48 protein-coding genes and 5 tRNA genes (1 of these 53 running past the window's edge) are annotated in these 57,671 nt (G+C 50.9%); 10 read left to right on the top strand and 43 right to left on the bottom strand.

The features are described from left to right. Both clpA and clpS read right to left on the bottom strand, forming a co-directional pair. Positions 1-661, bottom strand: the start of a protein-coding gene (clpA, locus tag FHP88_RS11290) for an ATP-dependent Clp protease ATP-binding subunit ClpA (RefSeq protein ID WP_144359183.1). The gene continues 1,598 nt to the left of window position 1, outside the view; 661 of the gene's 2,259 nt are visible here — the first part of the coding sequence; its start codon is at positions 659-661; its stop codon lies beyond the left edge, outside the window. A gap of 91 nt (positions 662-752) precedes the next feature. Next, the gene (gene clpS, locus FHP88_RS11285; RefSeq protein WP_144359182.1) at positions 753-1,076 is read right to left on the bottom strand and encodes an ATP-dependent Clp protease adapter ClpS; all 324 of its coding nucleotides are present in this window, start codon (positions 1,074-1,076) and stop codon (positions 753-755) included. A 364-nt stretch (positions 1,077-1,440) separates the two neighbouring features. Between clpS and cspD the strand changes: the two genes are divergently transcribed. After that, positions 1,441-1,653, top strand: coding sequence for a cold shock domain-containing protein CspD (gene cspD / locus FHP88_RS11280; protein ID WP_144359181.1), 213 nt, complete (start codon positions 1,441-1,443; stop codon positions 1,651-1,653). Positions 1,654-1,854: 201 nt separating this feature from the next. On the opposite strand, the gene icd is transcribed toward cspD, so the two are convergent. The 9 genes from icd to FHP88_RS11235 form a co-directional block, all read right to left on the bottom strand. Further along, positions 1,855-3,111 carry an NADP-dependent isocitrate dehydrogenase gene (gene icd, locus FHP88_RS11275; RefSeq protein ID WP_144359180.1) on the bottom strand — a complete coding sequence of 419 codons (1,257 nt, stop codon included), beginning with the start codon at positions 3,109-3,111 and terminating at the stop codon, positions 1,855-1,857. A 92-nt stretch (positions 3,112-3,203) separates the two neighbouring features. Further along, positions 3,204-3,869 carry an endonuclease III domain-containing protein gene (locus tag FHP88_RS11270; protein ID WP_144359179.1) on the bottom strand — a complete coding sequence of 222 codons (666 nt, stop codon included), beginning with the start codon at positions 3,867-3,869 and terminating at the stop codon, positions 3,204-3,206. Beyond that, a complete protein-coding gene (rluB, locus tag FHP88_RS11265) occupies positions 3,866-4,729 on the bottom strand; it encodes a 23S rRNA pseudouridine(2605) synthase RluB (protein ID WP_144359178.1) in 864 nt (287 codons plus the stop codon). The genes FHP88_RS11270 and rluB overlap by 4 nt, the downstream gene beginning before the upstream one ends. Continuing rightward, complete coding sequence (gene scpB / locus FHP88_RS11260) at positions 4,710-5,540, bottom strand: SMC-Scp complex subunit ScpB (protein ID WP_420493001.1); 831 nt, start codon at positions 5,538-5,540, stop codon at positions 4,710-4,712. Before scpB ends, rluB begins: the two co-directional genes overlap by 20 nt. An 80-nt stretch (positions 5,541-5,620) precedes the next feature. Continuing rightward, positions 5,621-6,454, bottom strand: a complete 834-nt coding sequence (locus FHP88_RS11255; RefSeq protein WP_144359177.1) for a segregation and condensation protein A — start codon at positions 6,452-6,454, stop codon at positions 5,621-5,623. A gap of 88 nt (positions 6,455-6,542) precedes the next feature. Continuing rightward, positions 6,543-7,760, bottom strand: coding sequence for a tryptophan--tRNA ligase (locus FHP88_RS11250; RefSeq protein ID WP_144359176.1), 1,218 nt, complete (start codon positions 7,758-7,760; stop codon positions 6,543-6,545). Positions 7,761-7,836: 76 nt separating this feature from the next. Next, positions 7,837-8,493, bottom strand: a complete 657-nt coding sequence (locus FHP88_RS11245) for a site-2 protease family protein (protein WP_144359175.1) — start codon at positions 8,491-8,493, stop codon at positions 7,837-7,839. A 26-nt stretch (positions 8,494-8,519) separates the two neighbouring features. Beyond that, the gene (locus FHP88_RS11240; protein WP_144359174.1) at positions 8,520-9,143 is read right to left on the bottom strand and encodes an L-threonylcarbamoyladenylate synthase; all 624 of its coding nucleotides are present in this window, start codon (positions 9,141-9,143) and stop codon (positions 8,520-8,522) included. A gap of 38 nt (positions 9,144-9,181) precedes the next feature. Beyond that, the gene (locus tag FHP88_RS11235) at positions 9,182-10,039 is read right to left on the bottom strand and encodes a PHP domain-containing protein (RefSeq protein WP_144359173.1); all 858 of its coding nucleotides are present in this window, start codon (positions 10,037-10,039) and stop codon (positions 9,182-9,184) included. A 149-nt stretch (positions 10,040-10,188) separates the two neighbouring features. Here FHP88_RS11235 and FHP88_RS11230 point away from each other — a divergent pair, with 149 nt between their 5' ends. Together FHP88_RS11230 and FHP88_RS11225 are read left to right on the top strand one after the other, a co-directional pair. Then, a complete protein-coding gene (locus tag FHP88_RS11230; protein ID WP_144359172.1) occupies positions 10,189-10,746 on the top strand; it encodes a septation protein A in 558 nt (185 codons plus the stop codon). Further along, the gene (locus tag FHP88_RS11225; protein WP_144359171.1) at positions 10,747-11,046 is read left to right on the top strand and encodes a YciI family protein; all 300 of its coding nucleotides are present in this window, start codon (positions 10,747-10,749) and stop codon (positions 11,044-11,046) included. Positions 11,047-11,064: 18 nt separating this feature from the next. Here FHP88_RS11225 and FHP88_RS11220 read toward each other — a convergent pair whose 3' ends face one another. The 9 genes from FHP88_RS11220 to napF all read right to left on the bottom strand — a co-directional run bounded on the left by FHP88_RS11220 (position 11,065) and on the right by napF (position 19,243). Beyond that, on the bottom strand, positions 11,065-11,709 hold the full coding sequence (locus tag FHP88_RS11220) for a 2-hydroxychromene-2-carboxylate isomerase (RefSeq protein ID WP_144359170.1): 645 nt from the start codon (positions 11,707-11,709) through the stop codon (positions 11,065-11,067). Positions 11,710-11,730: 21 nt separating this feature from the next. Next, positions 11,731-12,711 (bottom strand): GTP 3',8-cyclase MoaA, encoded by a 981-nt coding sequence (moaA, locus tag FHP88_RS11215; protein WP_144359169.1) that lies wholly within the window; start codon positions 12,709-12,711, stop codon positions 11,731-11,733. A 114-nt stretch (positions 12,712-12,825) separates the two neighbouring features. Continuing rightward, the gene (locus tag FHP88_RS11210) at positions 12,826-13,389 is read right to left on the bottom strand and encodes a NapC/NirT family cytochrome c (RefSeq protein ID WP_144359168.1); all 564 of its coding nucleotides are present in this window, start codon (positions 13,387-13,389) and stop codon (positions 12,826-12,828) included. Positions 13,390-13,530: 141 nt separating this feature from the next. Beyond that, positions 13,531-13,962 (bottom strand): nitrate reductase cytochrome c-type subunit, encoded by a 432-nt coding sequence (locus tag FHP88_RS11205; protein ID WP_144359167.1) that lies wholly within the window; start codon positions 13,960-13,962, stop codon positions 13,531-13,533. Positions 13,963-14,010: 48 nt separating this feature from the next. After that, positions 14,011-14,934 carry a quinol dehydrogenase ferredoxin subunit NapH gene (gene napH, locus FHP88_RS11200; RefSeq protein ID WP_144359166.1) on the bottom strand — a complete coding sequence of 308 codons (924 nt, stop codon included), beginning with the start codon at positions 14,932-14,934 and terminating at the stop codon, positions 14,011-14,013. Further along, positions 14,934-15,800 carry a ferredoxin-type protein NapG gene (gene napG, locus FHP88_RS11195; RefSeq protein WP_144359165.1) on the bottom strand — a complete coding sequence of 289 codons (867 nt, stop codon included), beginning with the start codon at positions 15,798-15,800 and terminating at the stop codon, positions 14,934-14,936. The genes napH and napG overlap by 1 nt, the downstream gene beginning before the upstream one ends. Before the next feature lie 90 nt (positions 15,801-15,890). Continuing rightward, positions 15,891-18,452, bottom strand: a complete 2,562-nt coding sequence (gene napA / locus FHP88_RS11190; RefSeq protein WP_144359164.1) for a nitrate reductase catalytic subunit NapA — start codon at positions 18,450-18,452, stop codon at positions 15,891-15,893. Beyond that, on the bottom strand, positions 18,449-18,706 hold the full coding sequence (locus FHP88_RS11185) for a chaperone NapD (RefSeq protein WP_144359163.1): 258 nt from the start codon (positions 18,704-18,706) through the stop codon (positions 18,449-18,451). Before FHP88_RS11185 ends, napA begins: the two co-directional genes overlap by 4 nt. Before the next feature lie 18 nt (positions 18,707-18,724). Further along, entirely contained in the window at positions 18,725-19,243 is a 519-nt protein-coding gene (gene napF / locus FHP88_RS11180; protein WP_144359162.1) for a ferredoxin-type protein NapF, read from the bottom strand. Positions 19,244-19,475: 232 nt separating this feature from the next. On the opposite strand from napF, the gene mfd reads away from it, so the two are divergent. The 4 genes from mfd (at position 19,476) to FHP88_RS11160 (ending at position 25,942) form a co-directional block, all read left to right on the top strand. After that, on the top strand, positions 19,476-22,967 hold the full coding sequence (gene mfd / locus FHP88_RS11175; protein WP_144359161.1) for a transcription-repair coupling factor: 3,492 nt from the start codon (positions 19,476-19,478) through the stop codon (positions 22,965-22,967). A gap of 133 nt (positions 22,968-23,100) precedes the next feature. Beyond that, positions 23,101-23,844: a peptidoglycan binding protein CsiV gene (locus FHP88_RS11170; protein ID WP_144359160.1), complete on the top strand. Its 744-nt coding sequence runs from the start codon at positions 23,101-23,103 to the stop codon at positions 23,842-23,844. A gap of 17 nt (positions 23,845-23,861) precedes the next feature. Next, positions 23,862-24,797 carry a bile acid:sodium symporter gene (locus FHP88_RS11165; protein WP_144359159.1) on the top strand — a complete coding sequence of 312 codons (936 nt, stop codon included), beginning with the start codon at positions 23,862-23,864 and terminating at the stop codon, positions 24,795-24,797. Between the two features lie 131 nt (positions 24,798-24,928). After that, positions 24,929-25,942 carry a DsbA family protein gene (locus FHP88_RS11160; RefSeq protein ID WP_144359158.1) on the top strand — a complete coding sequence of 338 codons (1,014 nt, stop codon included), beginning with the start codon at positions 24,929-24,931 and terminating at the stop codon, positions 25,940-25,942. Between the two features lie 106 nt (positions 25,943-26,048). Here the strand turns inward: FHP88_RS11160 and FHP88_RS11155 are convergent, their stop codons facing one another. Beyond that, positions 26,049-27,569 (bottom strand): aldehyde dehydrogenase family protein, encoded by a 1,521-nt coding sequence (locus FHP88_RS11155; protein ID WP_144359157.1) that lies wholly within the window; start codon positions 27,567-27,569, stop codon positions 26,049-26,051. Between the two features lie 201 nt (positions 27,570-27,770). On the opposite strand from FHP88_RS11155, the gene FHP88_RS11150 reads away from it, so the two are divergent. After that, positions 27,771-28,685, top strand: coding sequence for an AraC family transcriptional regulator (locus FHP88_RS11150; protein WP_144359156.1), 915 nt, complete (start codon positions 27,771-27,773; stop codon positions 28,683-28,685). A gap of 49 nt (positions 28,686-28,734) precedes the next feature. Here FHP88_RS11150 and FHP88_RS11145 read toward each other — a convergent pair. The 18 genes from FHP88_RS11145 to gltX form a co-directional block, all read right to left on the bottom strand. Then, a tRNA-Glu gene (locus FHP88_RS11145) sits at positions 28,735-28,810 on the bottom strand. A 66-nt stretch (positions 28,811-28,876) separates the two neighbouring features. After that, positions 28,877-28,952: transfer RNA gene (locus tag FHP88_RS11140), tRNA-Ala, on the bottom strand. Between the two features lie 157 nt (positions 28,953-29,109). Continuing rightward, positions 29,110-30,123, bottom strand: coding sequence for a S41 family peptidase (locus tag FHP88_RS11135; protein WP_186297695.1), 1,014 nt, complete (start codon positions 30,121-30,123; stop codon positions 29,110-29,112). Positions 30,124-30,179: 56 nt separating this feature from the next. Further along, entirely contained in the window at positions 30,180-30,749 is a 570-nt protein-coding gene (locus FHP88_RS11130; RefSeq protein ID WP_144359154.1) for a hypothetical protein, read from the bottom strand. Continuing rightward, complete coding sequence (locus FHP88_RS11125; RefSeq protein ID WP_144359153.1) at positions 30,746-31,441, bottom strand: YMGG-like glycine zipper-containing protein; 696 nt, start codon at positions 31,439-31,441, stop codon at positions 30,746-30,748. Before FHP88_RS11125 ends, FHP88_RS11130 begins: the two co-directional genes overlap by 4 nt. A 10-nt stretch (positions 31,442-31,451) precedes the next feature. Next, positions 31,452-33,104: an SUMF1/EgtB/PvdO family nonheme iron enzyme gene (locus FHP88_RS11120; protein WP_144359152.1), complete on the bottom strand. Its 1,653-nt coding sequence runs from the start codon at positions 33,102-33,104 to the stop codon at positions 31,452-31,454. Then, a complete protein-coding gene (locus FHP88_RS11115) occupies positions 33,094-34,929 on the bottom strand; it encodes an ABC transporter permease (RefSeq protein WP_144359151.1) in 1,836 nt (611 codons plus the stop codon). The genes FHP88_RS11120 and FHP88_RS11115 overlap by 11 nt, the downstream gene beginning before the upstream one ends. Then, positions 34,929-35,660 (bottom strand): ABC transporter ATP-binding protein, encoded by a 732-nt coding sequence (locus FHP88_RS11110; protein ID WP_260843259.1) that lies wholly within the window; start codon positions 35,658-35,660, stop codon positions 34,929-34,931. Before FHP88_RS11110 ends, FHP88_RS11115 begins: the two co-directional genes overlap by 1 nt. A 68-nt stretch (positions 35,661-35,728) precedes the next feature. Then, positions 35,729-37,870, bottom strand: a complete 2,142-nt coding sequence (locus tag FHP88_RS11105) for a vWA domain-containing protein (RefSeq protein WP_144359150.1) — start codon at positions 37,868-37,870, stop codon at positions 35,729-35,731. Positions 37,871-37,955: 85 nt separating this feature from the next. After that, on the bottom strand, positions 37,956-44,273 hold the full coding sequence (locus tag FHP88_RS11100) for a carboxypeptidase regulatory-like domain-containing protein (protein ID WP_144359149.1): 6,318 nt from the start codon (positions 44,271-44,273) through the stop codon (positions 37,956-37,958). Continuing rightward, positions 44,270-47,278, bottom strand: a complete 3,009-nt coding sequence (locus tag FHP88_RS11095) for a hypothetical protein (protein ID WP_144359148.1) — start codon at positions 47,276-47,278, stop codon at positions 44,270-44,272. The genes FHP88_RS11100 and FHP88_RS11095 overlap by 4 nt, the downstream gene beginning before the upstream one ends. Further along, complete coding sequence (locus FHP88_RS11090; RefSeq protein ID WP_144359147.1) at positions 47,262-48,161, bottom strand: tetratricopeptide repeat protein; 900 nt, start codon at positions 48,159-48,161, stop codon at positions 47,262-47,264. Before FHP88_RS11090 ends, FHP88_RS11095 begins: the two co-directional genes overlap by 17 nt. A gap of 24 nt (positions 48,162-48,185) precedes the next feature. Further along, the gene (locus FHP88_RS11085) at positions 48,186-49,490 is read right to left on the bottom strand and encodes a tetratricopeptide repeat protein (RefSeq protein WP_144359146.1); all 1,305 of its coding nucleotides are present in this window, start codon (positions 49,488-49,490) and stop codon (positions 48,186-48,188) included. Between the two features lie 19 nt (positions 49,491-49,509). Continuing rightward, positions 49,510-51,384 (bottom strand): hypothetical protein, encoded by a 1,875-nt coding sequence (locus FHP88_RS11080; protein WP_144359145.1) that lies wholly within the window; start codon positions 51,382-51,384, stop codon positions 49,510-49,512. Between the two features lie 485 nt (positions 51,385-51,869). Next, positions 51,870-51,945: transfer RNA gene (locus FHP88_RS11075), tRNA-Glu, on the bottom strand. A gap of 68 nt (positions 51,946-52,013) precedes the next feature. Beyond that, a tRNA-Ala gene (locus FHP88_RS11070) sits at positions 52,014-52,089 on the bottom strand. 107 nt (positions 52,090-52,196) lie between these two features. Next, positions 52,197-53,888: a glutamine--tRNA ligase/YqeY domain fusion protein gene (locus FHP88_RS11065; protein ID WP_144359144.1), complete on the bottom strand. Its 1,692-nt coding sequence runs from the start codon at positions 53,886-53,888 to the stop codon at positions 52,197-52,199. A 57-nt stretch (positions 53,889-53,945) separates the two neighbouring features. Further along, positions 53,946-55,355 carry a glutamate--tRNA ligase gene (gene gltX, locus FHP88_RS11060; RefSeq protein WP_144359143.1) on the bottom strand — a complete coding sequence of 470 codons (1,410 nt, stop codon included), beginning with the start codon at positions 55,353-55,355 and terminating at the stop codon, positions 53,946-53,948. A 121-nt stretch (positions 55,356-55,476) separates the two neighbouring features. On the opposite strand from gltX, the gene FHP88_RS11055 reads away from it, so the two are divergent. Then, positions 55,477-55,551 (top strand) — tRNA-Val (locus FHP88_RS11055). Positions 55,552-55,723: 172 nt separating this feature from the next. Further along, a complete protein-coding gene (locus FHP88_RS11050) occupies positions 55,724-55,924 on the top strand; it encodes a hypothetical protein (RefSeq protein ID WP_144359142.1) in 201 nt (66 codons plus the stop codon). Between the two features lie 79 nt (positions 55,925-56,003). Here FHP88_RS11050 and FHP88_RS11045 read toward each other — a convergent pair whose 3' ends face one another. The 4 genes from FHP88_RS11045 to FHP88_RS11030 form a co-directional block, all read right to left on the bottom strand. Further along, positions 56,004-56,468: a DUF4124 domain-containing protein gene (locus FHP88_RS11045; protein ID WP_144359141.1), complete on the bottom strand. Its 465-nt coding sequence runs from the start codon at positions 56,466-56,468 to the stop codon at positions 56,004-56,006. Then, positions 56,468-56,938, bottom strand: coding sequence for a DUF4124 domain-containing protein (locus tag FHP88_RS11040; protein ID WP_186297694.1), 471 nt, complete (start codon positions 56,936-56,938; stop codon positions 56,468-56,470). Before FHP88_RS11040 ends, FHP88_RS11045 begins: the two co-directional genes overlap by 1 nt. Before the next feature lie 126 nt (positions 56,939-57,064). Beyond that, entirely contained in the window at positions 57,065-57,289 is a 225-nt protein-coding gene (locus FHP88_RS11035) for a hypothetical protein (RefSeq protein WP_144359139.1), read from the bottom strand. Then, the gene (locus FHP88_RS11030; RefSeq protein WP_144359138.1) at positions 57,282-57,521 is read right to left on the bottom strand and encodes a hypothetical protein; all 240 of its coding nucleotides are present in this window, start codon (positions 57,519-57,521) and stop codon (positions 57,282-57,284) included. Before FHP88_RS11030 ends, FHP88_RS11035 begins: the two co-directional genes overlap by 8 nt. Positions 57,522-57,671 lie beyond the last annotated feature (150 nt).

The following is a 57,671-nucleotide window of genomic DNA, read 5'->3' as shown; positions in this document are numbered from 1 at the left end:
CCACACCCGCTTCACCGACCAGCAGTGGATTGTTTTTGCGCCGGCGACAAAGAATCTGAATCGTACGCTCAATTTCATTACTGCGGCCAATCAAGGGATCAATTTTCCCAAGTTTCGCCTGTTCATTCAGGTTAGAAGCAAAATTTTCCAGCGGATTTGATGAAGAAGAGTCCACTTCAATCTCTTCGCTGCTTCTGCCGATCTCACTCTGCTGTTCTGATTCACCATGAACCTTAGAAATGCCATGGGAGATATAATTAACGATGTCGAGGCGGGCGATATCCTGCTGATGCAAAAAGAACACAGCCTGGGACTCTTGCTCACTAAAAATAGCGACCAGCACATTAGCCCCGGTCACTTCATCACGCCCCGAGGATTGGACATGATAAACCGCCCGCTGGAGAACCCGCTGAAAACCGAGTGTTGGCTGGGTTTCATGCTCAGTGTCATCGGGCAGTAACGGAGTGGTTTCCTCAATGAATTGATCGATATCCTGTCGCAGAGCCTCTGTATCTGCCCCGCATGCCCGCAAGACATTGGCGGCTGTTGGATTATCCAGCAAAGCCAACAACAGGTGTTCCACCGTCATGTACTCATGATGCCTGTCTCGGGCCTCCATGAAGGCCTGATTGAGGGTGAGTTCTAGCTCTTTACTTAACATGGCAGACTTCGCTTCCTGGTAACATAGCGTGACAAATACAGGTCGTACAATCTATTGACTACCTAATCATCGAACAGTTCGACATCCTGTCTCATGCTTCCTCCGAAGCACAAAGCAGTGGATGTTGATGGCTTCGGGAAAATTCATTCACCTGTGCCACTTTCGTCTCTGCTACATCCTTAGTGTAGACGCCACAAACGCCAACGCCACGCGTGTGAACATTCAACATGATCTGAGTCGCTTTCTCACGGTTCAGTTTGAAAAAAGACTCCAGCACCAAGACCACGAACTCCATGGGAGTATAGTCGTCATTCAACAGTAGTACCTTATACATAGGTGGTCTTTTGAGTTTAGGCTTTGCCGTCTCAACCGCCAATCCACCATCATCGTCATAAGGGTTCGATTTATCCGTCATAATCCAATTCTAGTAAAAATTTGTTCCGTAATATTACGAACTTAAGGAAAATTATAAAGTGGGGTTAAATCCTTAACATGCAATAACCCTTGGTTATCAATTATCGCCTATTTAACGCCAAAATGATCTAGTCGTACTACCCTATTATATTTAAGAAAAATGTATAATATTTGACCAATTCTACCGAATCGTTATACTAATTAGATTGAGAGGGGTAGAAATTTATTTTATAGCTACTCTGTTTTCAACCCTCTCAAGTAGTCGTGGCAAGCATGATGTAAAGGGCAGCGTCCAATAACTATAGCCCAACCATCCATGCCGAAGCGAAATGAGTCTGTACTGGAGTACTGGAGGAGTACGCGTTATGGCAACTGGCACTGTAAAATGGTTCAACAACGCAAAGGGCTATGGGTTTGTAACCCCGGATCATGGCGAGCAAGATATATTCATCCACTTTTCCGCTATCACAATGGATGGCTATAAAACACTGAAAGAGGGCCAGAAGGTTCAATTTGAACTGGAAGAGGGTCCAAAAGGGCTACATGCAGCCAATCTTCAATCGGTAACAGAGATCTGATTTCAGGTATTATCCCGGCCTCACCTGCTGAGCATTGAATCCGGGAATACAGAATAATTAATGCTGCACCCACTTAGCACCCTAATGTTAAGCGGGCAGGTGTTCTTAAAACTGCGTAATCTGTAAATCATGAGCTCTAATACACAAAAAGGCCTGCAGTGAAATATCACTGCAGGCCTTTTTAGTACGCGTTTTTTCGGTTTACATATTGTCAATCATGGCATCACCAAAGGCCGAGCAACTCAACAGCGTAGCGTCATCCATGAGTCGTTCAAAGTCATAGGTGACTGTCTGAGCCTTGATAGCGCCAGACATCGCCTTAACAACCAAATCTGCGGCCTCAATCCAACCCATGTGACGTAGCATCATCTCAGCTGACAGAATCAAGGAACCGGGGTTCACCTTATCCAGGCCTGCATACTTTGGCGCAGTACCGTGGGTTGCTTCAAACATGGCCACGTCATCTGACAAATTGGCGCCTGGTGCAATGCCAATACCACCCACCTGAGCCGCGAGCGCATCAGAGACATAATCACCATTCAGATTCAGGGTAGCAATCACGTCATACTCTGCGGGACGTAGAAGAATCTGCTGAAGGAAGGCATCCGCAATTGAATCTTTTACAGTAATTTCATTGCCGGTTTTAGGATTCTTGAAGCGACACCAAGGTCCACCGTCAATTTCGACCGCACCAAACTCTTCTTTGGCGATTTCATAGCCCCAATTTTTGAAGGCACCTTCGGTAAATTTCATGATGTTTCCCTTGTGCACCAAGGTAACAGAGCTGCGATCGTTATCAATGGCATACTGCAGGGCCTTACGAACCAGACGACGGGTACCATCACGCGATACGGGCTTCACACCGATACCGGAACACTCAGGGAAACGAATCTTGGTAACACCCATCTCCTTCTGAAGAAAATCGATAATCTTCTTCACATCATCGGTCCCCTCTTCCCATTCGATACCGGCATAGATGTCTTCTGAATTTTCACGGAAGATCACCATATTAGTAAGGTCTGGACGCTTCAGCGGACTTGGAGTGCCATCGTAATATCGAATAGGACGCAGGCAGACATAGAGGTCGAGCACTTGACGCAATGCAACGTTCAGTGAGCGCATCCCACCGCCAACAGGCGTCGTGAGTGGGCCTTTAATGGAAACAGCAAACTCTTTTACTGCTTCGTAGGTTTCATCGGGCAGCCAGGTATCCCCACCGTAGAGATTATTGGCCTTTTCACCGGCATAGATTTCCATCCAAGCAATACTACGTTCGCCGTTATAGGCCTTTTCCACCGCCGCATTGATCACCTTAATCATCACGGGCGTGATATCAATACCGATACCGTCACCTTCAATAAAGGGGATGATCGGGTGATTGGGCACGCTGAGGGAAAAATCGGAATTTACGGTGATTTTTTCACCATCAGCCGGAACTATAATCTTATCGTATGCCATGCGTGTTCCCATCGTCGTCTAAAAGGATAATATTAACATTGCCTTTATCAGTTAGGCGAAAAATTTTTCAGGTCATTCGTAAGACAATCATACTATTTCTTACTGAACTGGCAATGTAACTTGATTATGCACTGATCACAGCGCGGTTTTACGCGACAAGCGTACTTGGCGTGATAGACAATCAATGCATGATACTCGTTATAAATTGCTGCACTAGCACCAAGCTCACGTTCAAACTGTGCTCGGAGCGTCTCATAGGATTCATTACCGGACACGAGTCCTATTCTTGAAAAAATCCGTCGGGTATACGCATCGATCACGAATACAGGTCTATCGTAGGCATACAGAAGGATATCATCCGCTGTCTCTGGACCTATCCCATTCACTGCGAGTAAGGTTGATCGCAATGAGTCCGTAGAGAGATCCCGGCCCTCTTCAAGTCCCAACTCCAGAACCCACTTACACAGATTCTTTAATCGAACAGCCTTTACATTAAAGTAGCCGGAAGGCCGCAGAAGATCCGCAAGCGCCGTTTGTGGAGAGTGATCAATCGCTTGTGGCGAGAGTATTCCGGCCTGCTTCAAGTTTTGAATAGCACGTTCAACATTTGGCCAGGCCGTATTCTGGGTCAACACGGCACCCACCATCACTTCGAACGAGGTCTCTCCCGGCCACCACTGCTGTGGACCATATTCTGCCAATAGCCGGTCGTATATATTACGGAGATCGGCCTCTGCAAGAGACCCATTTACCGTCATCTCTTGACGGGTGATTTTCGACGGGGTGCCCTGCCTTTTACAGCCATTTTTTTAGCGCGGCCTTTTTTGGGAGCTTCGGCACTTTTTTCTCCGGCGGTCGCCACCACCAACTCCTTCAGTTCATCTTCGGTGAGCGCCCGATATTTGCCCACAGCAAGACTACTATCCAGGAATATGGGGCCATAACGCACCCGTTTTAGTCGATTGACTTTCAGGTCCACCGCTTCCCAAAGTCGTCGAACCTCGCGGTTACGCCCTTCCATGATCACGACATGGAACCAACGATTTCTCCCTTCACCGCCAGATTCCACAATCTCTTCAAATCGAGCCGGGCCATCATCCAGCTCAACGCCGTTAACAAGCTGCTTGAGCTTTTCCTCAGTGGCATCACCGTTGACTCGAACGGCATACTCCCGCTCGATCAGTTGTGAGGGGTGCATCAACTTATTGGCCAACTCACCATCCGTAGTAAATAGCATCAACCCAGTGGTGTTCAAATCGAGACGCCCAACAGCAATCCAGCGCCCACCTACCAATTTAGGCAATTGAGTGAATACTGTCGACCGACCTTCTGGATCACTCCGAGTGACCAGCACCCCTTCGGGTTTATTATAAACAATCGTCTGGTGTTCCTGTGGCTTGAGTCGCCACGCCCCCACTCGGGTCCGTCCTATATAGATGATGTCCTCTGGGGTTACCCTGTCACCCAGTTTAGCCGTCTCGCCATTGACTGAAACCTCACCGGCTTCAATCTGCTTTTCCAATTCGCGTCGCGAACCGAATCCAGCATTTGCCAGCACTTTCTGCAATCGTTCACCCGTTGCAGCCGGCGCTTGTTTGTTACTCTTTTCTCGTTTCATCTGAATCAGTCTGTATGCTCTCTTCGGTTAAAGCCATTATCTGGTCATCATTGGTCGATTCAGAGGTTTGCTCATTGTCTGCTGTAAGATCTGCTGAACTATCAGGTTCAGGATGGATCGCAATCACCTCTGCGAGATGTTCCGGCTCAGCAAAAACATCGGCTTCATCGGCTTGCGCATCTTCATCATCCAGTAAATTGACAGCGGATTCAGTCAATTGAGAAAGCGCTTCATCTTCCGGGATTTCACTGCCCGGATCAGCCAGTTCCAGTTCTCGGTTAATGGAATCAAGATCACGAATTTGCTGCAGTGTGGGCAGTTCATCCAAACTCTTGAGGCCAAAGTAGTTTAGAAATTCACGGGTAGTCGCATAAAGCGAAGGCTTACCCGGTACATCACGGGTTCCTACGACGCGCACCCACTCACGCTCCAACAGGGTCTTTACGATGTTGCTGCTGACACTAACGCCACGAACCTCTTCTATCTCGCTTCGGGTGATTGGTTGGCGATAGGCGATCAACGCCAATGTCTCCATCAACGCTCTGGAGTAGCGCGGTGCCCGCTCTTCCCATAATCTGGACACCCAGGGAGCAAATTGTTCCCTGACATTGATACGAAAGCCACCGCCTACTTCTGCTATTTCGATCCCACGTCCGATATAATCATCGCTTAACGCAGCAAGGGCGTCACGTAAGTCTTTTTTCTCCGGACGCTCTTCTTCAAGAAACAGCTCCTGCAAGCGATCAAGAGTCAACGGCTCACCCGCTGCCAGCAGTGCGGCTTCTACAATCTGTTTTAGTTTATCCATCATCGATTGTTCAGCTAATCAAGTCTCATCGAAAGGGTTTAATATCGGCCCTATAAATCAGCCGATAAGGAATTATTGAACGGCTAGTGCTCGGCCACTGATACGGCTTTGACATGGATTGGGCCAAAGCTTTCTGCCTGAATCATATCGATCAGCGATCCTTTGATGAGTTCCAGGATGGCAAGAAAAGTTACGACCACGCCAAGGCGACCTTCACTGGGCTCAAAGAGATCTGTAAACAGGGTGAAGCTTTCTGCAGTGAGACGCTCCAGGATACCAGACATTTTTTCACGCACCGAGAGTGCTTCCATCTGCACATGATGGTGACTGAACATATCCACCCGATGCAGTACCTCTTTTAACGCAAACAGGATCTCACGCAAATCTACGTCCGGTGGCCGCCGCTGTATGATCCGATCAGGCACATCGGCTTCTGCCTGGAACAGATCCCGTCCCAACCTGGGAAGATTATCGATATCTTCCGCCGCCTGCTTGTAGCGTTCATACTCTTGCAGCCGTCTTATCAGCTCAGCGCGGGGATCACCCTCTTCATCTTCAAGGTCTTCCTGACGCGGCAGCAACATGCGGGATTTAATCTCTGCCAGCATGGCCGCCATGACCAGATACTCAGCCGCCAACTCCAGTCGGATGTCCTTCATGAGATCGACATACTCCATGTACTGCGCAGTAATTTGCGCAATGGGTATGTCCAGAATATCCAGATTCTGTCGCTTGATCAGATAAAGCAACAAGTCCAAAGGCCCCTCAAAGGCATCCAGAAAGACCTCTAGCGCATCAGGCGGGATATAGAGGTCCTTGGGCATCGTTGACCAGGGTGCGCCCTGTACCACGGCAAAAGGCATCTCTTCCTGTTCAGGATGAGGATGGAGCGGCAAATTCAACTCGTTATCTGTCATCTTGTGCCTTTGGCCGATCGCTGTAATGGAGCCTGATACCCTATCAGCTTATGGGGGCTTTGCGAATGATTACGCAGAGCCATATCCATTAACGATAATTGAGTGACATGGCGTGACGCACTTCTGCCATGGTTGATTGCGCCATGTCCCGTGCTGCCTCACACCCTTCGGCAATAATATTTCGCACCACATCAGGCTGACTTTCAAACGCTCTGGCGCGCGCTTGAATCGGCTTCAATTCCTGGAGTACCGCATCAATCACAGGCTGTTTGCACTCAACACAGCCGATCCCCGCACTGCGGCAGCCTTCCTGAACCCAAGCCTTAACAGACTCATCTGAATAAACCAGATGAAATTGCCACACCGGGCAGCGCTCAGGCTCTCCAGGATCGGTTCGTCTCACCCGATTGGTATCTGTCGGCATGGTACGTAGGGCTTTCTCGATTACTTCAGGATCATCCCGCAGGGCAATCGTATTACCATAGGATTTGGACATCTTCTGACCATCCAGCCCTGGCATCTTAGACGCTTTGGTCAACAAGGGCTGGGGCTCCGGTAGGATTACACGACCGCTGCCCTCGAGATAACCAAACAACCTATCACGATCATTTACCGTGATATTCTGCTGACTATCGAGCAACGCCCTCGCCGCATCCAGTGCATCCTGGTCACCCTGCTCCTGATATGACTTGCGATATCGGTTATAGACCTTGGCGTTCTTTTTGCCCATTTTCTTGATGGCCTGTTCGGCCAAATCCTCGAACCCGGTCTCCCGTCCATAAATATGGTTGAACCGCCGAGCAACCTCACGTGTCAGTTCTACGTGGGCGACCTGATCTTCGCCCACGGGCACCAAACCGGCTTTATACATCAGGATATCTGCGGCCTGCAGCAGTGGGTAACCCAAGAAGCCATAGGTGGCCAGATCCTTCTCTTTCAGCTTCTCCTGTTGATCTTTATAGCTTGGGACGCGTTCCAACCAACCCAAAGGGGTAATCATGGACAACAACAGATGCAGTTCGGCGTGCTCTGGCACCTGCGACTGAATGAAGATTTTGGCCTCACCCTGATTGACCCCTGCGGCCAGCCAGTCAATCACCATCTCACTGACGCTGTTAGGGATAATCGTGGGATCTTCGTAGTGGGTGGTCAGGGCATGCCAGTCCGCCACAAAGAAGAAGCACTCATATTCGTGCTGGAGTTCGACCCAGTTTTTCAATACGCCATGGTAGTGGCCCAGATGAAGCCGGCCAGTCGGTCGCATGCCAGAGAGTACACGGGCATGTTGTGCAGGAACAGAGTTCAAGATTTCCACCTCAAGTTAATGTTTTCTTTATCAGCAACGTCAGTATCAATTATCAGGAATAAGATTAACAAACCATTCAACCTAAACCTACTATCCAGGCGCTAAAACTTTGTACCAACCCTACGCCAGGATGGACTATATTTCCCAAAACGCCTGTAAACAGCAATGCGACCACAATCATCAGTCCCCAAGGCTCTAATCTTGCGTACTGTATGGCGAGACGTGGCGGCAAGAGAGCAGCAACAACCCGCCCCCCATCAAGGGGTAAAATCGGAATCAGGTTCAGCACCATCAAAAAGGCATTAATCAAAATACCCGCTGAGCCCATATAGATCATGGGTAGCGCAAACCAGGCATACTCATCACCGAAGATAATTCCCAGATGAATAAGACCTGCCCAACAGATCGCCATGATCAGGTTGGCTCCAGGACCGGCGATCGCAACCAGCGCCATATCGCGTCTCGGCTGCCTGAGGTTTCTGCCATCTACCGGCACCGGTTTTGCCCAGCCAAAAAGAAACCCTGTCAGGGCAAACATGGCCATAGGCAATATAATCGTGCCAATCAGATCAATATGTTTCAGTGGATTGAGCGTAACACGCCCAAGAAGTGCAGCGGTCTGATCCCCAAGACGTTTAGCCATCCAGCCATGTGCCGCCTCGTGTGCGGTGATCGCGAACAGAACGGGCAGGAACAGCACGGCCAGCTTTTGAATTGTTGTTAAACCTTCCATCGATTGATTATTCCTGTGGCAACCGATCAGACATCAAACAGCGAGGTGTCGCCTTTGCCGGCACGGACAACAAACGGAGTATCACCTTCCATATCCACTACCGTGGAATCCTCGATGCCACAATAACCCCCATCAATCACCAGATCCACTTGATGACTTAGGATATCACGCATCTCATAAGGGTCGGTTAAGGGCAGTTCTTCACCCGGTAAAATCAGGGTTGAACTCATCATCGGCTCAGCCAATTCTGCGAGCAGGGCCTGGGCAATTGGATTTTCAGGAACACGGATACCAATGGTTTTTTTCTTGGGATGCTGAAGCCGCCGGGGAACCTGCTTGGTCGCCTTGTGGATAAAAGTATAAGGGCCTGGTGTGAGGCTTTTGAGCATCCGGTAGTGCTGGTTTTCTATCTTGGCATAGACCGCAATTTCCGACAGATCACGACAGACCAAGGTGAAATTATGCTTGTCATCCAGCTTACGTATGGTACGAATACGCTCCATGGCGTTTTTATCACCAATATGGCAGCCCAAGGCATAACTGGAGTCAGTAGGATAGATCACCACTCCCCCTTGGCGGATGATCTCTACTGCGCTGCGAATCAGTCGTAACTGTGGATTTTCGGGGTGGATCTGAAAAAACTGTGCCATGAATAAGGTATCGAAAGATAAATAAAAATTAAGGTGGATTAGGCAGAATCGGTCTCTGCAGCAATCGTCCAATTGTCCCAAATCGGGCGGATCTGATCCGGTAGGGCAGAGAGTCTACCCAAATTGGCCCAGGGTGTCTCTGGTCCGTGGTAATCGGACCCCACCGAGGCCAAAAGCGAGTGCTCTTTTGCGTGTCGGGCCATGGTAAATATTTCATCCCGGCTGTGGCTGCTCGAGACGACCTCAAGGGCCACACCACCGGCCTCCTGAAACTCACCGATCAAGCGTCGCAATTTGCTACGGGTCATTGAGTAGCGCGCAGGATGAGCGATCACAGCCTCTCCTCCCGCGTTATTGATCCACTCCACCGCTTGACCCAGCTCGGCCCATTCACCCGAAACATGCCCTGGTTTACCTGTCGTAAGATAGTGTTTAAACACCTTTTTCATATCAGTCGAATAGCCGTTGGCAACCAGAAATCGGGCAAAATGAGTACGACTGATCAGGCGACCGTTTGACAGGGCCTTCGCGCCTTCATAGGCGCCATCAATCCCTTTCTTACTCAAACGCCTTCCAATCTCTTTGGCTCGCCAGTGACGAAACTCACGTAAACCCGCGAGCCCCGCCTGCAAAGCTTTATCCGCTGGATCAAAACCTAAGCCGACAATATGCACCACCTGAGCTCCCCAGGTGACTGAAATCTCTACCCCCGTAACGAGGTGAATCGACCTGTCAGCCGCCGCCACAGCGGCTTCCGCCAAACCCTCCGTGGTATCGTGGTCGGTCAAGGCAAGTACATCCACCCCAGCCTCAACCGCGAGGTCAACCAGGGCTGTCGGGGTCAGGGTGCCATCTGATGCGGTGGAATGCGTATGCAGGTCGTACTGGGCCATCATTCGGGCATTGTAACTCAAAGCGTTAGGGATTGATTCACCACTGAGTTGTTAAAGGATCGAGCGTCTGTATTCGGGGCCAAGCCTATTTCACTGGCTAAAGCAGAAATATGCTATGCTGGGCTGATATTAAGCATTATCAAAGCAGAATCATGAAATTTCTTCACGACCTTTTCCCTGTCATCCTCTTTTTTATCGCGTACAAGATGTATGACTTCTATGTCGCTACCGCGGTAATAATCGTCGCCACCATCGTCCAAGTCGGATATGGCTGGATTAAACACCATAAAGTTGAACGGATGCACCTGATCACCCTTGTACTGGTGCTGGTGTTTGGTGGACTAACACTCTATCTAAAAGACCCTTTGTTTCTAAAATGGAAGCCAACCGTGGTCAACTGGTTGTTTGCCATAGTATTTCTAGGAAGCCACTTTATCGGAAAAATACCTCTGGTAGAGCGAATGATGCGCAATAGTGTCTCTCTGCCCTCACCTATCTGGTTCCGGTTGAATATCGCCTGGACCCTGTTCTTCGTCGTTATGGGCGTTGTCAATCTTTACGTCGCCTTCAACTATACCGAAGAGACATGGGTCAACTTCAAATTATTCGGCATGATGGGCATGACCTTTCTGTTTGTTATATTGCAAGCCTTTTATCTGGCACGATATATTTCCGAAACAGATCAGGCTGCCACGCAGGAGGAGAGTTAAGTGTTTTACGCAATCATGGGTACGGATAGAGAAGACAGTCTGGAAGCACGTATGCTGGCTCGCCCAGAACATGTGGAAAGGCTCAAACAGTTGCAGAATGAGGGACGCCTGCTGATTGCCGGGCCGCATCCCGCCATTGACAGTCCCGATCCTGGTCCTGCCGGATTCACTGGCAGTCTTATCGTGGCTGAATTCCCAAGCCTCGAAGACGCCAAGGCGTGGGCCGACACCGATCCCTATACTCAGACCGGCGTTTTTTCTCAGATCTCGGTTAAACCGTATAACAAAGTACTGCCCTGAGTCATTCAGGTTTGGTAACTACTTCCGCTTAATCCCTTCACCCACGCCATCCGCCTGATGCATAGTGGGCTGGGTGAAGAGCTTCGGCTCTTCAAGGTAATCCATAATGAAGGGCATTGAATCAAAACCCCAGAATACCTCGTCTTCAACGATGAACCCGGGCACACCAAAAATCCCTTTTGCAATCGCCGCATCCGTTTCAGAGATGAGTCGCGCCTTGACAGCTTGATCGCCAATCAGCTTCTCCGCCTGTTCAACGGTTAAACCAAAATCAGAGACCAATGCAGCCCAAGCCACAGGGTCATCGCTACTATTACCTTCCGCCCAGACAAAGCGAAAAAGCCTGTCGGCAATGTCCAGGCGCTCACCCAATGCAATATTGAGGCGCAACAGTTTTAACGGGTTAAAGGGATGAATAGGAGGAAAATTGAGTGGTATTGCATGTTTTTCAGCCAACCAAGCGATCTGCCGATAGGTGAATTTACGCATGGGCGCAATCTCCCCAGGCCCTCTGGTATCCCACTGTTTCAAGATCCCTGCAAACAGTATGGGGCGACATTCAATCTCAACGGTACTCGGAAACCGATCTAACGCCTGACTCGCCAGATAGGCGTATGGAGAGATAAAGTCGTAATACCAAACAATCTTTTTTGGGCTGTGCATGTCTTATACCCAGGTCAGTGATTATCCACCTGTCATAGACATTACCCGAACCACTTGATCCGGATTAGTATTGAACTCATGCTTCTCTGGCTTTCGCTGAATGGCCGCCAGAATCTCTTCTTTGAGCTGTTCATCAGAGAGTCCTTTCCGAAGCAGTGGCTTCAGTTCCAGTTTATCTTGCTGTCCGAGACAGAGATAAAGCGTGCCTTCTGAAGAGAGCCTGACACGATTGCAGTCTTCACAGAAGTGCTGGGACATGGGGGTGATGAAGCCGATCTTGATCCGCTTATCCACAATTTTGAAATATTTTGCAGGCCCCGCACCTTTCATTCGGGCCGGCTCCAGTTTAAATCGCTGCTCAAGGATTTCACGCACTTCATCCAGTGGCACATAACGATCCCTTGCCTCCTGGCCTGCGGCGCCAACAGGCATGGTCTCGATAAACCGCAGGGTAAATCGGTTCTTAATACAGAAATCAACCATATCCCCCACTTCGGAGAGATTCAGATCACGCATCACAACCATATTAATCTTGATAGGATGGAGATCGACACGTTTCGCCTCCATTAGACCTGCAATGACCTTGCTCAGATCACCCTGAGTAATCTGACGGAAGGTATCTGGATTAAGTGAATCGAGGCTGACATTGACTCGTCCAACACCCGTATCTTTCAGCATCTGGGCATGATCAGCCAGATGAGAGGCATTGGTGCTCATGGAAAAATCTTCAATATCCGGTAGCGCGGCAATACCCCGCACCATTGCTTCAATATCCTTGTGGATAAGCGGCTCCCCCCCGGTCAGGCGGACCTTGCTCACACCCATTTCACTGAATACCCGAATCAAGCGGATGAACTCATCCAGCTTCAGTCGATCCTCAACCTCGGTGAATCCTTTAAACCCTTTAGGGATACAGTAGAAGCAACGAAAATCACACCGATCCGTTACGGAGAGTCGCAGATACTCGATCTTTCGATTGAAACGGTCGATGAGTGCAGTCATGGATTTCTATCCTACCAAGTGAAATGCAATTGTTTCCTGTTCTCACTTAAAAAACAATAGCCCGATGGTGCTTTCCATCGGGCCCTGCTCAAAAAGAATAATACACCTAAACGCTCAATTCCCACCCGGTGCATCTTCCGAGGGGTCATATCCCTCGGGCAATGAGTGTGCAATACCCTTATGACAGTCGATACAGGTGTAACCCTTCTCGATAGCGTCATCATGAGAATCCGCACTGCGGCTCTCCTGACGACTGAAATCCATTGAATCAAAATCGTGGCAATTTCGACACTCGCGTGAGTCGGTCTTCTTCATCGCCTTCCAGACATTTTGCGCAAGCTGAAGACGTTTCTCTTCAAACTTCTCAGGGGTGTCGATGGTGCCCATCAGTTTGTGATAGATCTCATTACTCGCCTGAATCTTGCGGACAACCTTGTGTATCCACTCTTTAGGAACATGGCAATCGGGGCAGGTAGCTCGCACGCCTGTTCTGTTGGTGAAATGGATAGTGTCCTGTAACTCCTGATATACATTCTCTTCCATTTCATGGCATGAGATACAGAATTGCTCCGTGTTGGTTGCCTCCATGGCTGTGTTGAATCCACCCCAGAGGATGATACCCAAGACAATGCCCATGACAAGCAAACCCATTACTCCGCGCTTTGCGCCTTTGTTCATTTTAATAACCCCACTGTCTTTAATATTATCTAGCACGCATAATAACGATGACGTCTTTGTAAGTAATTGCCTATGATCAATAAAAAACCCCGACCCAACAAATTGTTAGATCGGGGATAATTTTCACATCAACAAACAGGCTTATTTCGCGCCTTCGAATTTGTTCTCAACGATAGGCGATGCATCTAACTGAGGTGCATGACACTGGTTACAAAAATAACGACGGCTTGAGACAGTTTCCAACACTTTGCCATCACGAGTAACATAGTGTGAATCACCTGCTTTAGGTGCCTTTTTCTCTTCAAAGGTCTTTTCAGAGTGACACTTCATGCAGGTGTTAGTCTTCAGGTTAATGGTTTCCTTATCGATCTTATGTGGGATCATCGGAGGTTGAATTTTATAGCTGCGTTCAACACCACCCTGAGTAATCACTTGCTTGCGCATAGGATTCTCATCAGCGGGGGCTGTTAGCTCTTTATCACCCCGAAGTGAAGCCACTCCAGTGGAAAAGGCAGCCGTAGTGAACATGAGTGTCACCATGGCAACCAGAAGGGTTACGATTACTTTTTTCATCTCGATCTCCATAAAGCTCTTAATCATGATATCCGGATGCTTGAAGGTTCAAGTTTTTGAAGGCTTGGCAGACTCTTGCTTGCCACTCATGCCTTCTGTCCCGGATGCGTTCACCATCAGGTTGTTAAAACGGCTACCAAACTGGAATACATCTTTTGCACAGACATCAATACAACGACCACAATTTGTGCAATTAGCAGAGAGAATCACCGGCCCAATACCTTGCTCTGCGCCCTTTAGGGCAGGCTTGATCACCTGCTTTTCCGGACAGATGACAAAGCAATCCATACAGTCGTTACAGTGCTCCCGCTCAACTGCAACAACCCTGACTGCGCTCCTGGTTCCCAGCAGGCTATAAAACGCTCCTACCGGGCAGAGTCTTCCACACCATCCATCTTTCGCTACTAACAGATCGAACAGAAAGACTCCCACAATCAGAATCCACGCCATGCCCATCCCGAAGACAATGCCACGAAACAGCATTGACACCGGGTTGAACAACTCCCAGACCAGGGAACCCGTTACCAGTGGCAGGATCAGCGTCAACCCCAACATCCAGTAACGTGTCGACCGGGAAATCTGGGAGGTGGTTTTAATACCCAGTTTCCGGCGTAACCAGGCAGCAGCATCCGTCACCATGTTTACCGGGCATACCCAGGAGCAGTAGACCCTTCCTCCCACCAGCAGATAGAAGGCAATCACAATGACAACACCGACAATGGCCGACAACTCAGGTACCACACCCGAAAGCGCAGACTGTAACAGGACATGGGGATCGGTAAGCGGCAGTACGTCCAGTGTCATACTGGCTGCCAGATTGCCTTTCACTATCCATATCCCTGCTAAAGGACCAATAAGAAAAAGAGCCAGAATCGAAAGCTGACTGACACGACGAAGAATCAACCACTGATGGGCTTTCAACCAACCTTTGGTGGCAATGGCATCGGCACCTACGACTAACTTCTCAGCCATTATTGATTCTCCAGTCCACGGTTAAGTCTATCGAGCGGATTAGAGGAAAACGGCGATTGCTGTTGTCCCTCCGGCTCCACTATCAAGCCCTTACCCTGCAAGTCGTATTGCACCCCTTCAGGAAGGTTGTAACGGTGCTCTACATCCGGTGTCACCAGCGATTTACCTGCCTTCTCCTTCTCTTTCCAACCGAGTCGATAGTGTCTGCCCAATTCTCCCTTCGCCATATGGGTAGGGAAGATTTTGATTGCTGCCTCTTCGAGGATGCAGGCTTTTTCACAGAGGCCGCAGCCGGTACATGCTTCAGAATGGACGACAGGTAAAAACCTGGCATGTTTTCCTGAACGCACGTTGTGCTCGTACTCCAGTGATATCGCCTTACCCCGAATTGGACAGATGTTGAAACAGACTTCACAACGCAGTCCCAAAAAAGCGATACAGGTCTCTTGATCTACCAATACAGCCAAGCCCATGCGGGCATCGTTTATATCGGTTAACTCATGATCAAGTGCATTGGTCGGGCAAGCCACCACACAGGGGATATCCTCACACATCTCGCAAGGATCCGTCCTCGCGTAAAAGTAAGGTGTGCCTGTCGCCACCTCATCCCCCAACTGCCCCAGCGACAAGATGTCATACGGACAATCCCGCACGCACAGACCACACCGAATGCAGGCGCCAAGGAAATCCTCTTCCGGCAACGCCCCTGGCGGTCTGATCGCCATCGCTGGCAGAGACTCGGCCTGTCTAGCATAAAAGCCGAGCCCCATACCCATCAGGCCTACACCGCAGGCGGTCTTGAGCGTTTGGCTCAAAAACTGCCGACGATTGACGCCTTTACCTTTGCTTTCACCTGAATCTGACATCTTGTTACTGCTCTGTTATCGATCCGGTAGTTCTCTATTCCAGCTTGCTGATCCAACCGGTATTATCCGGCTAGATCATTCAGCCGCTCATTACGCCTTGATGACCTTCACCGCACACTTCTTGTAGTCCGTTTCTTTGGACAGCGGGTCGGTTGCATCCAGGGTCAACTTGTTAACCAATCGGCTGGCATCAAACCAGGGGATGAAAACCAAGCCCTCAGGAGGCCGGTTACGTCCACGAGTCTCAACACGTGCCACAAGCTCACCACGACGTGTCTGCAGCTTGGCCATTTGGCCATCACGCAGCTTACGTTTCTTGGCATCGTTCCTATGCATGAAGACCACAGCATCGGGTACTGCACGATGCAGCTCAGGCACGCGATTGGTCATAGAGCCAGAGTGCCAATGCTCAAGCACACGTCCAGTACAGAGCCAAAGATCAAACTCTTTGTCCGGGCTCTCGGCAGCAGGCTCGAAAGGTGCAGAAATAATGTTGGCTTTGCCGTCAGGCTTACCATAAAACTTCACCCCTTCTCCTTTGGCAACATGGGGATCATAACCCTCACGGAAACGCCACAGCGTCTCCTTCCCATCAATCACAGGCCAACGCAATCCACGGGCGGTGTGATAAGCATCAAAAGGTGCCATTTCATGGCCTTTCTTGATGATGTTGTCTGCAGAGTTAAACATCCTATACTCTTCAAACAGGCCTTTCTGAGGATAGAAACCAAAGTCAGCCATCTCATCATTGTCATAGACGTTGCCCTGACTATCCTTCACTTCCTGGACGGCAAATTTATTCACCTGGTCGTTGGTATAAAGGATGTCAAACAGGGTCTTGCCCTTATACTCGGGCGCTTTGTCAAGCAACTCTGCAGGCCATACCTCTTCCATATTGAAGCGTTTGGCAAACTCCATCAGCTGCCACAGATCTGATTTGGACTCACCAGGCGCTTTAACCTGTTGACGCCAGAACTGTGTACGACGCTCTGCATTACCGTAGGCACCCTCTTTCTCTGCCCACATAGCCGTTGGCAGAATTAGATCAGCCGCCATCGCCGAGACAGTTGGGTAGGGGTCAGATACGGTGATGAAATTGGCCGGATTACGCCAACCAGGATAAGACTCTTCATTTAAGTTAGCCGCAGCCTGCATGTTGTTGTTACACATGACCCAGAAGGTGTTCATCTTGCTGTCTTTGAGCATACGATGCATCAATACAGCGTGATAGCCGACCTTACCGTTCAAGGTTCCTTCAGGTAGTTTCCATACCTGCTCCGAGAACTTACGATGTGCAGGATTAGCCACAACCAAATCCGCTGGCAGACGATGACAGAAAGTACCGACTTCGCGAGCCGTACCACAGGCAGAAGGTTGTCCGGTCAGTGAGAATGGGCTGTTTCCAGGCTCAGAGATCTTACCCATCAGCAGATGGATGTTGTAAACCAGTCCATTGATCCAGACACCACGGGTGTGTTGGTTCATACCCATGGTCCAGTAAGAAGTGACCTTCTTATTGGGATCGGCATAAAGTTTGGCCAAGCGCTCCAAGTCTTTCGCTGGAACACCGGACATCTCAGCGGCCTTCTCAAGGGTATAAGGTGCTACTGAAGCCGCATACTCTTCAAAGCTGATCTTAGAGAGAGCACCCTTACCTGCATTTTTAGCTGCCTTCTCAAGGGGATGATCAGGACGCAAACCATAACCAATGTCGGTAGCTGTCTGAGTGAAATTGACATGCTTACCAATAAAGTCTTGATTGTAGGCCTTGTTCTGAATGATGTAGTTGGCAATATAGTTAGCAATTGCCAAATCTGACTGTGGATGGAATACCATGCCATTATCAGCCAACTCGAAACAGCGATGCTCATAGGTTGAGAGGACATGCACTTCACAGTCTTTCTTGGTGAGTCGGGTGTCGGTCAGACGAGACCAGAGGATCGGGTGCATCTCGGCCATATTGGCGCCCCAGAGCACGAATGCATCGGCGTGTTCCAGATCATCGTAGCAGCCCATTGGCTCATCAATACCAAAGGCTCGCATAAACGCACCTACAGCTGAGGCCATACAGTGGCGGGCATTGGGGTCCAGATTATTGGAACGGAAACCGGCCTTCATCAATTTTGATGCGGCATAACCTTCCCAAACAGTCCACTGACCAGAACCGAACATACCGACAGAGGAGGTCATCTTGTCGACCGGCTGACCGGCATTCTTTTCCATATCCTTCTTCAGGGCCACTTTCCAGTGCTCGGCCATGACATCAAAGGCTTCATCCCAGGAAACCGGCTCGAACTTACCGTCTTTGGCAAATTTCCCGCCTTTCTTACGCAGCAGTGGCTGAGTCAGACGATCCTCTCCGTAGAGGATCTTAGGTAGGAAATAACCCTTGATACAGTTCAATCCTTTATTTACAGGTGCGTCCGGGTCGCCCTGGCTGGCAACCATCTTGCCACCCTTGGTTCCGACCAAAACTGAACAGCCAGTACCGCAGAAGCGGCAGGCTATCTTGTCCCAACGAATTCCGTCAGCATCCATACCGTCGGCAGTTGCTGCATTGGCCACTTGAATGGCTGGCAGTGATACACCTGCTGCCACGGCTGCTGCTGCTGCCGCATTGCTCTTAACAAAGTCACGCCTGGTTAGTTTCACTTCATTACCTCCATATCAGCAGGTTCATCCCCGCAGTAGTGATAAATCATCACTGTATTGATTACACCGGATACATCATTAAATTTGGCCATGGTGTCCGCCAGGGCATCATCACCCTCCCCTTCGAGAGTCACGATCAACTTCCCCTGTTCCGCTCCACCATGTACCTGAACTCCAGCAAACTCCTCTAAACTTGCCTGAACGATACCGGCCACTTCAGGCTTGGCATGTACAATGGCGCTACAGATATTCATTGTTGTAATTCACTCCTTTTACGCGGCTTGATCGCGCGGTTCGTTTATTGAAGATAGCGTTACTGCTCGTATGGGGCAGACGGCAAAACAAGCACCACAGCCCGTACACTGATCGAGATCGAGCAACGGTGTCGCCACGCCGCCAACCTCTAATTTGAAACGAATGGCTCGCTCATCACAGACCTCACCACAAGATCTGCAGATCACTGCATTCATGGAAAGACAATTCGGTTGAATCGTCGCCTTAATATCCCAAGGGGGGGATGCCTGTTCAGAATCCAACTTCAATGCGGCGGGCTCGCAGGCTGTCAGGCAGTCGCCGCAAAAATCACAGCCACCCCGGGTGAAATCCATTTGGGGTAGCTTGCCACGCCCCTGAATAATCAATGTGTCTGGACAGATCGCGATGCAGTCCCCACAGCCCGTACACTGTTCAATAAATTCAATCTCAGCCAATGCCCACGGAGGACGGAATACCGTTTTCTCCCCGCTGAGGTCACCCCTCAACAACTGTGCTCGACTGACGTTATGATCCATAAGCGTATGTTTGAGACTATAATCACCTACTCAATTTAGGGCTTTATAGACCTGCCATCACGGACCATCGTTGACCTAAATCAAGTTTTCCAGTTGCACAGAGTTCTTGTTGACCTATATCAACAAACGCCAAACATGGGATTTTTTTTCTTGTCCATGACTATAAATTAGACCTTCGATACTCAGCCCAGGTGTGCGAAAATTGCGAGCTGATTCTTTGCCAGCAACCGCTATGACCAATCCGCCATCACCGAACGCCGATATATTGACTAATCCACTCATTCCACCCGTACCCACTAAGGAGCAGGAACGCATTCAGTGGGGGCGTCTCTATGGCATGGGTGATGTGGTCGCTATGGCCTCTGCAGCTAAAGCATTTTCTGGCATTACACTGGTCGTTGCAGATGATGCTCAGAGTGCGGCAAAAATTGAAGATGGCTTGCGTTTTTTCTTGAAAGATCAGGCCATTAGCATATTAGGCTTTCCAGATTGGGAGACCCTGCCCTACGATGTCTTCTCTCCTCTTCCTGAATTGGTTTCACAGCGACTCCTTACCCTCTATCAACTTGAACAGGCACAACCAGCTGTATTGATCGTCCCGGTTGGGACGCTGTTACAACGACTCCCCCCTAAACCCTACATTCATGCCAATACCCTGATGCTGAATGTGGGTGATACGCTTTCATTGGATGGTATGCGTCTGCAACTCGAGCAGGCCGGTTATCAATGTGTCTCTCAGGTGGTAGGGCATGGTGAGTTTACGATTCGTGGTTCGCTGCTAGATATCTTCCCAATGGGAAATAATATCCCTTTTCGGATTGATCTGTTCGATGAGGAAATTGAGAGTATCCGGACGTTTGACCCTGAGACACAACGAACTATTGATCGTGTTGAAGGGATCAAAATGTTACCCGCAAGAGAGTACCCTCTGGATGAAGCGGGCATTACTCACTTCCGTCAAGCCTTTCGCAACTCCTTTGAAGGAGACCCTCAACGCAGCCTGATCTACAGTGAAGTTTCCGCCGGCCGCGCCCCAGGAGGATTAGAGTACTACCTCCCTCTCTTTTTCGAGCAGACAGCAACGCTATTCGACTTCCTTCCTGACAATCTACTAATAATTCGAACAGACGAAACCCGTGATCGGGCTGATCAATTCCTGACCCAGGTTGGTGAGCGTTACGAGCAACGTCGTTATGACATAGAGCGTCCTATTCTCAGTCCAGATACCCTCTATCTGAGGGTCGATCAATTAATTTCACACTTAAACCAGGGTCAGTCTATCCGGATTCAACGGACCGAGATTATTGAACGTAAACGCGGTTACAGCAGTTTTTATAATTTCTCTACCCGACAACCGAGGCCACTCAGCTTTCAAGCAAGGGCTGAGCATCCTGCCGCCGCACTGCAACAGTTCATTGCAGAAGAACCCGGTAAAATCCTGTTCATCGCTGAAAGTGCCGGCCGCCGAGAGATGCTTAAAGAGACGCTGGCCAGCTATGACATTCGCCCCAGACTCATAGAGGGGTGGCAAGCATTTATTGATTCTGATGAAAAGTTGCTGTTGACTGTTGCGCCCCTTGAGGAGGGGTTATGGTTGGATCAACCGCGACTGGTTGTAATCCCTGAGAGTCAACTACTGGGCGAGCGAGTCAGACAGGAACGCCGCAGAAAGGCCAAGCAACGCGACGCAGACCAGATTGTCCGCAACCTGACAGAACTTCATGTCGGTGCACCGGTAGTTCATGAAAATCATGGGGTTGGGCGTTATCTGGGGCTACAAGTACTTGAAGTCGGCGGTATGACGACTGAGTTTCTGACACTGGAATATGCCAAAGGCGATAAACTTTATGTCCCTGTCTCATCACTGCATCTGATTAGCCGTTATGCGGGAGCCTCGGCCGAGACGGCACCTCTGCATCGGTTAGGTGGCGATCAATGGGAGCGGGTTAAACGCAAAGCCGCCGAGCGGGCACGTGATGTGGCGGCAGAACTGCTGGAAATTTATGCCCGTCGGGCCGCACATAAAGGATACGCCTTCCCGCCTGCAGAAGAGGAGTATGCCAGTTTTGCCGCTTCCTTTGATTTTGAAGAGACACCTGACCAGCAGCAAACCATAGAAGCAGTGATTAGTGACATGACCTCACCCCATCCGATGGATCGGGTTGTCTGTGGCGATGTAGGATTCGGAAAAACAGAAGTCGCCATGCGCGCAGCCTTCATGGCCGTGCACGGTGGTAAGCAGGTGGCCATCCTGGTACCTACGACCCTGCTGGCGCAGCAGCATTTCGAGAACTTTTCAGACCGCTTTGCTGACTGGCCAGTTAAGGTGGAGAGCCTCTCCCGCTTCCGTACTGCAAAACAACAGAAGTCGATTATCGACGGCTTGGCAGCGGGTAAAGTCGATATCGTAGTCGGCACTCATAAGCTGCTCCAGGAGAGTATTCGCTATAAAAATCTTGGCCTGGTCGTAATTGACGAAGAACATCGCTTTGGCGTCCGCCATAAGGAAAAACTGAAAGCATTGCGCAGTGAAGTAGATATGCTGACACTGACCGCTACCCCCATCCCAAGAACACTGAATATGGCCATGTCCGGGATGCGTGATCTCTCTATCATTGCCACGCCTCCAGCATCAAGACACCCAATTAAGACCTTTATCAGCCAGTGGAATGATGCACTGGTTGTGGAAGCCTGCCAGCGCGAGATCAAACGCGGTGGCCAGGTCTACTTCCTCCACAACGAAGTCAGCACTATCGAGAACACCGCCCAAAAGCTGGAGAAACTGCTACCGGGAGTAAAAGTCCAGGTGGCTCACGGTCAGATGCGCGAGCGTGAACTGGAATCGATCATGCGGGATTTCTATCACCAACGGTTCAACATCCTGGTCTGTACAACGATTGTTGAAAGCGGTATCGATGTACCCAGTGCCAACACCATTGTTATAAACCGGGCAGACAAGCTCGGTCTGGCGCAACTTCATCAGCTACGGGGTCGGGTTGGCCGCTCTCACCATAGGGCCTATGCCTACCTGATCACCCCGCCACCAAAAATGCTCTCTGCCGACGCAAAAAAACGCCTGGAGGCGATCGAGTCGCTTGAAGACCTTGGCGCAGGCTTTACCTTGGCAACACATGACCTGGAGATACGCGGTGCTGGCGAACTTCTGGGCGAAGGACAAAGCGGACAAATTCACGAAGTCGGTTTTACGCTCTACAGTGAACTGCTGGAACGCGCGGTCAAAGCCTTGAAATCAGGGCAACATCCCAATCTAGACCGGCCGCTCGATCATGGCGCGGAGATCGATCTGCAACTGCCTGCACTACTACCAGACGACTATCTCCCAGATGTCCATTCACGCCTGGTGTTGTACAAACGGATTGCCAGTGCCAACTCTAAAGATGAACTGCGTGAGATTCAGGTTGAGATGATTGACCGCTTTGGTCTTCTACCTGAGGCAACCAAAAATCTGTTTGGTATTACAGAACTGAAACTAAAGGTAAATCCACTCGGGATTCGCAAAATCGAAGCCGGGCCCGCGGGTGGCCGTATTCTGTTTGACGGTGAATCCAAAGTCGATCCTGGGCGCATCATTCGCCTGATTCAGACCCGACCAAAGGAGTTCAAACTTGATGGCGGCGAAAAAATCCGCTTCTTTAAAGATCTCAGTGACCAACAACGCCGCATTCCCCAAGTCACTGATATTCTGAATGAAGTTTGTGGCTAAGTCGTGATCAGCCCATCAGAATGAGATCCCGTAATCAGTCATTAATTAATTTACGCTATACATTTTTTAACACGACAGAGACAATCATCCGTCTTAATCGATAGAACAGCTCAATATCTGACTCGCAAAAATTATGATGAAACTGGCCCAACTCCTTCTTGCGCTACTACTCAGTGCCGCCCCATTATCGCAAGCAATCGCAGCAGAAAATGAAGCCACCTGGTATGACGTTGAACTGATACTGTTTAAACAGGGATCGCCGGGGGCCGGCAACACTGAGCACTGGCCTGCAGACCCAGGAAGCCCGGACTGGAGTAACAGCATTAATCTGGTCCCAGCAGGGGCAGAAAAAACAGACCAGCAACAACCCTTTACCCTGTTACCCAGAAAGGACTGGCGGTTAACACCCGTGTTTAATGCACTCCATAAAACACGCGGTGAGATTGAGCCTCTGTTTCATCAAGCTTGGCGTCAGCCGGTGGCATCCTCCGGTAGCGCCAAGACCATCAACCTCGGATCTGCACAAATAGGAGACACGACTGTTGTACCATTTGAAGGTGTAATCAAAATCAGTGTTAGTCGCTACCTGCATGTCGATCTGGATCTCCTCCTGAAACAGGCCACGCTCCCACCCACACCATCGAATAACGCTGAGGCGCTGCTAAGCCCATCCTATGGCAGCGTCCGCTTTACCGGCAATCGGCGCATGCGCAGCGGAGAAGTGCATTACATTGATCATCCCATGATGGGGGCACTGATTTTGATCAGCCGTATTGAGGTGCCTCAGGAGGAACCTGGGGCAACAGCAGCCGCAGAAAAAATTACAGAACCAACTGCGCCGACCGAGAAAACCGCACCCACGGCCACGACTAACTAGTCAGGCACGCCTGCTCAATGAACAGTTATTATCTACCCGGCGGCTTACTGCTGGCATTCATAATTGCCTGGTTTGCACCAGAGGCAGGGGCGATACTGCAAGAGATTGGTCTGATACCTTGGATGGTCGTCACCATCTTTTTGATTAATGGTTACCAGACTCAACTCAATGCGATGCCCCTATCTGGGAGGATTTGGACCACCGCCCTGATTGCCGTGGTCATTAACCTTATTTTAAGTCCGTTTCTTGGCCTCCTAACAGCCACACTCCTGGCACTGCCTACAGGTGCCGCCATCGGTATCATCGTCACAGCCACCGTACCCTCAACCCTTTCATCCGGCATTGTGATGACCCATCTAGCCGGGGGTGACAGCGCCAAGGCTCTTTTTCTAACCATTCTGCTGAACTTGCTCGGGGTCTTTACGATTCCGTTCATGCTCCCCGTGGTTCTTGAGAATGTGGGGAGTATCGAATTGTCTCCCTGGCCACTTTTAAAGCAACTCATGATTATTGTATTAATCCCATTTATCATCGGCATGTTGGGACGACGTACGCTGCAGATATCACCCAAGCACGTAATAATCCGTTATCTGCCTTCGACCTGTGTGATCGCCACAGTCTGGATGTCGGTCTCAGCTTCCAGCGAGACACTTAAGGAGATCAGTCTGACGCTGATTGGCATAATAATCTTTGGAGCAATCCTGTTGCATGCCGTTCTTTTACTGCTCTGCCTGGGATCACGCATATTTAATCCTTCAGATCGAGGTGAGTGGATCGCGTTAATGTTCACGGCATCCCAAAAAACTTTACCGGTTGCAGTAGGTGTGCTGGCAGCGCTCAATCAACCTATTGGCGTTGCACTTGTGGCCTGTATCCTGTTTCACTTCCTTCAGTTGTTTGTCGATTCTATCTTGGCCGCCAGACTGGCAAAAAGCGGCGATCTCTCAATATGATGGACAATAGCGGCCAGTTTTGCAGAACCAATAGAAGATAATGCGCTTTTCCTGGAACTCGCTACAGGGTACGCTGTCGGACTTTTACAGACACTAACGCCCGTTGGGCATCCAAGCCTTAAGGATCATCGATGAAGCCATTCAAGCTGTTCGCAATCACCCTGACCCTGTTCAGTTTCTCTCTCTCAAACCTCGTTGCAGCCGATAGCCTGCTGACAGAACAGAGTGTCATTGGGACCGTAGACGGCAAAGAGGTTCGCCTTTCAGACATCGAAGATCAAAAGATCAATGAGCTGCGCATACAACTGCACGATGCCCTTCAGGAAGCCTTTATCCGTCAAGCAGTCAAGCAACTCACAGAAACATCAGGCGATTACAAACTCGCGCCAAGTACCGTCATCACGGATGAACAGGTCGAAACTTTTTACCTTAAGAACAACCTGCAGAGTCGCGGGTCGATGGATCAATTAGGTCCAATGATCCGGGAATATATGGAAGGTATGGATAAGGCACGCAGCGAAATCGAACTCTATCAGCGAGCCAGCAGCAAAGGCGATATCGTATCAAACCTCAGCAAGCCTCAGGAGATGCTGCTTAAACTCCCCGTAGAAACCGCATTTTTACGCGGTAATGACAAAGCTCGGGTTATGGTCATGGAGTTTTCTGATTATCAATGTCCCTTCTGTAAGCGGGCACAAAGCACCGTTAAAGCACTTATTGAACAATACAACGATCGTGTTGCCTTTGGTTATCGCCACTTCCCACTGGCCTTTCACAAAGAAGCCGATGAAGCCTCCAACGCTGTTGAATGCGCGCGTGACCAAGGTGGCTTTGAAGCCATGCACGAGATCTTATTCAATCAGCCCGACCAACTGTTCCCTGACCAGTTAAAAGCGGTGGCCAAACAGATTGAGCTGAAAGATCTGGAAAAATTCAACAACTGTCTCGACAACAACACCTACAGCGCGCGTGTATCCCGTGATATGGCTGTGGGACAGTCCGTTGGTATCACAGGTACCCCTGGCTTTATTATTGGCTTCCACAATCCTGCTGACGGCACTCTGGAAGGTGAACTCATCTCTGGAGCTCAGCCTGCTACCGTGTTTATAGCCGCTATTGAAAAATACTTACTCAACACCAAGTAAGTTTTTCCTCCCCCAAAGCAAAAGCCCGGCTATTCGCCGGGCTTTTGCTTGTCATGAATACCTCAATTACGTTTTATTCCACAGTATCCACAGGCAGGTTTCGTCCTCAGAAAAAACCGAGTGGATTTACATCGTAACTGACCAGTAGATTCTTGGTCTGCTGATAGTGATCCAACATCATCTTATGAGTTTCACGTCCCACACCGGATTTTTTGTAACCTCCAAATGCAGCATGTGCCGGATAGTGATGATAACAATTGGTCCAGACACGTCCAGCCTCAATGCCACGACCCATACGGTAGGCAAGATTCATATCCCGGGTCCAGACTCCGGCACCCAGACCAAACTCGGTATCATTGGCAATAGCCAACGCCTCGGCTTCATCCTTGAAAGTTGTAACCGATACTACCGGACCAAATATCTCCTCCTGGAATACCCGCATCTTATTGTTACCTTTTAAGAGTGTTGGCTGAATATAATAGCCTGCACCAAGACCATCACCCATCTGTTCAATACCACCACCGATGAGCACCTCAGCACCCTCTTGTTTACCGATCTCCAGATAGGTCAGGATCTTGTCAAACTGCTCTTGAGAGGCCTGCGCGCCCACCATGGTCTCGGTGTCTAGGGGATTACCCCGTTTAATCTGTTTGGCCCGCTCTACAATCTTGGCAATAAAATCTTCGTAGATATCTTCCTGTATCAGCAAACGTGAGGGACAGGTACAGACCTCACCTTGGTTGAAGAAAGCCAGTACTGCCCCCTCAATACATTTACTGACATAGGCATCTTCCTGCTGTAACACATCGTTAAAGTAGATGTTTGGCGACTTGCCACCCAATTCCACTGTCGAAGGTATAATATTCTCAGCAGCACATTTCAGGATATGCGAACCGACCGGAGTGGAACCTGTGAAGGCAATCTTGGCAATACGAGTGCTGGTCGCCAAGGCTTGGCCAGCTTCTTTACCATAACCATTGACGATATTCAGTACACCCGCTGGCAACAGATCTTCAATCACCTCCATCAGCTTAAGAATAGAGGCCGGCGTCTGTTCCGCCGGTTTCAATACAACACAGTTACCCGCAGCCAATGCTGGAGCAATCTTCCAGGCCGCCATCAGTAAGGGAAAATTCCAGGGTATGATCTGTCCAACCACACCCAGCGGCTCATGGAAATGATAGGCCACGGTATGTTCATCAATCTCGCCGACTGAACCCTCCTGGGCACGGATACAACCTGCATAGTAGCGGAAATGATCTACGGCGAGCGGTACATCCGCAGCCAGCGTCTCACGCACGGCCTTCCCGTTATCCCAAGTCTCGGCAACCGCAAGCGCTTCCAGATTCTGCTCAATTCTGTCGGCAATTTTAAGTAGCAAGTTGGACCGTGCGGTCACAGAGGTCTTGCCCCATGAAACTTTTGCAGCATGTGCGGCATCCAGCGCCAGATCAATATCCTCAGCGGTGGATCGGGGTATTTCACAGATAACCTCACCAGTAACTGGACTGTGATTGGCAAAATAGGCGCCCTTGACCGGTGCAACCCACTCTCCCCCTATAAAATTCTCATAACGTGCGTTAAATGAAACAACCGAACCTTCTGTTCCTGGCATGGCATATATCATGGATATCTCCTCCTGCTTTTCTAGTTGAAAATCTGCAGGATTAACCTACCGCTATCACCTGTCGAAAACTTGTCTGGTATTCCATATCACTTGACTCAGGATCCATTCACAACGCATGCTATTCGTCATCAAGGGGCATTAAGACCTCTGACTTTTGATCAATTTCTTTTCTGATTAAAGTATTCAAAGTGAGGAGCTGACATGCGTTCAGCAGAATTGAGTAAGCTGCGACAACCTCAAAAGCTGGTTGAGAATCGCATCAGTTTTGCGGGTCCTGAATCCGAACTAAGCATCTATGACACCTACTATGCAGCCTCAAGGGTTGGGCTGGATGCTGATCAGCTACTCTATTGTGGCATGGTCAAGGGTCGCAAGATCATGCACGACAAGCATGACACTGCAGACCAGGTATTCCTACCCCATGAGTCCTTTGTCATGGCGCCTGGTGAGTATGTTGAGATTGACTTTCCCGATGCAACGATTGCCAACCCCACCACCTGCCTCACTGTTGAGATATCGAAGGAAAAAGTTGAAAAACTGTCCGAGCGCATGATGGATGTTTATCCTCTCGAATCCGGACCCGAGGGCTGGCACTATAGCAGCCAGATACTGCACACCCATCACACCTCAGAGACACAACATCTGTTAATGCGGCTGGTCTCTTTCTTTACTGAAAATCACCCTGACCGGGATGTCATGGTAGATTTTGGTGTCTCGGAATTGATTATCAGAATGCTGCGACATCAGGAACGCGAATTCCTGCTCAACTATTGTCGCAACACGCCCGATTCCAGCGGTCTAAGTAGCGCACTCAATCACATAGAGAAACATCTCTCTGAACCACTGGATATTGATCGACTGACAAAACTGGCCTGCATGAGTCGCAGCCGTCTGTACACCGAATTTAAAAACCAACTCGGCTGTTCCCCAAGCGAATTACAACAGCAACTGCGACTTAAACAAGCCGCTAAACGATTGGAGAAAGGTGAACAGATTACCGCCGTTTGTTATGATCTTGGCTTCTCAAATCCAAGCCATTTCAGTCGCCGTTTTCGGGATTTTTTTGGGCATTCTCCACGTGCTTACCAGAACAGGAGCACCCAAGCCAGGCAGTGATCATTCAGTCAAAAAAAAGACCCGACCATCGCTGATCGAGTCTCTCTGTTGGCGTCCCCTAGGGGGTTCGAACCCCTGTTACCGCCGTGAAAGGGCGGTGTCCTAGGCCTCTAGACGAAGGGGACTTGGACTGCTTCCGTATAACACCGACAGGCTGGTTTATCGGTCAGGCCTCCGGCCTTTCTCTGTTTTGGTGGAGCCAGGCGGGATCGAACCGCCGACCTCGACACTGCCAGTGTAGCGCTCTCCCAGCTGAGCTATGGCCCCGAAACAAGCCGCGCATGGTAAGGTATCCAGTCGAATTTGTCTAGCACTGCACCCCATTTTATTCACATTACTTGGGCAGTTAGCTTTGATTGCTGCTTATCTGCAATTAACAGAACCGTGGGAATTAATATTCGTATAGCCATGCGATGAGCCATTCTTACTGGCCGCGAAGACGTGCCATCAGTAGAGTATCGTTACGGACTTCCTCCTCCGTCAATTCAATATCGGGTTGAAGCCCTTTATCCTGGCAATGGATGCCGTCAGGTAACTCAATCTCAAAATTGGTAAAATGAAGCTGTGAACCATCGGATAAGCGCCTGACTGTTTGTGAAACGCATTTACCTCTTGTTTGCTTCCCGGCCAAGACAGCACGCCCTTGTGCCTGAAGAATACCAGCAAACACCTCACCTGCACTTGCCGTATTGCGACTGACAAGAAGGGTCAATGGCTTGGTGACCTTGATTGAGTAGGGTGAATAATAGCGTCTCCTTCTGCTCTCTCTATCCACCGTGGCCGCCAGCTCTTTGCCTCCTTGTAGAAACAGCGCTGCTACATCCATGGCCTCGAATAGATCCCCACCCTGACAATCGCGTAAATCCAGGATTAACGGCGTAAACCCATCCATTGTTGCCAGAGATCGCTCCAATAAAAAACGCGTTTCCCAAACTTTAAAGCCGCGCACCCGCAGAATAGTTTGCCCAGCGACTGTCACTTGTTCTACTGAGCTTTTACGAATGGGTTCAAGCGCTATTTGTAGATTTTCGGGTTCGTCACACCCGGACCGACATATTTTTAACCCCAGTACACGCCCCTCATTACCTGTCAGGAGTTGGGCTATTTCGGCAAGTGGCACTCCTTCCACCAGTTTATCGTTAACCGCGTATAATTCAATCCGATCCTCTATGCCTGCCCGGGTAAGTGGACTATTGGCATAAGGCATCACCCAGGGGCGGCCTTTATCCATATAGAGTTCTCCACCAATACCTGCCGTAGACGAATCACTCAATAAGTCAGGCTTTATAATTACATCAGCCCAAGGATCAATCGCCTTTAACCCCTTTTTTAGGTTTTGACTCGTCAAGGCATTGAGTTGTGATTCATCCGGCTTGTTGAGTGCCTGCTCTCTCAAGATAGTTCGGATCTCCTCTACCAGCGTTGATTCAGACGCCATTACAGCTGCCGGCCAGATAAAACAACCCATCAGAATCAGGCTAATACCTTTACATTTCACTTTGCCAGCATCAGTGTCAGATTGAGAAGATCATCATACTCCTGCTGCAGTTCCAGCCGTTGCGCTTCCAGTTGTTGACGACGAGAATCGGTTGGCATGCCTGAACGGGTGCCTTCCAGTGCATCTGCACCACCCACACCGTTACCTTCAAGCGCATCCAACGAGTTTTGCTGTGTTGATAGTTGTGATTTCAAATCCTTCAACCGTGTTTGTATAGCAGCCAGCCGCTTGTCCGACGCCCCTTTCTCCTTTTGCATTGATGCCAATTTGATTTCCAACGCTTTGACATCAGTAGTGAGTGTTGCTAACTGACGTCTTTCCTCATCAAGTATCATCTGCCGCTTCTGCTTTTGCGCATCAAGGCTTGTCGTCTCCTGATTGAGTTCTTCCTGCAATGCCCGCATTTTTGCCAGATTATCTTCCCGTTCTTGTGCGCGCCGTTCATACGCACCACTTGAAAGACCATGAATGCCACCAAACAACCCACCTTCCTTTGGGTTCTCATTCGCCACACAACCACTCAAAAGGGCAACCAATGCAATGAGCTGTATTGATTGAATCTTCATACTGACAACCTCTCATTGATCTCAGCTAGCTGAGTGCTGTCATTGCGCAATGTTTGTATCTGAGCCTTAAGATCACTATTTTCTTTCTCAAGTGCGATCAGATACGGGTCTTCGGTATTTCGTGTCTTACGCTCTTCAGCAAGGACTTCCGAGTTAATCTCAAACTCTTTTTGCAGTACTGACTCAAGCTCATTATTTTTGTCCAGTTTCTCTTTCAACTGCTGCTGTTTTGCCAGCATTTGCTGTCTATTTGCCTGACCAGATTTATATTGCGCACGTAATGTTTCTGCCTCATCATCAAGTGCTGCAATCTCTACACGCAGACGCTCATGATGCGCTCTGGCGGTTTGATTAAACTCGGCTGTCCGTGCTATTTCCGCATCAAGGAACTCCTCATTAGTTGCATAAGCTTGTTTGCGTTTGGCTATCTCATTGCCTACGACATAGCCCACACCGGCACCTATCACCGCACCGACCGCAGCATTTTTCTTGTCACCCGTAGCCATACCGAGAAGCCCACCCAAGAGCGCACCAAAAACAGCGCCTTCCGTTTTTGTTCGGCTGGAATCTGACTGTGGCTGAGGTGATCCAGCTGTACTAGCCGAATCATTTTTTGGTTGATTACTTACACAACCCGTGACCATTGCTCCGATCAATAGTGTCGGTATAATTTTTCTTGCTAAGGTTTTCATACTTCACCTCTTATTCCGTGAATGCTTTAAAAATATTATTAAACTGCGCTAACCAGCCCGGTTTATCCTCCGCACGGTTCTCACTGTAATGTTGTACGTGTTGCTCTGCTAATTCCAAAACCCGACTCTCTCTCGAGCTCAGTTTCTTTTCACGCATCACCTTGAATGCATGCTCCCTGAATTCCTGCTGATACTCCCCGATCAGAAGCACCTTATCCAAATACGCTTTGTACTGCTCATTCGCTGCGGAACTGTTTTCATCAAGGGTTTTCTGAACCGCATCCACTTGTGCCTGATAGCGGGTCGATTTACTCAGCAAACGACTGGCCGTTTCCATAGCTCTATCAAGGGTCACGCGTTTACTGATCAGTACACTTAAATTTGTGCCATTTCGCGAAGCGTCCTGCAGCAGACTGCGGGCGTTATCACGCTGCGCCTGAACAAGCTGGCCTCTCGCAGTGTCGACATAGCTTTGTATTGACGCAACTTGATCTTGTGCATCCGGATAACGATCAAGCAGCCTTTTAAGGACACTATCAACGGTATCCAACTGACTGGATGCCTGGCTAACAAGATTATCCAGCGTCCGACCCACTGGGGTTTCGCGACGTAATGTTTTTCTGTATTCGGCATACTCATTTTCAAGCCGGTTACGCGTAGATGAGCTAACTACCACATTCGAACCAAGGGCAAGACGCGCACCAATATTGAATGTCCGCCGCAATCCCATCTCCTTTGTTTCTGCATTCCAGGCATAAGTATCAAACTCTGTTCTATAACTCGAGCGCACATCACCAACAGGACTTGAAACGCTGGCACCCCGCACGGGAACCCCACCAGGCTTTCCCTGCCATATTTCGGGCCGGAACAGCCCTGCTGTCATTTCATGAACATTGCCATAGAGATCATGCAGTCCTAATTGATTGGCTTTTCGCAGGCCAATCGGGCGTGGTTTGTTTTTCGCATTACCCAGATGCCAGGCATACTCGTTGAGCTGACGTGGTGAAAAAGGTAAACGGTCACTAAAGGTTCCATCCTTCAAGGCAGCCATACCACCGCGAGCCGCATACTCCCACTCATCTTCAGCCGCCAATCGGATGAAACCTGGAACGCCATCAATCGTTGGCAATTCAGTCCGGCGCTCAGGATGCTCCGGATCAAACAGCCAGTGATTATAGGCACGCAGAAAATCTTCAACTGCCTGATAATCTATCCATGACAGCGGCATTGCCTGGGCCTGCTTTAAATTCCGCCCCGTTAATTCTGCATATTTCATATCTACCGGGTTGCCGCTGGCAGCTGCCAGGGCCTCGGCACCCATAACGGCAACAAACTGTCCTTTGGTCAGTTCATACTTGGCCAGCCAGATTACCCATCGCTGATTTCCAGGTTCTTCAAATGATCCTGCAACCATGGATTGCTGTACCCCTTCAAACGCACCACCCGTGGCATCACCCAGTTGCACAACCCGTTCCCGGTCACCCCAGAAACCTTTTCCTGGCACCCTGATAGGACGCAGTACCAGTTCAGCACCATTGGGCATCGGCAGCACCAGATCACCCTCCTCCGGACTCGGGTTATAGATACTCTTCGCTGGAATCGCTGGCCAGACATTCAGTGCCAATAACAGCAGACACAGAAACCAAAGCACCCTATTCTTCACGTATTGCCTCCGCAGGTTCAATCAGTGTCGCCTTCCAGGCGGCAATCAGGGAGCTCATTATTGCCAAGGTGAGAGTCGCCAGCATAGCCAACCAGGGATAGCCTGCTGGCAATCGGCAGATCGCCTGTCCATCAGATAACTCATTCCCAAACACGCGATTAATCACCTCTGATAACAGTGAATAACCGCCCCATGCAAGAGCGACACCCAACATGGCGATAAGCGCACCCTGAAATACAGGAAACAGAAACACATCCTTACGCGCCAAACCGATCAGACGCAAAACACCCAAGTCCTTGCGTTCACGCTCAACCGCAGCATAAAGACTGGCGATCAGTACGGCACTCGCGCCAACGACACCTAATACAGCAATCAGCCAAAAGAGCTGGGTCAAACCACGATCCAGCACCTGGATACGTTCAATAGCGTCCACAGCCGCAACAACCTCCAGACCTTGCCCCCGAAGCTGCGCCACCAGGGATGGGACGTCGTCGATATTTCGCGCGTAGAGTCGAAATCCTCGAAAACCGGCACGTTGCAGAACAAGATCATCCGTTTCGGCCTGATAAACAACCGCCCGATCACGGGCTGTACGCAGCATACCAATCAGCTCGATTGGAACCAGCGCTCGTTTAACTTGGGATGGTGCACCCACTACCTTCAAGGGGAAGGTCACCGGACTGGCACCATAAAAAGTGGCCATTAACGAAGTGCCGACAGAAACATCATCTCCTGGTAATAGAATCTGCATCAGTCGAGTCGACTCCAGTGCAGTTGCCGAGAGTTGTCCCCAGGGCAAGGCGGGCCAAGCCAATTTTTCAGCCCAATCCGTATTGATGGAAAGCCCCACAATGGCAAGCTCCTTTTCAGGTAGCTGTAATATCAGATCATTCACATAGGGAATTAACAGGGCTTCTCTACCGCGTAGTTTTCGTTTCAGTGCTTCAATGCTTGAATAATTTACACTGCCGGCCGGAATGGAGAGATTGTAGGGGTACCAACCATCAGGCAAGGAGAGACCAGTTAGTGAAGCAAAGGCCTCACTATCCATAGGGTCTGCCTTAAGCAGTCCTGTATTAACCACCAGGCCAGTACGGAGAACAGGATCAAGCATTGATTGGGATAACACCAGCACACCATCAAAACTCATATACGGCTGTGAAGATTGTCCCGCCCAGCCACGTGCTGCAACACCTCGCCCCTCTTTATAAGATTCAACATCCACAACAAATTCAAGCGGCGTGTATACCCTTGCCAAACTCCCTGCACGAGATGATAAAACCGCCTTTACACGAAGGTCTTGTTCAACTGTTTCGTAACGCCCCCCTCGACTGCGCGTGACGCGTGCCACAATGGACTCATTGACTTTTACACCCAGACGTCTTGCCGCTTCATTGCTCAAGACGCATTCACCTTCCTGCGGGATTGCCCCATCATTTTCCAGTAACAGAGGGTCATCATCTGCGGTGGGGACCAGATCAATCAACTCGGCATCCGTACCATTAGCAACAAGATGGATCATTGACGATGCAGGTAAAATAGTGGTTGTAAGAAAGGCCACACGTTCATCACTCTGAAGCTGTTCCATCCACTCCTTGTCAAAGGTACGGGTAATTGCAGGACGAATTTCCCGATACACTGGATCCTGTACCAAACGATCACGCAATGTCTCAATCGTTCCCTCTTTCAAACCCATTAAAATTAATAACGGAGCAAGTACTGCCGCCAAGGCTGATACCAGACACAGGGTCAAAACCCATTCATGTTTCAGGTGAGCCGCCGCAAGCCCAAATACTCTCAGTCGTTGACTTACCCCACTATCCATCACAACACCTCTTGGCTACAGATGGAGAGCGTTTCATTTTCCGAGACCTGGCTCACTTCAAATCCATAGGTCCTATCCGCTACTTCATGAACCAAATCCAGATCATGCGTAACCATAATGATTGATAGCCCTTCATCCCGAGCCAACGAGCGTAAATCTTGCACAATTAACCGGGCGCGTCGTTTATCCACGGCAGCGGTAGGTTCATCGGCCAATACCAACCGAGGCGAATGAGAGAGGGCCCGTAATATAGCCACCCGTTGACGTTGACCACCGGAGAGTGATTCTGGCAGGCGATTCAAGCAGTCCGCTACACCCATGCGTTCTGCCATCTCCTTTACGCGTTTACTACCACCCGGGAGTCGATTAATACGCATGGGTAAAAGCAGGTTGTCACGCACATTCAGATAAGGCAGTAAACCACCTGTCTGTAAAACATACCCGAGGTGCTGGCGTCTTATACTCGCAAGGGCATACTCGTCATTGCGGCTCCATAGATCAGCCACATCGTGCTGCTCACTGTCTGCAAATACCAGCCGATAACAATCAGCGGCGTCAGGTTTGGAGATCAGTGCCAGCAGATCAAGCAAGGTACTTTTACCACAACCACTCTCACCAACAACTGCAACAAACTCGCCAGGCGAAACCGACAGTTCAGGTACTACAAGTTGAAAACTGCTACCTGCATGTGACCGGGACTTGACCACTTGTTGCAACAATAAGAGTGGCACCGACCCGCTTTCCTTCGCAGCTAGCGATGTATTCACTCTTGCAACAGGGTCGGTAACGTTCACATCAATCACGGCAAATAATCAATATGCAGCGGATGAACCAGTTCACTGGCAGGATCGGACTCATTCAACCGATGCCAAGCATCCACCTCTTCATTGATAGCCACATACTGAGCCAGCTTGGCCTTTAATCCCCATTCCAGTTGAACCCGCTGCTCTGGGGTAAAGCTGGCATACATATCATTAGTCAGCGAAAGAATAGCGCTGTGATAGGGCAGACTCTGTATAAAGGAAGGCAATAGCCCGGTTTCTGCCAAGTTCTGTGCATGCCCCAAATCTTCCGGGCGTTTCATAGCCTGGCCTGAGAGGCTCTGCAGCGCCTCAAAAAACTGACCCTGACTCTTTTCAGACTTTTCAAATGCTTCCAGCACACGATCCAACGCCTGTACCAAACTGCTCAGCTGTTCACGCGTAACCAACACACGGACTTCCAGCGCGGTGTCCGTTGGATTTAGCAGATCCCGGTCCATTGCCCAAGCGACGATATCTTTTGGCGGCCGAGCACCTTTGCCCAGGTATTCGATCAAGGCGGCTTCCCAGACCTTGTTAATCGCCACCTGACCCTGAGTCGCTGTATCCAAGTCAGCGCCATACTCCGGCATCGGCGGTGGGGGTGGTAGGCTACGCAGTGCCAGAGACTGTTCAAAACGGGTCACCACACCACCTACTACGCTATCAACAGCCGCTTCAAAATCACCCTCTTTAAACGCATTCACCACGATCAGTGCCTGTTGCCCATCACTACCACGAACCTGGGCCAGTTGGCCAAACTGAACAATGGCCTGATTGTGATCTTCCGCCGCACGCTGATCCTGAAGATGAATCGAGATCAGATGAACACCCGCATCATCCAGTTCGCGGCGCAAGTCTGTTTCATCTTTTCCGGTGGTATTCTGAGGATGTCCCCGGGGATGGGCACTCGCATCACCGACCAGAACAATAAAGCGCAATGCACCAGGTCGCCACTCTGAGCGCAGGCCGACATCCACACCTGCAAACACCTCTTCTGCATAGTCAAGACTACCGGCCGGAGTCGCCTTGGCATCATTCGTAAGCACATCAATTAAGGCATTGGCATCAACCAGTTCCGGGGTGAAATTACGACTGGTGTACTCAACCGCTGGAGCAGCCGCAACTGAATCACGATAACCCACCAGGCCAAACTTCACCTTGTCTTTTAATCTGTCACCCGTCGCCTGAACCATGCGTTTTACCGCATCGCGGGTTTTATCTATGTAGGGCTGCATGCTGCGGGTGGTATCCATTACAAACACCACATCAATCGACAAATTGTCCAGTCCAGCGCCCTGATCAACCTCGCGACCGGTATTGGCCTGATCCATATAGCCGCTATCATTCAACGTGTCAGCACCACGTTGACCCGGTACCGCTGCCGCAATCTGGAGCAAGCGTACTTCATCGCCATAGATATCCAGCTGTTCCCAATCGAGAATGGGCAGGATATAAAACTGTCGGTTAATATCGATGTAGCGCTTCGGTTCCATGCTGATCACTGACTCAGGTGGTTCAGACTTTTCTACCGCGGCATACACTCCGGCCGCCTTGGACGCCATATCCTCCGCGTCAACAATACTGCGCAGTGATTCTGCATCCTTAAACATCAATACCGGCTTGCGCCCCTCTGCAATACCCCCAGGATGGGTATAGGCTACAACCAGTGCCTGACGCCATTCCAACGCGTCCCGCGCCTGCATCCAACCCGCAGCTTGCGTAGCATTGCTGCCCACCTGGTACCAGCCTTGTGGCTCAGATGGGTCGGAAAGATCGATTCCTTCACGGGCGAACACATACAGAGGACTAAAAGCCTGCACATTAGCCATTGCCACCGCATTTGCATTGGCCTGCTGCTCCAGATAGATATTACTGAAAGGTCTGGGGAGCACCTTCAGTGGCAGGCCTGTGCTGGTTTCAATACAGGGTGATTGTCCATCACACTTTACTGGCGAAGCATTGATGCCTCCCTCCAACGCATCGGCTGACATTGTTCCGCCACCTTCAAGTGCATCAGCACCCACACCATTGCCCCCTTCCAAGGCATCAGTCCCGGTATTGGCAATCGCTGCGTTGCTCCATATCAATCCGCTTAACAGCACGGTACTCAACCATTTAAGCCCATCATGCCTGTTCACAACGCCACCTCCGAATTTAAGACCAGGAATCTGATATCACCTGAAACCATTAATAATTGATCCATTAATAACTTGTGCTTTCTTTTCATTGAGTGGACGCCTTCCCGTTCAATACCCCATCGACTAACTGGATATGTTTTTCCAATCGATAATCCGGATATAACCTGAGACTCTGACGATACATGTTGATCGCCTCCTGCAGACGTCCCTTTGCCTGCAGTTTTCCACCCTCTATGCGTAATCGTTTGGCCTGCTCATAGCGTTCACGCATTTTTGGATCCATGGCAGCGGTATTCGCAGCTGCTGCAGATTCAACACGCTGAGCTGCAAGTCTCTCTTCCCGCTTCACTCGTTGCATAACGCCATTAGTCGTTTGAAACAGATCAAGTGCCAACTCACTCTCAGAATTTGGCCACAACAGCCCCTGTTGTTCCGCGCCAGCCACAACCCGTTCTTCTCCCTCCTTGGGTTGGGCAGCACAGACAACATCTACCGATAATGGTTTAACAACACCCTGTTGGTTGACGACCATGGCATCAATCGTCTGTTTACCAAACCGCAGTGGTAAATCCACATGTGCCTCTGTACCGGCTAGCACGGCTTTATGCCAGGGCCCACCTGCCGCACGCACCCCGACAAGTGCCGTTTTTTCCGGGATAGCAATCATCACATGGGCATGTCGCTCTGCAATCGTCTCTGCCTTCTTGGGGGTTATTATCCGTGCATCCGGCTCTGCCGCATTGACCGTTACCGTAACGGCTTCAGTTGCACTGTTACCCTCGGTATCCACCACTCTCAGTTCAATACGATGATTACCCGGCTGCAACAACAACTCCGCCCTGATCTTCTCCTTCGTAGGAGCAAGTTCGCTCCAGAGTCCGCCATCGATCGACAGAGACTGTTCGACACTTCCCGCCTCCGGATTCACCGTTGCATCGAGTGTGACCTGTGGTGTCGCCGATGTAACATTCGTCTTCGGCTGGTTAAAGGTGATCTTTATCGGCTTCTCCTCACCCTTGATCGGCAGGAAAAATACCGCTTCGTTGTTTACTGTATCGAGATCATCGAGCTGGTTATCCGGGTCAGCCACCAGGATGAACTTGCTCGATCCTGCCGTCGCCTTCCAGGCCATCTTTGCTGTTGCCGAGCCGTGAAGGGTGACCTGGTCGACCACCACCCGGGCGATCTCCTCCCTTGCCCTACCACGCGTTTCACGAAACAGCACCACGTCGGCCTCGGGCACAGCCACCGACCCCAGGTTGCGCACCGGTATCTCAACCTTGATCTCATCCCCCGCCTTGGCCTCGGTCGGGGCATCCAGCCTGAGTTCTGCAGAGGAGATACTCAGATCCGGCGAGGCGATCGCCACCCCACCGAGCTGGGCTACTGACTGGCGGGCATCTGCCTCGGATTTCGCCACGGTCCAGACCGGTGTGGCGGTGAGGCGAAACTTGAAGCGGAAATCACTGTTCACCACGTAGTGACCTCCCCGCAGGTGCTTGGAGTTGATACCCACCTTGTTACTCCCGGGCATGCCACTCTTGTCAAACCGCAGCGCAGCCGGTGGTATGCGGAAACTGTAGTTGCCCTCGGGAATGGTATCCCGCAGACTTCCGATCACCGTGCCGTTGAGCACGATATCCGTATCATGGGGATGGTAGCTGGTCCGGTTCCACGGCAAGCTGAAGCCCATCTCCAGCCAGGCCTCCACCAGATTGGTCTTGTGCCACGTTTCCTGCTCCAGGATGGCGGAGTATTCAAAGATACCGTCATCGGCGATATCGGCATGGACGAAGTCGATCTCGCCATCGGCATCGGTGTCATCCCCGACCCAGCGTACCTCACCGATATTCATCGACCAGCGATCTGCACGGCCATCACGGTCGAGATCCTCCGGGTTGTCACGACGGCGCCAATCGACCTTTGCCGGATCCAGCTGTTCAGCCTTCGCCGCATGGGCGATCAGCTCCGGCTCCTTGTCACGCAGTACCTCATCGGTGGGATCGATACCCGGAAAGAGCCAGATGCGACGTACACGCTCACCCTCGGCCAGTTTCATCTCGTAGGGGTAGTCGAAGGATTTATCCAGACCACGGGCAAGGATCTTGCTCTGGACACCCGTGAAGCCCTCATAGAAGCGTGGGGTCACGGTAAACTCGATGCTGCGGCCACTTTGCAGCAGGCCGTGCTGAATGGTCGGTGAGATCCGTACCGCCTGGTTCTTTTCGCTGCTCACCTGGAGGTCGGTGATGGTATCCCCCTTATTGCGCAAGCGCAGTTTGCGTCCATGCCCCAGCGGCAGAGGCCCAAGATCCTCCCATGCCAGTTCGACATGGGGCAGGCGCACATGCACCGCCACCTCGGCCTCGTCACTCAGACCATTATTCGAGACGATACGGATAGGGACTGAATGGTCGGCGGTGTTCACATCCTGGGCGCTGATACCAAGGAGGAAATCCCGCGCCTCACCAGGTGCCAGGTTGATCGGCTTATCCTCTGAGCCTTCACCGACAAAACCAACCAGCAGGGTGGGATCCTTCGGTTTTCCGCACTCGAGGCGGACACTCAACGGCTCATCCCCATTATTGCGCACACTGATAGCCACTCGCTGATCATAGTCCCGCCGGACATTGGCGCCGTATCGGCTGCGGCTGAAGGCAAGCCCCTTGACCCGGGTGAGGGTCTGTACAGGACCATCCTCAACCCCACCCAGTGGCTGAACCTCGTAAGGCACCGCGGCATCCAGTTCTTTCAGTTCGACCACCCGCAGGCGGCCACTCTGACCGCGAAGCGTCTGCCACTCTTCACTGCCCTGCTTGCGGTAACGAAGCAGTGACTCGCCGTACTTCGGAGCCAGCCAGCTGACCCGGATAGACTCGCCGGAAAGTACCGCCCCATTGGGCGGTGAGATATCAAAATACTCGGACAGATTGAATTGCCGACTCACCTTGGCCTCGACACCATTGGCATCATAGGCCACCACCTCCACAGTGTGTTTTCCCGCCGCCAGTGTCTGCCAGTTCACATCGACGTCGTAGGGGGCTGAGTAATCCGTTGCCAGGGCCTGGCCATCCAGGCGGTAGCGCACTCCAGCCACGGGTCGCCCACTGTAACTGATCACCTGGGCAGCCAATTTGACTGGCCGGTCAATGGTCTGCCCCTCCATCGGTGTATTGAGGAACAGTGCAATTCCCTCACGTGAACGGTTGCCGGTGGCCTGCACCCAGAGTCTCTCCCTGGCGACCTGTCCGTCGGCGCCAATGCACTTTGACTCAACCACGTAACGACCCTCACGGGGGAAGCGGCCGCTTTTTGCCTGGTCACTGTCGAGAGTCAGGTCGGCACGTCCATCACCGTCAAGATCCAGTTCGCACCGTTGTGCCGGATCGGCATGCTTAAGGGCCACCTTTTTGAACGATACACGCTCGGGGAAGGAGCCATCGGGGGTGGACTCGATGTGATCGGCCTGTAGCGTACGGCCCCGGCTGTCGATCATGATGAAGCCCGGCTCCAGTGAAGTTTCGTTGTTGCCCCACTCACTCAGTTCAATGCGAAGGCGGATCGGACCATCGAACTTCAATGGCAGACTCCATTTGACCGGATTGTAGTGGCCGGATTCGTGGATCATTTTGCCGCTCTGATCATCAAATACACGCACCAGCGTCTGCACCTGGCTGGCGATATTCAGCTTGACCTCACCGGCCTTGGCCAGTTCGAAGAGAAAACGATCCCGGTCACCCCGCTGGTCGATAGAGAACGATTGCGCCACGCCATCGAGCAGCAAACGTGGTTCATCTTCGACCAGGGGTTCAGTCTCATCTGGCTCGGCTCGCTGCAACGCCAGCTTTAGTTCATAGGGCTCAGTCGAGGCTGTATTGTTACCCCATTCATTGACCTGGATATAGTAGATCCCCTGGTTGACCTCCGGCCTCACTGTGGCCGTTTTGTTTTCATAAGCACCGCTCTCCGCAATCATCTTGCGTTGACTGTCAAATACCCGCAGGTGAGTCTGCTGGGCAGACTTTGCGCTTACTTGCAGCATCCCGGGGAAATCGATGTCCACCACGTAGAAGTCCTGATCCCCGAGCGGCAGGTAACTGCCGTGAATGGTATCACCCGGCATCAGCGGGGCCGCCTGATCAAAGCTCTCGTTGCGCTGCTGGAAATCGACCTCATCCGCCCGTTCAAACCAGACCCGCATCGAATACGGCAGTGGTGAGTAGCTGTTATTCCCCCACTCCTCGATAGAGGCAAAGACCGTCTGTGGCCCGTTGGCATGCCAGTTGAGTTCTCCTGGCTTGTTTTCATAAGCCCCCACCTCCTGTAGCAGAGTCCCCTTGGCGTCAAACACCTTGAGGTGACGCTGCATTGGTCCCTTGCTCTGCATACGCAGCACACCAGCACCGGGTATGGTGACACTGAAGAGATCACGATCGCCAATCGGCAGGATGGTGCTGGCAAACCAGGTGTGAGATTGAAGCGAGCGAGCTGCCAGCATCTCCCCGGGTTCCTGCAGCGGATCGACCACGCCGTCGTCAGGCAACATCTCAACCGCCAGACGGTAGGGTTCCAGGGATGCATCATTGTTACCCCACTCCTGCATCTCAATGACATAGGTACCCGGGATGACCGCATACTCAAGGGAGAGGGGTTTATTGGCGTAGCTGCCCTGCTCTGCCAGCAGTTTCCCCAGATTGGAGTAGATCTTCACATGCCGCTGCAAACTCGTGTGCAGATCGCTGAGCCGGAGAATACCGGCCTGTTTCACCTCAAGCTGGTAAAAGTCCCGATCACCTACCGGCCAGATCAGACCGGATACCTGCTGGTTGAGGTGAATAACCCTTGCCGAGTCAAGCGTCTGGTTGGGTTCATTGGGGTCCACCGCAGGCTCTGCGGTGACGTTCAGTATCATGCTCTTTTCGGGGTCGCTGGCATTATTCCCCCATTCGGTAACAGCAACCGAGTAGCTGCCGCTGTTCAGCCAGGATTCAAAACTGTTTGTCTTTCCGGCATGCCCCCCCTGCTCTTTCATCAGTTTGCCATCACTGTCACGCAGTTGAATCACGGTATCCAGGGCGCCATCCTCTATCGACAGGCGCAGCTTTGCCGATTCGACCAGCCTGAATTTGAAGACGTCCTTATCACCCCGCTCGGCGATCTTGAAGCGGATCGGTGCTCCGACGCCCACCGTCTGTCCGTGTTCCAGGTCGTTATTGGGTTCCACCTCCTCCAGCTCTGTCAGCGGAGTGAGTGAGACATCCAACTCAGAAGCGCTCTCAGAGAGCATCAGTGGTACAACTGTCGGGACATACCCTTCCGCCTCAACCCGGACAGTAGCCTGCCGCCGTGTAATCGCAACCGCGCCCTTTTCGTCTTGGCGATTGACCACACCGAGTTTCAATGCATTAAACTGTGCCCTGCCTGAGCGGTCACTTTTCACCTCAGCAATGAGACCACTGGGCCAAGTCTCTGCCAGCTGCAGCCGAGCCCCTGGTATCGCCTGACTGGTCACGACATCGGTCACCTTGATCACCTGGCTGATATTTTTTGTTACCGCCTGCAACTTCAGAACCAGCGGCTCCTGAGGCTCACCCACACATTTGATCCAGCTGAAACGGTCACAACCCTTGTCTTCACAGAGCTTACCGGAGGTGATGATGCGGGTGGGTGGCTGATCGTTGCCTATCCTAAAGGTCTCCGACTCAAAGAAGTTCTGTTGCTGACAAAACAGGTCGGCTGCCGGTTTGTTGCAGTTATTGCCCCATTCACGACAGATATCCAGCGCCACGCCATCGACCATCGGCGCATCAAACTCCGCCTGTTTTGACCTGTCCAGGGGGAGAACCTCCACCGCCTGGCTGATCACGGCAAAGCCGGGGGCCGTGGCACTCAGTTGATACCGCCCGACGGGAAGATCGATAAACTCAAAGCGACCATCCCATGTGGTGATCGAGTGTGCCTGACCGGAGAGGGACGACTTTACCTGGATAGGATCAAGCACCACCATCACACCGATTATGGGTTGATCCAGCCCCTCAATCACAACCCGACCACCCCACTGCACCACTGCCGCTGGTGTCAGTGTCAGCTCGATTGCCTGACGGGCGCCATTGGCCAGAACAATCTGCTGAGTCAAGGTCTGATAATCTGGCTGCTCCACACTCAGTTTGTAACTGCCTCCGGGCAAACCTTCAAAGATGGCCATGCCTTGGGTATCTGTGGCGGCATGGCGTTGACCAATATGCACCCGGACATTGGCCAGCGGCTTGCGTGTACCGTCAACGGTCTGTTCAAAGACCTTTACCGCCAAGGGACCCGGTGCCTCAGCATAGACAACAGCAGAGGTAATCATACCCAGAAGCAACAAGCCATGGAGTAACCGTACAGTGAGTGACTTCATCATTTGCGCTCCACGATAGAAGGTAGGACAACTGGCGCTTCGATCTGAGGTCTGTTGGTACAGTACCAGTCCTTCTGTTTGTGATGGGCCGTGATATAAGTGTTGTTCTTGCCCTTCTTCAGATTCAGGTCATTGATCAACGAGTCAACCAGACTGATTTTTTTACCGTCCTTGGTCAGCTGAGGATGCTTGGCAAAGAGTTCTGCATTTTTCTGCAGACGGTCACGGATATCCGAGAACTTGACGCCAGGTGGCAGGCGCAGACGCCCCGACCGCAGATCACGGCAGATTCGCACAATACTGTCGCCGGCCTGGAACTGTTGATCGAGAGCCGCGGGATCATAGCCGGTGATCGCTTCGGTCGCATCAAATTCAACCGATGTACCACCACCTGCACCCAGACCCAGGGTGGCCGACAATTTTGCGCCAAGACGGATCTTTGTCCATGACAGTTCAGCGTCCACCTTAGCCTCTGCACCGGCACCGGCAGTGACCTCTCCCTGGGCCTTGCCAGTGAGCTTGATCCCCCACCATGAGAGTGATGCCTCAGCCGCCGCCTCCGCCTTGCCGCCAACAAAGACCTTTGCCTCAAGAGAACCGGCAACACGGTCAGATCCCAGATGAAGCTCACCCGAGCCCTTTCCCTCCGCACCCAACTTGGCAGTAGTACTCACCTTGGCGCCAAGGGTCGCATTGCCGATTTTCTTCTCGGCACTACCGGTAGCCGTGGCCTTGATTGCATTGACCTCAGCATTCACATCCACCTTGGCATGCAGACCCCGCTGGTTAGCCGTTACCTCCCAGTTACCACTCGAGCCATATTGACCGACCTGCACCTTGGCCTCACCACCGTATTCAATACCCGAATCTGTCCTTCCCGCAGTACTGGTTGCGGCAGTACTATTCGCCTCATCAATCGGCTCGAAAAGCTTGCCGCCGGCAATCTTTACATTGACCTTGGTTGGATCACCGATTCTTTTCCCATCCTCCGGCTCGTTTGGATCACCACCGGGTTTGAGATCCCGTTCATAGCCACCCGTTGTTGTCCGGCTCTTCTGCCAAGGTTTATCTGTCGTGGTGGTGGTTACCCTAGTGGTTGTTTCACGCCCCTCATCATCCTTGCGGGTGTTAGTGGTTGCCTGGGTGTTAGTGGTGGTCTTGAAGCCCGTATTGTTATCGGTAGTGGTTGTACGCCCGGTTTCTGTTTTCCGTGTTTGACCACCCTGTTCATGGACAATGGTGTGCTTGTTGCTCTCTGTGGTGGTGGTACCTGTACTTCCGGGCAGCCAGCTATTCCTGGCCTGGTGGGTGGTGGACTGTTCGTTGGTACTGATCTGTTTGCCACTCTTGTTATTGCGGGTAGTGGTGGTCTTGGTTGAATCACTCCGGCGGGTGACCTGACCACTGGCATCCCGTTCCATCTCAGTTGTTTTTGTGGTGGCTGAACCTGTGTTCTTTCCCTCGTATCCTGTGGTTTTCTGACGGGTGCTTTTACTTGAACCATCAGCCCCTTTTTCAGTTATTTTTCTATTTTGCTGGGTGGTTGTTCCACCACTGGGAGTACGCTTGCTCTCAGTACGGGTCGTTCGTGTAGTATCACTGCCATCAGCATTGCTTGTTTTCGAGGTGATGGTCTTGGTATTTGTCTTGCCTTGACGCTCGTCAGTGACTTTCCATTTGCTATTTTTTGACTGACCCTTGCGCTCGCTTGAGGTCACACGCTGCTGTTGTTCCTGCTGTTTTTGTGCCGCTTGGCGGGCCCGGTTATCCGCTTGGCTGTCGATTGCCTTCTTGTCTGGCTCCGGTTGTTTGGGCAAACCGGCCTTTTTACGCGCCTCGGTGTTGGCTGTGCGGGCCTCTTCGTTGGCGCTGTCGAGCGTTTTGTTCCGGTTACGGATATTCTGTGCAGTATTCTCGGGCACCTCTCCCGGGGCAGGCTTGGACGTTGGACGGCCTTTTGAATGCTCTTCCGCGGTCTTTGCAACTGCCTCACGTACATCACGAATCTTTCTTGATTGGTCAGCCGCTATCGGCTTGGTATTTTGTATCTCCTGGTCAGCTTTCTGTATCCACTTTTTCTCGTCAGACTTCTGTTGTTCGGGGGTTGCGCCCAGGGGGGTGATGCCGGTCTCGAACTTGTCCCCATAGTTTCTCAACTGACGGGCCTGATTAATCACCTTCGAGTCATGACCCACTTCATCAGCTGTTTTGCTGACACTCTTGCCCATAGTTTTCAGGGCCATGTCACGTTTCAGTTGCGCCTCTGGAGAGCGGCTGTTGATATCGGTGCTTTCCAGGTCCTCCGCGCCGTGGATAAACTTTTTTTCATTATCCAAGACATACCCCTCGGGATCCCTTACCGACTCGGCACCCTTTACATTGGTCGCCTGCTTACCGCCCGGCGTTGAGAAGGCATCATGGTATTTCTGTCTTTCAGCTAACTGGGTGTCAGAAGGAGGTTGCCAGAGGGTGGTATCTTTTGTCTTGTTGATGTAGATACCAAGATTTTCATCATAATCGACATCATCACCCCGAGCCCGCCACTCGTCAGCGATCTGTGCGGCGACATCGCTGTTATTGGCAGTGATATCAACATCCGCCCTGACATCTTTCGGGGAACTGCCGGTGGTCTTGAGATTGGAACCATAGCGCTGCTGCAGATCTGCAAGGTCCTGTCCTCGGCTATCTTGATCATTGAACTGTGACTGAATTTGAGCCTTGTCTTTACTGTAGTCACTCAGCACCTGCTGGTAGTCAGGATGGCTGGTATCCACCGTACCATCGGGCTTGATTAAAGCCGGATTGCTACGGACCCTGTTGTGATAACTGCTTTCCAGGACTTTCAGTGCATTCTGCTGACGAACCCGAAGCTCTTCGATATTGTCGGCCGCAAATAGTGTGAGCGGCTGGCTGATCAGAATCAGCAGAACAAGGGCCAGCAGCCACCGATAGAGGTTTGACAGCATAATTAGGGGCTGCAGGAGAGTGCGCTTATTCGGTACCGTCATCGCCCATCTCCTTCATCAGGATGGCAGCTTTCTCCTTAACGGCCGCATCGGCTTTGGCACTATCCAGAATGGTGCGAAGCTCCCTCTTCGCGGCCGCTTTTTGGCCAAGCTTAATCTGGGTTTCAGCCAGATAGAGCGGGAGAACCGGGGAGGTGTTACCGGCACTGCGCGCCTCCTGATAGCGTATCGACGCCTCTTCTATGCGACCAAGATCATCCAGCACTGTTGCCAACAGGAAGAGTATCTCGGGGTTGTCAGGTGTTGCCTTGACCGCCTCTTCCAATACCTGATTCGCCTCATCACCCCGGCGCAGTCCGAGCAGCAGAACCGCCAGGCGGTGACGTGATGCCGCGTGATTGGGGTCCGCCCGCGTGGCACGCCGCAGGTACTCCTCGGCAGGACCCACCTGGCCAGCCGCCATCAGGATCTGACCCATGTTGTACCAGGCATCAGCGCGCTTTGGATCGATCTTCACGGCAGCCTGGAAGTTGATCATGGCCTCATTCATCTGGCCCTGTTTCAAAGCCAGTACACCGAGATTGTTATAGGCCTCGGCAAACAGCGGGTCGGCATCCAGGGCGCAGTTGTAGTAGTTTTTTGCCTGCTCTAACTCCCCCTGCGAGAGTGCAATGTTACCGAGGAGATTACAGGCATCCTTGTCTGCAGGATTCTCCTTCAGGATAGCTTCAAGGTGCGCCCTCCCTTGTTCGATACTGCCCTCGCTCAGCGCTTGCTCAGCCAGTTTGAATCGTTCATCCACGGCCACTTCCCCGCTCTGCAAATTGAATGAAATAGCCAGAATAGCGACCAGCAGCATAGCGGCCAGCCATCGCACGGTGCGACTCGATTGGCACAGGTGATTGCCTGATAGTTTGCTTTGCATCAACCCTTCTCCCGTTAATTCCACTTACTCATGCCAGTCGACTCCTACCAGCTCAATCAACCTTTCACTGGCCTGCTGACCCTGAAGTGTTCGGTTGCCCTGATCCGTTCGCATCACCTGCCGATACTGCGCAATAGCGGCGGAGCGATCACCACTCTTCTCCAGCGCCTGCGCATATTCCAGCAGTTCCTGAATCTGTGGCATCTCAGCAAAGGCCATATTGGCGAACTGCTTACGGTACACTTCAACCAGTTCGTTCCACTGTTCGGTATTCAACAGGCCAATAATTTCGATTCGTTGTTGCGCAACCCGCAACCATAGATCGCTCATATCATAATTACCGGCCTTTTCACTGCCGGCTGTTGTCGCGACCTGTTGGTAAACCTCAAGCGCTTTGTCGCGAATGCCACTACCCTCCAGTGCTTTGGCATAATCAAGCATTGTCACCAGGTAGTAGGGATTCTCTTCAGTAAGCTCGGACACCTCTGTTTCATAGAGTTCCACTACCTGGGGCCACTGTCCGGTATCTTCATAGGCACGTCGCAGACGTTGACTCATCTCTGGTGCCATCTCTGATGTCGGATACCGAACCATATACTCTTCTAACAACACCCTGAGTTTTTGATACTCTGGTGGATCCATACCCATACGGTAGAGATTTGATAGTCTGAAGTAGGACTCCTCGGCCTGTTCAGTATCAGGGCATTCCTGTAACAGTTGCAGGTAGAGCTGTTCAATCTGTGCATAATCGTAGGTGTCGGCCTGACGGATCTGCTCAAACAGCTCCGCTGCGAGCGTCTGTTGCTCTTCCAGCGTTAGCGAAGGCGGTTCATTAGTGACAGCAGGTGCATTATTCTCTGCCTTCGTCACTTCATCTGCTGTTGCATCACCCATCTGTCCCAATACACGCACAATACCCATATCACCTTTTGCTGGATTGCGAGACCATGTGCTTGGCTCTGAATCCAGCACGGTATAGATACCCGCCTCCAGCACGATATCCGGAGAAACTTCCCAGTAGGCATTAGCCACTCCCTGGTCATCAATACCAGTCGCCTTCCAAGGTCCAATCAGACGTTTATTTTTATCCTGTAACGCGATAGAACCGGGAAAAGAACCCTTTCCCTTATTCCAATGAAAAGTCCGAATTTGAGTGATGGTACGTGTGTCATAGAGAGTGAATCGTGTCGGCTTGAGTGGCACACTCTCTACAGGTGCAGCGACCGTGTTATCAAGAATCACACCCGCTTGATCCGCCTGAAGATAAACAGTTGAAAGCGAAAACAGGGCAGCAATTAATAGCAGATCACGTAAACAACTCATAGACATGTTACTTCCCTCATTATCATTACCGCCCCCCATTACCCAGCATCTGTTCTATCCGTCTGACATGTTCTTCCAGTTTGTCATCTGGATAAAATGACAAACTTGAGCGATATTTTTCTACCGCTTCAACGAGCTTTCCCTGCTTCTGAAGCAACGCACCCGCTTCACGCAACGCCTTGGCCTGCTCATAACGTTGCCGGGCATCATCCTGGATAGCTACTGCTTCAGATGGAGCAGCTGGTTTTTCTGTTTTTGGTTCATCAATCGGAGGGTTAACTGGTGTTTCATCTGCTGCATCTTCTGCTTGAATTGGATCAGCCGCAGGCGCATCCACCGCAGCTTCCTCAGTTGTTGGTTCACTGTTTTTTACAGTTTCAGTAACATCTACAGCCTTGCCCAATGGTCCGGTCTGTGGATCATCAACTCCCTGAATGTTCGTCACAGATTGCGCCTCTCTCTTAACCAGCGTTTCACTCTCCCACTCCGGGCCAAAGACGATGGAGTCGAGCACCCGCTGGTGAGTGGCAATATCCGGCTGAGCCACAGCAGAGGGGCTGGTTGTAAACTGCACGATAAAAAATGAGGGGGTGTTCTGCTGAGTGGCCGCCTTAAAACGCATCCGGCTATCGATGATGTAGTAATCGTATATCTTCTCAATTTTGTCAGAGCCGGTATGGGTTTTGCGGTAATGGGTTGCCGGATAACCGTCTATGGTCAGCTGCTCCAGGGTCTCAGCAGGATGGTCATAACCCGTTATCGGATGCACGTCAGTGGTGTGATGGTTAATGCTGACTCTGATATCAGCACCTGTAGTGAGGGCCCGGTCATACCAGGAGATCTGAAACTTGGAATCCTGATTTTTTCGCCAGCTGCGAGGCACACCAATCTTTAGTCCTTCATTCCATTCATAGGTCACCAAATCATCACAGGGACCGGCCTCTTCAGGCAGGGTTAGCTTCACGCTGGACAACAGTTTATCCAGCTCCGCCTTATGTTCGACCAACATCTCATCACTCGCCGTAATGGCATAGCCAAAGCGATCACCTTTGGCAAGGCAGATATCCGAGAGATAAAGAACGGTAGTGGCTGGAATGGTTTTGGTACGCATCGGAGTGGTATAGGTGACGCCCACTCCTGTACCAACAATCTTCCAGGCCGGAATACCATACATTTCAGACTTTTCAATGACCGGATCCTTCATCTTGCTTAACAATCCGTTGCTGCCGGTAAGATTGTAGCCATGGGCAAAACGGATCATCTGGGCTCCGTAGATCGATACCAAGGGTGGCTCCCATGAGACATTGTCAGTATGGTCGGTCATATCCCAATTATTGCGCACGTCAAGAGTGATCAATCCATCAAACAGTTTATGTTGGCTGTACCCTTGTAATAGCGCTTCCAACTCAGAGGTTGGTACTACACTTGCCATCACCTGCTCAATCACGGGCTGCCATTGATCTACAGGCATACTGACAATTGAGGCGTTAAATGTGATTTTGTCACCTTTGGGAAGTAACCCATCAAGGATTACCAGCTTGAGGAAGAGATCTTGATCTTTCATGCTGCCGGAGATCTGATGCTGCTCACCGGACAGCGCGCCAACTGCTATCACGCCTTGTGATTGAACAGTCATACCATCCTTTTCTGCCCCTTTGAGCATGCGCTCTGGATGCCGCTCACGGGCTATAGAAAATACAACGGCCTGACGTTTCTCATCATCCTTAATGCCCCACTGCCCTTCAAAATCCCGCTCCTTAATTGGCACCCAATCAGCTGGCATGGAGAACGTCAAACCACCATGAGTTATCTGCTTCCAATCAGTCGGCACATCGGCACTCACCCAGGCAGGCAGGAATAACAGACAACTTAACAATAGGGACCCAATATTTTTATTCATTTTATTCTACCGACACGACAAATTGATAGGACGATAGCAGGGTGGATTTGCAAATGATTGGCATGAAGCGCAAGTGAAAGTCATTTCCTTGCTAGCGCGAGACTTTTTCTTGTTGGCATCCCATTCTCACAACCCTGGAATCTTTATTTATTTGCTCTGAACCTTGGGATAAGCATCACACTTTCACAAAATCCTTCAATGATACATATCAATACAACCGCCAAATGAAAAAACCTTCATCTGTTGATCAATTGGTCCATCGATGGTGTGTAATTGCTAAGGCGTGACATAAGCAAAGCATCCAGCCATGGGAGTACCTGCCTGAGTATCTTTATACCTTTATTTTTATAAGCTTATTTATATCAACAATAGAACAGGTTGGGAAGTAAAAAAGAGGAAAAGAAAAAAGCGACCATAATGATCGCTTTTGACTGATGCCATGCTCAAATGCAAGTGCATTACACTGTATCTGACTGGCTTTTATATGGCGTCCCCTAGGGGGTTCGAACCCCTGTTACCGCCGTGAAAGGGCGGTGTCCTAGGCCTCTAGACGAAGGGGACTTGGACTATTTCCATTAAGTAACCAACATGCTGGATTGTCGGTCAGGCATCCGGCCTTTTCTCTGTTTTGGTGGAGCCAGGCGGGATCGAACCGCCGACCTCGACACTGCCAGTGTAGCGCTCTCCCAGCTGAGCTATGGCCCCGAAACGAGGCGCGCATATTAAGATATGCTGCGCCGTTTGTCCAGACAAAGGCCTGTTATTTTTCATACCCTGATTAACCCGTATGGACCTGCACGATATTGCTATCGTTAGCTACCCTCTCCTTCAATCTTGGCCCAAGTATCACGTAAGGTAACCGTGCGATTGAAAATCACTTTATCGTGGGAACTCTCTTGATCCACACAGAAGTAGCCCTCTCGTTCAAACTGGAACTGTTCGCCCACCTCTGCCTGCCGCAGACTCGGCTCAACGATCGCTTGAACCGTGCGTAAAGAGTCAGGATTAATGTGCTGTAAAAAAGACTCAACCGACTTATCACTATCCGGGGCAGGATGATTAAACAACCGGTCATAGATACGGACTTCTGCCGGCACGCCCTGTGACGCAGAAGCCCAGTGAATCACGCCCCGCACCTTTCGACCGACAGGATTGGCACCCAGGGTTTCCGGATCATAGCTGCAGCGCAGTTCGATGATCTCACCGTCATCATCCTTGATCACCTGCTCGCACTTGATGACGTAGGCATTACGGAGGCGAACTTCACCACCCGTCACCATGCGCTTGTACTTCTTATTGGCCTCTTCCCTGAAATCCGCGCGATCTATATAGATCTCACGGGTAAAAGCCAACTGACGACTTCCCATCGACTCATCCTTCGGATGATAAGGCGCATCCAGCATCTCGACTTTCTCTTCCGGATAGTTCTCAATCACTACCTTGAGCGGATCCAGTACCGCCAGTGCCCGACGGGCATGTTGATCGAGGTCTTCCCGAATACAGGCTTCCAGCATCCCCATCTCAACCGAGTTGGCCGATTTGGTGACGCCTATGCGTTCACAGAAGGTGCGAATGGATTTGGGTGTATAGCCACGCCTGCGCAGTCCAGCAATTGTTGGCATACGCGGATCATCCCAGCCCGTCATCAAGCCTTCATCCACCAACTGGGTCAGCTTGCGTTTACTCATCACAGTATATTCAAGATTGAGTCGGGAGAACTCAATCTGCTGTGGATGGCAATCAATGGTGATGTTATCCAGTATCCAGTCATACAGCGGGCGATGATCTTCAAACTCCAGTGTACAGAGTGAGTGGGTAATACCTTCCAGGGCATCCGAGATCGGATGAGTAAAGTCATACATCGGATAGATGCACCACGCCTCACCGGTCTGATGATGAATAACACCATGACGGATACGATAAAGGGTCGGATCACGCATGTTCATGTTGGGTGAGGCCATATCGATCTTGGCACGTAGGACCCGGCTTCCATCTTCAAACTCACCGGCACGAATACGTGCAAACAGATCCAGATTCTCTTCGACAGAGCGATTTCGATAGGGGCTTTCACGGCCTGGATCGGTCAGCGTCCCTCTGTATTCCCGGGTCTGCTCGGCATTCAGATCACAGACATAAGCCTTGCCGGCTTTGATCAGTTCAACTGCATAACCGTAAAGTTTTTCGAAATAGTCAGAGGCATAGTAGAGCCGGTCTTCCCAGTCAAAACCGAGCCATTTTACATCTTCCTTGATAGCATTAACGTAATCCTCATTCTCTTTATGCGGATTGGTATCATCAAACCGCAGATTGCACTGCCCGCCAGCATAATCCTTTGCCAGACCGAAGTTGAGGCAAATAGATTTGGCATGCCCTATGTGCAGGTAACCATTGGGTTCGGGTGGGAAACGAGTATGAATCTTGCCATCGTTCTTCCCGGCAGCCAGATCCCGCTCAATGATCTGACGGATAAAATGGGTGGGTGCAGAGGTTTCTTTATTGCTCATTACAGATTTTGCCAAAGGGTTGCGTTTACTGAGTGATTAACAACAAAGCGAGCCTGATCAGGCGTTCGCCTCACGTTGGGTAATAAAGTCCAGCGCCATATCGATACGACGCAGACAGGCGGCCTTACCCACCAGTTGCAGCGTCACATCAATACCCGGTGAAGCCGCACGCCCGACAACTGCCACACGCAGGGGTTGCGCCACTTTGCCCATTTTAAGTTCCAGCGACTCGGAGACATCCATCACCAACTGGTGTAGCGCCTCTGGCGACCAATCATCCTGTGACTCAAGGGCCGCGCGCATCTTCTCCAGCGGTTCACGAGCCACCGGACGCAGATTCTTCTTTGCCGCATCCTCATCAAAAGATTCGAAATCACGGTAAAAGAAGGCACTGATCTCCGCCATCTCAACCAATGTTCTGGCCCGCTCCTGTTGCGCCTTGACCACTTCAATCAGATCAGGCCCTTGCGAAGGATCAATACCCAGATTTCCCATATGATAGCTAAGCAAGTGAGCCAGATGGGCCGGATCACTGCTTTTTATATAGTGCTGATTCAACCACAGCAACTTTTCCGTGTTGAAGGTCGAGGCGGCCTTGTTGACATCCTCAATATCAAATAGCTGAGTCAGCTCATCGACCGAGAAGATCTCCTGATCGCCATGGGACCAACCCAGGCGTACGAGATAGTTCAGCAGTGCCTCGGGCAGGAAGCCATCTTCCTTATACTGCATCACACTCACCGCACCATGACGTTTGGAGAGCTTCGCCCCGTCATCTCCCATGATCAGTGCCACATGGGCATAGTGCGGAATCTTCCAGCCGAGCGCCTTGAAGATGTTGATCTGCCGGGAGGCGTTGCGCTTGTGATCATCGCCACGAATAACATGGGTAATGCCCATATCATAATCATCCACTACAACGGTGAGATTATAGGTCGGCGCACCATCGGTTCGGCGTATAATCAGGTCATCCAGCTCTTCGTTGTTGACCGCCACCTTGCCATGCACCTGGTCGTCAAACATCACCACGCCGGTTTCTGGGTTACGAAAGCGCACCACATGGGGCTTGGCAGGATCTACAAACTTATCCCGGCAATGACCATCATAACCTCGCATACCGCCCTGCTTCTCAGCCGTCGCACGGAGTTCATCCAGCCGCTCCTTGGTACAGTTGCAACGATAGGCGTGACCACTCTCCAGCAGCTCATCAATCACTTCATTGTACCGCTCAAAACGGTGGGTCTGGTAGAACGGCCCCTCTTCATACTCCAATCCCAGCCAAGTCATCCCTTCCAGGATGGCATTGACCGCCTCTTCGGTTGAACGCTCAATATCGGTATCTTCAATACGCAATACAAAGGTACCACCATGACGCCTGGCATAGAGCCATGAAAACAACGCAGTGCGGGCACCTCCCACATGAAGGTAACCGGTTGGACTTGGAGCAAAACGGGTACGAATAGTCATAAACTCACTATAGGCAGTCAATACGGGAAAGAGGCGCATTCTATCAGATGTGTATTGATCTGCGTATGGAGCATTTGACCCGCCAGAAACAAATCACTAGAATTGCGCTCCTCCACTCAGGGGGCGCGTAGCTCAGCGGGAGAGCACTACCTTCACACGGTAGGGGTCCCTGGTTCGATCCCAGGCGCGCCCACCATTTAAAAACAATAGCTTACGTTCAATTTCTAGTGCGGCGCGACCAACAAAAAAGCCCCTGTAAATCCTCTGTAAATCCACTCTTTGCGAATTAAAGGCAATAAAAAACCCCACCAAGCGAACCGGGGAGGGATGCACACCTTTATGTTGGCAGATGGTAGAGTTTGTCACCCATGACCCTAGATGACCTAACAGACGCCCTATTCTCTCTGGAATCCGACATTCTGGAGGCTGAGAAGCGGCATAGAGCGGAAAGCGTCGACCCTTGGGCTAATCATCCTCCTAAAGCCAAAGAACCGCGTCACTTGGTTGAATTAAAACAGCAGCGGGAGAAGCTGCTGGAAGAGATCGGGCGGACTACTGAAGGGGATTAAAAACCCTGCCAAGCGAACCATAGCGGGGCTGTTCTTCCGCATATTTTAGATTTCTTAGTCAGCAATCCTAAATAAAAGCTCAATACCCGGCTGGGCCTATTGACTTACTCGCAGATCGTATTTCATCTTCTTTACTTTTTATGGCTTCGGCATACTCACTACGCCGATTAGCGATATGCTGCTGGATTATTATTACATCTGCCTTTGTCAGAGCCCTCCGCATTTCAGAGCGGTATTTCGCCATTTCCCCATCCCTTTTCTTTCTCAGGATAACTAGATCCTGTTTGAGCCCCCTAAGTTTCCTCTGTCCGCGTCGCTCGTTGATTGCCGCGTCCAGTTCCTTGTTTGCTTCCTTAAAGTCATTGGTGCTTTTGGCGCTACCAGATAATGTGGGTGGCGGCTTAATTTCCACCTCCGAGATTTTACCCTCGCACGGCCTTTGGCTATAGGTGGTTTTCCCATCTAGCACACACTTGTAAACAGCAGATTCCGCAGGCGCGACATATAGAACCATGAAGGATAAGGCGACGATTCGTATATTCATTAGTTGCGCCCTGTGACTTTGCCGTTATCCAAGTAAATGAAGTACATCGAACCATTGGGGCGCTGATATACCCACTGTTCGCGGACCCCGTAGCTACCCATAGACTCATTGATTTCAATAGGCTTACCTTGAGATCGCTCTACTTCTTTTGATGTCATCCCCATAAGCACCTCGCCCTTAACTGCTGCGTTTCGATAGCGCAGGCGCTCGCCGTAATCGCGCTCCGGCTCTTCATCGCGTATATGGGATTTTCTGCGCTCGGTTTTACGGGATAGCAGCACATCCGGCCTAACCATGCTGCCGTTGCCGGTTGCAGGGTCTTTAACTTCGATGCGTTTTGTTTTCTGGGTGGGAGGTGGCGCATCCCCAAAATGAACATTTCCCTCTGAGTCCGTCCATTTTTTGATTCCGCCAGCTTGGGCTATCTGTGTGCAAATTATCGCAGCGAAGAGTAGTGCTATCCATTTCATATTTACCACCATGTAAAACAGTCATCCTTCCAGGCCAGAATATCCCTCGCTTTATATAAATGCAATTCCCAACAAAAAACCCCACCAAGGCGAACCATAGCGGGGTTGTAGGGAGTAAATCGGCTATTAATAAGCGGAATCGCGGAGATACCAGGCCAGCTTCTCAAGATCTGCGCTAATTACATCCCTTGGCCCATCTATATCATTTAGCTCTTTGATCCTAAGTAGTGCCTGTGAAACCTCAAGCATAGAGATCGCTTGTCTCTGGCGCACCTTGATAGCCCTAGTTGCCACGTGCGGACCTATTCGATCTCCCGGATTAGCCCCGGCTAGTGGGATGATGTTATCCATTTTTCGCCCCCTTCAATACGGCTTGGTGAACCTGCCCGGTCATTGCCTCCGCTTCTTTGGCGTAGTTTGCCAATGCGGCGGCGTAGTCGTCCGGGACCTCATCACTCCATCCGGCGAACGATTCAGAGCCTACCTGCAAGGCCATTGAGTTAATCCAGCCCAGTCTTTTCAGAATCTCGTCGCATAGGCCGCTAGTGGTTGTTTCTGGTGTTGCTTGTGTAGACGTAGACATTGTGCAGTATCATGGCTATCTCAGATTGCATATGTCCTGTATATGGACTCCTCCTCGTTTGCAAGTAACCTGTGTTTGACGGTAGGCGCGACTGCATACGTATATCCGGCCTCTTAATGTGGCATACGCAGATGCCGGGCCATAATGGGT

The organism is Sedimenticola selenatireducens (assembly GCF_007625115.1).
GTDB classification, from domain to species: domain Bacteria; phylum Pseudomonadota; class Gammaproteobacteria; order Chromatiales; family Chromatiaceae; genus Sedimenticola; species Sedimenticola selenatireducens_A.
This window is presented reverse-complemented; position numbering and strand designations above follow the sequence as displayed.

Bases quoted from the DNA above. Each gene is read 5' to 3' on its own strand.
- FHP88_RS11090 (WP_144359147.1), bottom strand. From the start codon at position 48,161: ATGCAAAGCAAACTATCAGGCAATCACCTGTGCCAATCGAGTCGCACC.
- FHP88_RS11080 (WP_144359145.1), bottom strand. From the start codon at position 51,384: ATGAATAAAAATATTGGGTCCCTATTGTTAAGTTGTCTGTTATTCCTG.
- icd (WP_144359180.1), bottom strand. From the start codon at position 3,111: ATGGCATACGATAAGATTATAGTTCCGGCTGATGGTGAAAAAATCACC.
- FHP88_RS11150 (WP_144359156.1), top strand. From the start codon at position 27,771: ATGCGTTCAGCAGAATTGAGTAAGCTGCGACAACCTCAAAAGCTGGTT.
- FHP88_RS11210 (WP_144359168.1), bottom strand. From the start codon at position 13,389: ATGAACAAAGGCGCAAAGCGCGGAGTAATGGGTTTGCTTGTCATGGGC.
- FHP88_RS11135 (WP_186297695.1), bottom strand. From the start codon at position 30,123: ATGGCGTCTGAATCAACGCTGGTAGAGGAGATCCGAACTATCTTGAGA.
- FHP88_RS11065 (WP_144359144.1), bottom strand. From the start codon at position 53,888: ATGAGCAATAAAGAAACCTCTGCACCCACCCATTTTATCCGTCAGATC.
- FHP88_RS11185 (WP_144359163.1), bottom strand. From the start codon at position 18,706: ATGAATATCTGTAGCGCCATTGTACATGCCAAGCCTGAAGTGGCCGGT.
- FHP88_RS11235 (WP_144359173.1), bottom strand. From the start codon at position 10,039: ATGATGGCCCAGTACGACCTGCATACGCATTCCACCGCATCAGATGGC.
- FHP88_RS11270 (WP_144359179.1), bottom strand. From the start codon at position 3,869: ATGACGGTAAATGGGTCTCTTGCAGAGGCCGATCTCCGTAATATATAC.
- FHP88_RS11130 (WP_144359154.1), bottom strand. From the start codon at position 30,749: ATGAAGATTCAATCAATACAGCTCATTGCATTGGTTGCCCTTTTGAGT.
- FHP88_RS11115 (WP_144359151.1), bottom strand. From the start codon at position 34,929: ATGGATAGTGGGGTAAGTCAACGACTGAGAGTATTTGGGCTTGCGGCG.
- FHP88_RS11030 (WP_144359138.1), bottom strand. From the start codon at position 57,521: ATGTCTACGTCTACACAAGCAACACCAGAAACAACCACTAGCGGCCTA.
- rluB (WP_144359178.1), bottom strand. From the start codon at position 4,729: ATGAAACGAGAAAAGAGTAACAAACAAGCGCCGGCTGCAACGGGTGAA.
- FHP88_RS11155 (WP_144359157.1), bottom strand. From the start codon at position 27,569: ATGATATATGCCATGCCAGGAACAGAAGGTTCGGTTGTTTCATTTAAC.
- cspD (WP_144359181.1), top strand. From the start codon at position 1,441: ATGGCAACTGGCACTGTAAAATGGTTCAACAACGCAAAGGGCTATGGG.
- FHP88_RS11085 (WP_144359146.1), bottom strand. From the start codon at position 49,490: ATGTCTATGAGTTGTTTACGTGATCTGCTATTAATTGCTGCCCTGTTT.
- FHP88_RS11125 (WP_144359153.1), bottom strand. From the start codon at position 31,441: ATGAAAACCTTAGCAAGAAAAATTATACCGACACTATTGATCGGAGCA.
- napG (WP_144359165.1), bottom strand. From the start codon at position 15,800: ATGTCAGATTCAGGTGAAAGCAAAGGTAAAGGCGTCAATCGTCGGCAG.
- FHP88_RS11100 (WP_144359149.1), bottom strand. From the start codon at position 44,273: ATGATGAAGTCACTCACTGTACGGTTACTCCATGGCTTGTTGCTTCTG.
- FHP88_RS11230 (WP_144359172.1), top strand. From the start codon at position 10,189: ATGAAATTTCTTCACGACCTTTTCCCTGTCATCCTCTTTTTTATCGCG.
- FHP88_RS11160 (WP_144359158.1), top strand. From the start codon at position 24,929: ATGAAGCCATTCAAGCTGTTCGCAATCACCCTGACCCTGTTCAGTTTC.
- FHP88_RS11040 (WP_186297694.1), bottom strand. From the start codon at position 56,938: ATGAAATGGATAGCACTACTCTTCGCTGCGATAATTTGCACACAGATA.
- FHP88_RS11165 (WP_144359159.1), top strand. From the start codon at position 23,862: ATGAACAGTTATTATCTACCCGGCGGCTTACTGCTGGCATTCATAATT.
- moaA (WP_144359169.1), bottom strand. From the start codon at position 12,711: ATGACTGCACTCATCGACCGTTTCAATCGAAAGATCGAGTATCTGCGA.
- FHP88_RS11255 (WP_144359177.1), bottom strand. From the start codon at position 6,454: ATGACAGATAACGAGTTGAATTTGCCGCTCCATCCTCATCCTGAACAG.
- FHP88_RS11095 (WP_144359148.1), bottom strand. From the start codon at position 47,278: ATGACGGTACCGAATAAGCGCACTCTCCTGCAGCCCCTAATTATGCTG.
- napF (WP_144359162.1), bottom strand. From the start codon at position 19,243: ATGGATCATAACGTCAGTCGAGCACAGTTGTTGAGGGGTGACCTCAGC.
- FHP88_RS11245 (WP_144359175.1), bottom strand. From the start codon at position 8,493: ATGGAAGGTTTAACAACAATTCAAAAGCTGGCCGTGCTGTTCCTGCCC.
- mfd (WP_144359161.1), top strand. From the start codon at position 19,476: ATGACCAATCCGCCATCACCGAACGCCGATATATTGACTAATCCACTC.
- gltX (WP_144359143.1), bottom strand. From the start codon at position 55,355: ATGACTATTCGTACCCGTTTTGCTCCAAGTCCAACCGGTTACCTTCAT.
- FHP88_RS11220 (WP_144359170.1), bottom strand. From the start codon at position 11,709: ATGCACAGCCCAAAAAAGATTGTTTGGTATTACGACTTTATCTCTCCA.
- FHP88_RS11170 (WP_144359160.1), top strand. From the start codon at position 23,101: ATGATGAAACTGGCCCAACTCCTTCTTGCGCTACTACTCAGTGCCGCC.
- FHP88_RS11050 (WP_144359142.1), top strand. From the start codon at position 55,724: ATGACCCTAGATGACCTAACAGACGCCCTATTCTCTCTGGAATCCGAC.
- FHP88_RS11205 (WP_144359167.1), bottom strand. From the start codon at position 13,962: ATGAAAAAAGTAATCGTAACCCTTCTGGTTGCCATGGTGACACTCATG.
- FHP88_RS11240 (WP_144359174.1), bottom strand. From the start codon at position 9,143: ATGGCACAGTTTTTTCAGATCCACCCCGAAAATCCACAGTTACGACTG.
- scpB (WP_420493001.1), bottom strand. From the start codon at position 5,540: ATGATGGATAAACTAAAACAGATTGTAGAAGCCGCACTGCTGGCAGCG.
- clpS (WP_144359182.1), bottom strand. From the start codon at position 1,076: ATGACGGATAAATCGAACCCTTATGACGATGATGGTGGATTGGCGGTT.
- FHP88_RS11035 (WP_144359139.1), bottom strand. From the start codon at position 57,289: ATGGATAACATCATCCCACTAGCCGGGGCTAATCCGGGAGATCGAATA.
- FHP88_RS11045 (WP_144359141.1), bottom strand. From the start codon at position 56,468: ATGAATATACGAATCGTCGCCTTATCCTTCATGGTTCTATATGTCGCG.
- napH (WP_144359166.1), bottom strand. From the start codon at position 14,934: ATGGCTGAGAAGTTAGTCGTAGGTGCCGATGCCATTGCCACCAAAGGT.